The sequence below is a fragment of the Rhizobium vallis genome, assembly GCF_003985155.1.
GTDB classification, from domain to species: domain Bacteria; phylum Pseudomonadota; class Alphaproteobacteria; order Rhizobiales; family Rhizobiaceae; genus Rhizobium; species Rhizobium vallis.
Window position 1 is genome coordinate 453,324 of sequence record NZ_ML133687.1, and the last position, 56,629, is coordinate 509,952.

A 56,629-nucleotide genomic window follows, 5' to 3' on the forward strand; every position below is an offset into this window, starting at 1 on the left:
GCAACTCGTTATCCTGACGCGCGGGATCGACCTGTCTGTCGGTTCGAATCTCGCGCTCGCGACGGTCATCGGCGGATTGGTCTACCAGCAGGTCGATTCCTCAATCGTCGTCATCATAGCCATGCTGTTTGCAGGTGCTGTTGTCGGCGCGGTCAACGGCGTGGTGTTTGTCCATGGCAGGCTGCCCCACCCTTTCATTATTACGCTTGCGACCTTGAGTATTTGCCGCGGCCTGGCCCTTACATTGGCGCCCGGCCACACCACCATGCGCGGGATGCCCGATGCAATTAGTGCGATCGGCGGCGGTACGACGCTTGGCGTGCCCAATTCCTTCTTTGTGGTTGCGCTGTTCGGATTTCTATTTCTGATCCTGACGAAAGCGATGGTCTTTGGCCGATGGATCTATGCGGTCGGTGGCTCGCCGAATGCCGCCAAAAGCATGGGTATACCGGTAAAGGGCGTTCTGCTCGCAACCTACATTATCTCAGGCTTTTGTGCAGGTGTCGGCGCAGTACTGCTTGCAGGGCGGACCGCCGCCGCCTCGCCAATCTACGGCAATCTTTTGGAGCTCGACACCATTGCCGCCGTAATTATCGGTGGCGCCAGCTTTCTGGGCGGACGGGGCCATCTCGGCCACGCCTTGATCGGAGCCGTGCTGATCGGCGTCATCCGCAACGCCCTCAACCTTCTCGGGGTCGACGTGTTCTTTCAAATGATCGCGATCGGGCTCGTCATCGTCATCGCCGTAGAGGCCGATGTGCTTCGTAACCATCTCGAGGCGCGCGCGCGTGCGCTTCAATCGGCGAGGGTACAATGAACCCTGCATCCACCACACCGGCACTTTCGGTTCGAAACGCGCAGAAGCGTTTTGGCGCGATCCATGCCCTGAAAAACGTGAGCTTTGATGCCTATGCTGGTGAGATAACCGCTCTCTTGGGCGACAATGGCGCCGGCAAGTCGACGCTCGTCAAATGCATCAGTGGGCTTCATAGTCTCGACGAAGGCGAGATCCTCGTGGATGGCGCTCCTGTCGGGCTCCATTCAACGGCGGCGGCCCGCCGCGCCGGTATTGAAACCGTCTATCAGGATCTGGCGCTTTTCGACAACCTGACCCCCGTACAGAATTTCTATTGCGGACGAGAAATCTCTTTCCCCTCCTGGCTGCCGCGTCCGCTCCGCTTCCTCAACACGGGCATGATGAAGCGGGAGGCAGCAAGTGTCATTGATCGCCTGAAGGTGAAGCTGCCGCGATTTGACGCGCCGGTCGCGCTGATGTCCGGGGGGCAGCGACAGGCGATTGCGGTCGCGCGCGCCATTGTTTTTGCGCGCAAGCTGGTGATCCTTGATGAGCCAACCGCCGCCCTCGGTCTTCGCGAGTCTCGCCAGGTGCTTGACCTTATCAATCAGCTCAAGGCCGACGGAAATGCCGTGATCATCATTACGCACAATATGGAGCATGTCGTCGAAATCGCCGATCGGGCGGTTGTGCTGCGACAGGGCCGCAAGGTGGGTGAACTGAAGCCGACGGAAGCCAACAAGCAGGACGTTGTCGCGATGATTGTCGGCGCCGAGGCTTGAGGGGGATCGCTGCTTCGTTGGGGCAGCGGACAACGAGATCGCCCTAGAGGAGGGCGGTCGAAACATGGGAGGTGTAGCATGAAACCGCAATCCCTGCTGGGAGCTCTTGCGCTCCTGGCCGTCGCTGCAGTGCCATCCTTGGCGCAGGACCCGGTGAAGCTCGGCTTTATAACCAAATTCCCCGTACCGTTCTTCGCAACGATGGAAAACGCAGCAAAGGATTATGCAAAGAAAAATCCCGGCGTCGAGATCATCTACGGGCAGGGCACGTCCGCAACCGACATCGAGGGCCAGATTGCACAAATCGAGTCCATGGTGACACAAGGCGTGCAGGGCATTGCCCTCACGCCCGTCGATCCCACCGTGTCCGCTGCGCTGGACAAGGCGGTGGCAGCCGGGATCAAGGTCGTGCTGATGGACAACAACATTCCGGATTGGAAAGGCAGGACGGCGCTTGCCACGACCAATAATTTCGCCGCGGGCAAAATCGCGGGCGAATATCTCAAAACGGTTCTTAAAGCCGGCGACACGCTCGGGATTCTCGAGGGCGTGCCCGGTGTGCCTGCGCTTGATGACCGTGTGAAGGGTATGCTTGAAGGGCTGACAGGCCTTGACGTCAAGATCGTCGGGAAAGGCGCGACAAACTGCACCGAGGAGCTCGGGATCAGTGTCGCTGAGGATCTGCTCACAAAGAACCCGGACCTCAAGGCCATTTATGCCGCTTGCGGCCCGCCCGCAGCTGGTGCCGCGCGCGCAATCAAGAACGCGGGCATTGCCAATGACAAGATTGTGCTGGTTGGTTTCGACTTCTGCTGCGGCGAAGAGGAAGCGATGAAGAGTGGCATAGAGGATGCGTCGGTGGCACAGTTTCCCACCAAGATGGCAGAACTTGGTGTGGATGCGCTGGTAAAATCAATTCGTGGAGAGAAGGTCGAGTCTCTGATCGACTCCGGCGCAGCGCTCGTGACGCCCGAGAACATGGCAAAATTCAAGTGACCTGTTGCCTCCGTCGACCGCGCGGACGACGGGGGCAAGCTTCGCTTCTCTGTCGGGATTGATATCGTCGAACCCAGAGGCCCGGAGCCACACTCACGTCGGAAAAGACGCGGCCGCGCTTTAGCGCCGCTGGTTCGGCAGCACGCCCGCGCGTTTGTCGGCTTCGAGCGATGACATTACATCGGCATAAGGTTCCTGCCGGGCGACGCTCCAATAGCGCAGTTCGTCCAGCGGGACTTGTTTTCCCGTCATCGCGCAGACGACATAGGAGCCGGGCGAGAGAATCTGGAAATCGCCATCGAGATAGCGAATCTTCGCTTCGCGGTTTCCGTGCCCTTCGAACAAATTCATGCGCTCCGTTCCCTGCAGCCTGTCATCTGTCTGCCATACTCCCGCAAAAGCTGCTTTTCCAGCTTTTTTAGCTTCTGCCGAAAAGCCGTTCGATATCGCTGAGCTTCAGTTCGATATAAGTCGGCCGGCCGTGATTGCACTGACCTGAGCCGGGCGTCACTTCCATTTCTCGGAGCAGCGCGTTCATTTCCTCCGGCCGCAGCCGCCGTCCGGAGCGCACCGATCCGTGGCATGCCATGGTCGCCGCCACATATTCGAGCTTGGCCGAGAGGCCTGATGCCGTGTCCCATTCGGCGATCTCGTCGGCAAGCTGGCGGATGAGGCCGCCCGCATCGACTTCGCCGAGCATGGCAGGCGTCTCGCGCACGGCAATCGCCCCAGGCCCGAAACGCTCGATCGCAAGACCCAATTCGGAAAGCTCGGCCGCATGCTGCATCAGCCGGTCGCAATCCTCTTCCGGAATGTCGATGATCTCGGGGATGAGCAGCACCTGCGAAGCCAGCCGCTTCGAATGCAGCGCCTTGCGCATCGCCTCGAAGACCAGCCGCTCATGGGCGGCATGCTGGTCGACGATGACAAGCCCGTCCTCGGTTTGGGCGACGATGTAGTTTGCGTGGATCTGCGCCCGCGCCGCGCCGAGCGGATAGCGCCCGGCCGGTTCGGGGGCGGCCGGTTGCGGCGAAAACTGTGGCTCGGCCCGCGCCGTCGGCATCGAAAGCCCGTCCAACGACGCCTGTGGCCGTTCGGCGAAACCCGTTGCCGGCTGGTAGGGTCGGGAGGGCGAGGTCTCGGCCGACCATGCCGTCTGCGGCCGCTGACTATGCGGCTGGAAGCCGGGGCGGAAGGAGCGCAGCATGTCGCTCGCTCCCGTCGTTGCTGCCCGGCTGCCGTCGCGCGCCAGGGCCTCGCGGATCGCGCCGACGATCAGGCCGCGCACCAGGCCCGGATCACGGAAGCGCACGTCGGATTTCGCCGGATGCACGTTGACGTCGACGAGAGCGGGATCGAGCGTGATCGACAGCACCGCCACCGGATAGCGTCCTGACGGGATGGTCTCGGCATAGGCGCCGCGGATTGCCGAAAGGATCAGCTTGTCCTGCACCGGCCGGCCGTTGACGAAGGCATATTGATGGGCGGAATTGCCACGATTGAAGGTCGGCACGCCGGCAAAGCCGGTCAGCGCGATCTCCTCGCGCTCGGCGTCGAGCGCAATGGCATTGTCGCGGAATTCCTTGCCGAGCACTTGTGCCATGCGCGCCAGGTGATCGTCGCCGGTCGCCGGGAATTCCAGTGTCGTGCGATCCGAGCCCGACAGCACGAAGCGCACGGCGGGAAAGGCGATCGCCATGCGCTTGACGATCTCGGTGATGGCGCCGGCTTCGGCTCTTTCCGTCTTCAGAAATTTGAGCCGGGCGGGCGTGGCGAAGAACAGGTCGCGCACTTCGACGATCGTGCCGGGATTGGCGGCGGCGGGCCTCAGATGCACGATCTTACCGCCGGCGACGGTGATCTCGTTGCCGCCGGCGCTGTCGCGCCTGCGGCTGGCGATGCTGAGCCTGGCGACGGAGCCGATCGAAGGCAGCGCCTCGCCCCGGAAGCCGAGCGTGCGGATATCCTCGAGCGTCTCTGAAATCTTCGAGGTGCAGTGGCGCCGAACCGCCAGCTCCAGATCGGCGGCATCCATGCCGGAGCCATTGTCGCTGACGCGCAGCAGCGCCTTGCCGCCGCCTGCGGTGGCGATCTCGATGCGCGTCGCGCCGGCGTCGAGCGCATTTTCGATCAGTTCCTTGGCAGCGCTCGCCGGCCGTTCGATGACTTCGCCGGCAGCGATCTGGTTGATGAGCGTTTCGGAAAGCTGTCTGATGGCCATGGGCTATTTTCGAGGATTCGTGGGCTGGAGGGAAGGGGGCGACCGGGCTTTCCTGGTGCCATGATCCGGAACTCCCCCAAATTTGGGGTTAGGTAATGTTAAGCCGGTTTTAACATAAAAATGGCATTTCTAATCACACACCTCCGGAAGCTGCGAAATCGAACAGATGTGGGACGCAACAAAATGAGTGCCGGCTTCGAAAAGGCGGACACATCATCAGAAACCGACGGGAATCTCGCCGAGGTCGATCTGCAGACGGCGCTTTTCGATGTGGTGTGCGACAGCCTTTCGGCAGCCTTCATCATCTATGACAAAACCGATCATCTGATCTTCGCTAGCCGTCAAATCCTCGAATTCTTTCCGCTGCCGGCTGAAATGCTGAAACCGGGCACAAGGCTCCGCGATTTCCTCGGCGCGATCTACGACACCGGCATTCGCCAGCAATATGACGTGAGGAAAGGTGGATCGCCGAGCCGCGAGGACTGGCTGTCGCAGAAAATCGCCTCGCATTGGCGCGAGCGCTTCGATGCCGTCGAGCGTCACGGTGCCGACAGCTGGGTGCGCTTCGTCAAACGCAGGCTGCCGGGCGGCTACGGCGTCACCATCATTTCGGATATATCCGAGGATAAGAAGCGCGAAGAGCAATGGCGTTCGGATCTGGAGCGCGTCCAGCTCACCGAGGATATTCTCGACAATCTCCCCTTTCCGCTTTTCGTCAAGGACCGCAACCTCACCTACGTCGCGGTAAACCTCGCCTTCTGCGAGAAATACCAGACGAGCGCCGACGAGGTGCTCGGCCGCAAGAGCGGTGATCTCTTTTCCCCGGAAATTGCCACGCGCTTCGAGGAAAGCGATCGTCATGTGCTGGACACCGGTGAGATGTCCATCTCCCGCCAGCGCCAGATCTCCCGCGACGGCATCGAACGCGACATCGTCAGCCGCAAGCATCGCATCGGCAAGCCCGGCCGCTATTTCCTGGTGTCGACCATGCAGGACCTGCCGCGCGACGGCGCCGATCTCGACGAGTTCGACCGGGCGTCGGCGATCACCACGTCAAGCAATCAAAGCTATCGCCGGGCCTATCTGCCGGTGCCGAGCCCCGTCGAGCGGCGCGAGCCGGCGGCGATGGAAGCGATCGTTCCGGAAAATTTCTCAGGCCGCAAGATCCTCGTCGTCACCGCCGATCTCGCCGCTGAGACCGCCGCCCTGCGTACGCTGTCGAAATATGGCTTCGAATCCTGCTCGGTGCGCGGCGAGGACGAGGAGGAGCGGTTCCTGGAAATCGCCACCTCCTCCGGCATTTCGCTCGATCTCGTCATCATCGATAATCAGATGGGCATGCGCTGCCTCGAACTCGCCGAGCAATACGGTATCCCGGCACTCGTCATGGACGGCTTCCAGATCGCAAACGAGCTCACCTTCCAGATCGCCCGCCATTTCAATCGCAACAGCCGCAGCGGTAGCGGTTCCGACAGCGATTGGGAGATCAGTACCTTGGACGACGCGGTCGGCCTGGAGGTTCTCGTCGCCGAAGACAACGATATCAACCAGATCGTCTTTTCTCAGATCCTCGAGGGCCTCGGTTATCGCCACATGATCGCGGCGACCGGCGACGAGGTAGTGCGCCTCTGGGCCGAACACCGGCCGCAGATCGTGCTGATGGATATTTCCCTGCCGGGCTTCAACGGCTTTGAGGCCGCGCGTCTCATTCGTCAGATGGAAGAAGCCGGTGGCGAGGTCCGCACACCGATCATTGGCGTGCTCACGCAGGCCTTCGAGCGCGACCGCACCGAATGCGTCAAATCAGGCATGGACGACGTGATCATGAAGCCGGTAAGCCCCGATATGCTTGAGACAATATTTCAGAAACACCTAATGGAAGGGTTGATGCGAGCGCGCAACTGATCGAAAGATCGGTCAACTCCCCAGAATTTGGGAACGCCCCAGCGCCGACGGCCACTGATTCACTATCGAATTGTTAAGACATGCCGGTCATTCTTCGCATGGCTGCGGAGGAAAAGCTTGGGTTTGGATGATGAAATCGGCGGAAATAGCTTTCTTGACCGGCAGTCAGAATGAGCCTCAGGCTATGCCCTATACCGATCCGTTGACCGGATTGGGAAACCGCAATCGCATGCGGGACAAAGTCCTGCAGATTTCTGCCGAGCGGGCCAGCGACCCGGCTCCCTTCACCATCGGCATCGCCAACCTCGACAGCTTCAAGCCGATCAACGATCTGTTCGGCTCGACCGCCGGCGACGAGATCCTCTGCCAGGTCGCCCATCGCCTCAAGGCGTGCATTCCGGATGGCGCGCTGGTCACCCGCCACGACGGCGACGAATTCGCCTTTGTGCTGCCGCTGATTTTCGAACGGGCGAGTGCGGAGAAATTCGGCCAGATGATCCGCGAGGTGCTGTCGGCTCCTTATGATCTCGGCGACCGCAACGTCCGTCTCTCCGCCTCCTTCGGCTTTTCCATCTATCCCTTCGCGGGCGAGGATTGCGAGGAACTGCTGAAAAGCGCCGAAACCGCGCTCTACCGTTCCAAGCGCCGCGGTCGCGGCCAGATTACCGTCTATTCGCGCGAGATCGCGCAGGAAATGAAGCGCGCCACACAGCTGGAGCAGGCGCTCAGAAACGCCATCATCTCAGACTCGATTGACGTGCATTTCCAGCCGATCGTCTCTTTGTCCAACAATCAGGTCGTCGGTTTCGAGGCGCTTGCCCGCTGGAACGATCCCGATCTCGGCTTCGTTTCGCCCGGCGTCTTCGTGCCGCTCGCCGAAGAGCGCGGCTTCATCGACGCATTGTCGGAGACGCTGCTGCGCAAGGCTGCAGAAGCCGCACTTTCCTGGCCGCGCGACCTCTTCCTGTCGTTCAACCTCTCCTCGGCACAGCTGATGGATCCGGGCACCAGTAGCAGCGTCCTGTCGATCCTCGGCCGCGTCGGCCTCGATCCCCATCGCCTGGAACTGGAAATCACCGAAACCGCGGTGATGGGTTCGGCCGATACCGCTCATCGCATTATCGCCGATCTGCGCGCCGCCGGCGTGCGTATTTCGCTTGATGATTTCGGCACCGGACAGTCGAGCCTCGGGCGCCTGCGCGACTTCATCTTCGACAAGATCAAGATTGACCGGGCCTTCGTTTCCCGCATCAATTCCGATCGTGCCTCCGAACACATCATCAAGGCAATCCTTGCCATGTGCGAGGGCCTGGAACTGGAAGTCGTCGCGGAGGGCATCGAGGATTATGCCGAAGCGGTGAAATTGCGCACGCTTGGCTGCGGCATGGGGCAGGGCTACCACTTTGGCCGGCCGGCGGATGGAATCGCCACGCTGCGTTTCCTGCACGAGAACTACTACGACGCAGCCATGGCGGAGCGTGTCAGCGCCTAAAACGGCGGGCTCCCGAGCAAATCGAGGAAAGCGATGGCGCCCCTAGGAGCGCCATCGCCTACGCTATACTACCGCGCGGATTACTTAGCCGTGGTCGAGCCGGTCGCCGTGGTATCGGTGCCGGGTGCGGCCGGGGCCTTTTCAGCCGACTGCATCGCCAGCGTCTTGAACTCGGGTGCGGCCTTGAGCGATTCGGCCGTTTCGCTCGTCGTCAGCTTGACGCTGCCGTCCTGGGTGTTCTGTGCAACGGTGACCTTGTCCATCGGAACGGCGACGTTCTTTTCGCCGATGCCGAGGAAGCCGCCGACGCCGATGATCGCAGCGACGAGGCCGCCATCCTTCTTCATGATTAGGTCGTTGACGCTGCCGATGCTTTCATTGTTGCCGTTATAGACCGACTGGCCAATATAGGTGTTGGCGCTGATCTGGTCCGGAGCCTGCTCGGTGAGATAGCCGGCCTGAGCGGTATCGGCTGTCGGCGCCGGAGCGGGAGCCTGTGCGGCATCGCCTGCGGGCTTCGTGACATCAGGGGTGATCGGCGGCTTGGGCGCTGCCGGATCGGCCGGAGCTGCCGCTGTCGGAGTGGCGGGGTCCGCAGGCTTCGGCGCCGTCTGCGAGAATGCCGCCGGTGCGAAAGCCGCGGCAAACAGAGCGCCAGCGGCAACGGTCGTCAGAAGTTTGCTTGTCATTTCGAACCTACCTTTTCATTTTCCTGGAGTAATCGCTAACCCGGCAAGGCCCGGTTTGGGCAGGCTTGCCGTGTCGGTTCGAAGAGGAAATGACTGGTGTGCCGATTGGTTCCGGCTGAAAACACGGAAAATTTCTCGATTCTCACGGAACATTTATCGATACGCCGGCGGCAAAACGCAAAAAGCGCCCCGACGTGGAGCGCCTCTCACTGCCGCCGGCAAACGGTGTTCAGATCACGTAGACGGGGTCGAATATGCCTTTGACCTCGATGCCGAGTTCCAGTAGCGCGCCGGCGCTCGGCTGCGCCGAACGGGCATTTTCGTCGAGCCCTTCCCAGGCGGTGGTCACCGCCAACCGGTCGGCGCTGGCGCCGATGAAGGCCGGGCAGGAGGGCTGGACGGCCGGAACCTTGTAGCGAGAGATGCGCAAGCCATCGGGATTGTAGCGGTCGACGACGCCGGCACCCCAGCGTGCGTTCCAGATATAACCGTCCGCATCGACCACGGAGCCATCGATATCGCCGGGCTCGTTCATGCTGTCGACAAGCACGATCGGTTCGCCCGAGGGCAGACCGGTCTGCGGATCGACCATGACGCGCATCAGCCGGTTGATGCGGGAATCCGTATAATAGCCGATCGTGCCGTCAGGCGAAAAGCAGATCGAATTCGGGATGCTGATGCCGTTGAAGATCTTCGTCACTTTGCCGCTGGCGACATGATAAATGGCGCCGGCCTGGTTTTCCGCCCGCTTGCTCATCGTGCCGATCCACAGCGCGCCCGAGGGATGCGTGCGGCCGTCGTTCGAGCGGTTTTCCGGCTTGTCGTTTTCGAGCGCGGCATAGAACGTGAGGTTGCCGCTTGCAACATCGCGCACGAAAAGCCCTTCCTCCGTTGCGATCAGCTGCCGTCCGGCGTCGATGCGGGCAAGCACGCTCGCCATGACAGGCAGCGGGTGCACTTTCTTCTGCCCGCTCGAAAGATTGAGCTCATGCAGCTCCGTGCCGAGAATGTTGAACCACCAGACGGTATTGCTGTCCGGATCATAGGTCGGGCCTTCGCCGAGAACGGAATTGGTGTTGCAAAGGGTCTTGCCTTCGAACTCGTAGATATCGGTCATACGTTCACGCTCCCGTAGCTGCATCATAGGCGTAAATGGTCGCCTTGGCGCGCTCGGCAACCTCTGCCGCGGTCATTCCCGGCTTGTAAATGCTGGTGCCGAGGCCGAAGGCGAAGATGCCGGCCTTGGTATATTCGCCGAAATTCTTGTCCGACACGCCACCGACGGCGGCGATCACCAGCTCCGGCGGCAGGATGGCCCGGATCGCCGTGATGCCGGAGGGACCGAGCACGCTGGCGGGAAAGAATTTGAGGCCCGTGGCGCCGGCGCGCGCTGCAGCCAGCGCTTCGGTGGGCGTGAAGACGCCGGGCATCGTCACCATGCCGTATTCGCGCGCCCGGATGATCACCTCCGGCTCGACATTCGGCGTGACGAGCAGTTTGCCGCCGGCCGCATTCAGGCTGTCGACCGCCTCGACCGTCAGCACTGTGCCGGCGCCGATCAGCACGTCGGCCGGCGCCATCTTCGCGGCGATCTCGATGGATTTGAACGGCTCCGGCGAATTCAGCGGGATCTCGATCGCCGTCAGGCCATTTTCGATCAGGGCGCCGACGACGCTCTCGGTCTCGCCGGGTGTGATGCCGCGAAGGATGGCGATCAGCGGGCGCTTCATGTCGGGGAAGGGGATACGGTTCATCGTGTCAGCTTTCTCAATTCGGCCAGATGGCTTCGGCGGCGGCCGAAAGCCCGCGGCGCACGGCGGCGTCCGCATCGATGGCGGTGAAGGCAAGGGAGAGGGTCCGGAAGGCCTGTTCGTAGAGCGCTTGCAGGCGCCCCGAGGCGACAAGGGTGATGCTGGTGCCATTTGGAGCATCCCGCAGCGCCCCGGCGATTTCGAGGCCGATCAGCGTGCCGGAAAGCCGGGCTTGTGCCGCCGCGGCCGAAATCCCGTGCAGGAGCTGGCCAGAGCGGGCGGTAAAAAGCAGGTTGGAGGCAAGCGCCGGGCGCGCGAAGGCTGCCGATACTGCCGCCTCAAAGGCCGCCGCATCCGCCGGCTGCTCCTCGGCACCGGCCACGGCATGCGACAGGATCGTGTGTTTGCTCACAGCATCGAAAAGCTCGCCGGTCATGAAGGTCGAAAAGCCGGTGACCTTGCCGTCCACCACATGCACCCATTTCGAATGGGTGCCTGGCATGCAGACCGCTTGTGCCCCGGAGCTTGCAGCGCCAAGCGCGCCGAGAAGCTGGGTTTCCTCGCCGCGCATGACGTCGGGAGTGGCGATATCCCGCTGGGCAAGGCCCGGCAAAATGCGGATGTCGCGGCTTTCGCCGGGCACCGACACGGCCCCGGTCAGGATCGCGGCGAGTGATGCCGGCACGTCGATATAACCGGCCTCGACCCAGCCCTGCCTTGCACCGGCCATGCCGCACACGATCACCGGCAGGCCTTCCGGCGCCTCAACGGCCACGAGATGGCTGGCGAGCACTTGGGAAAAGCCGGTCTTCGCCGCGCTCGTCATGCCCTCGCCACTGCGGCGTTCGGCAAGGATGCCGCCATCCTTGCCGATCAGCCACAGCCTGAAGCTGCTGGTGCCCCAGTCCACCGCGACATAAGCGGGATTTGCCATTACAGAACGCCTCCATCGACAATCAGGGACTGAGCGGTCATCGCCGCCGCGCAGTCGGATGCAAGAAACAGGCAGGGACCGACGATCGCATCGGCCGTGAGTGCGACTTTCAGGCACTGCTGCTCCACCGAGCGCGCGATACTCTCCTCGGTGAGCCAAAGCTGCATCTGCCGTTCGGTGACGACCATGCCAGGCAGGATGCAGTTGACCCGGATATTCTCCGGACCGAGCCTGCCCGCCATGCTCTTCGTCAACCCGACGACCGCAGCCTTCGCCGCCGCATAGGAGGGGAAGCCGCCCATGTTCAGCTTGAAGGCGATCGACGACATATTGACGATCGCCCCGCCGCCGGCCGCCCGCATCGATGGCGCCACCGCCTGCGACGTAAAGAAGACGTGCCGCAGATTGACTGCCTGGTTGTTGTCCCAATAGGCTTCGGTAACCTCGTCGAATTCATGACGGTCGTCCCAGGCGGCATTGTTGACGAGCACGCGGATCGGCCCGGAGGCCGCAACGACGTGATCGACCGTAGCCCGGATCGCCTCGACGTCGCGAAGGTCGGCATGATGAAAGGAGACGGGATGCGTCGTCTCCCGCGATAGCCTTTCGGCAAGCGCGCTGCCTGCGGCCTCGGCGATATCGATGAAGGAGACTTTGGCGCCCTGCCGGGCAAAACCTTCGACGATCGCAGCACCTATGCCCGACCCGCCGCCGGTCACGAGCACGGTGCGGTCTCTGAACTCGGGAAATTCTGCTGGCATCGCGGTAACCGTCTCCTCCCGGCGCTTGTTCCATTATTTGGAACTTAATTTGACTATATGGAATTATCGAATTATGCTGCCCTTTCTGTCAAGGGCGGGAGAGGCGATGAATTCAGGCGTAGACAGCATAACGCAGGCACGCGAGACCGGTACGCTCGGCAAGCTGATGGCTCTGCTCGATCTCGTCACCCATGCGGATGCCCCCTTGCGTTTCACCGATATCCTCTCCCTTGCCGGCCAGCCGCGCGGCACGCTGCACCGACAACTGAGCCATCTGGTGGAGGAAGGGCTGCTCGAGCTCGACGGCGACGGCCGTTACGCCCCCGGACTGCGCCTTCTCGATTTTGCCGCGCGCAGCTGGGCGCGCAACGAATTCCGTCTCATAGCCGAACCACATCTCGCCGATCTGCAGCAGGCGACTGGCGAGACCGTGCATCTCGGCGTTCTCAGGGGGTCCTCGATCATCTATTTGGACAAAGTCGAAGGCCACCAGCCGGTACGCATGTATTCGCAGATCGGCAATGCTTCACCCTGTTACTGTACCGGCGTCGGCAAGGCCGCTCTTTCCAGACTTCCGGCCGAAAGCCTCGCCAATCTGCTGTCCGGTTTGAGCTTCACCCGGTTTACCGCCTCCACCCATGTTTCGGCAGAAACACTGCTTACCGAGATCCGCGAAATCGCCGATCTCGGCTATGCCTTCGATCGGGAGGAGCACGAGGCCGGCATCCGCTGCGTTGCCGCGCCTATCTGGTCGGAGGACCGGACTTTTATTGGCGGCGTTTCGATTACTGGCCCGGCCTATCGCTTGTCGATGGAACTTCTGAGCCAGTGGGCCGTTCCGGTTCAGCTGGCAGCAGGAAGGATCATGGAGGGGATGCGGGTCCGTCTGGGCCCGCGTCGCTGACGGAAATGGGCACTTGCCTCCTTGCTGGACGCGATCGCAGAGCATGCTTATGATGAGCGCGATATTGAGATTTGGCGGCGAATCGCCAAAACTGAAATAGTCCGCGAAATCTGCAACCATTCACCGGCCGAACGCTTGACGCCGAGGCCCATTCCATTTGATCAACCAGCGATCGTCATTCCGCGATGCATCGAACCGGCCGCAGGGCAGGTTTCGCAAACGGTTTGCCGCCCCTGCGCCGAAGATGAAGAAATGTGATGGCACCCTTGTCGCAAACATCCCGGGAAGAAGACGATTATGTCGAGGAAATAGCGGGTCTGAAGACCCAGTTCGACATTTTCCGTTTCATGAAACGCGTGACGGAGGACTATCGCTGCCGCGCCTTCATGGTTCTCAACCTGCCGCCGATCACCTCCTTCGATCTTCAGGGCAGCACTGTTATCACCAGCTGGCCGGCCGAGCTTCTGGCGATTTACGACCAGGAGGCCTTGATGGTGAACAGTCCCGTTCTCAGGCGGCTCAGAACATCCACGCGGCCCTTTCTCTTCGACATGACGCGGTCTGAATGGTCGCGGGACGACGGCAAGTCCGCCCTCGTCGCCGGATTGTTCGAACGTTTCAAGATGACGCGCTGCGCCTATTTCCCGACGCACGAGCCGTCCGGCCTGCGCGGCGCCGTCTCCTTCGCCGGCGACCGCGAACCCTTCAGCCCTGCGGAGATGCGTAAGCTGAGCTATATCGCCATCCACGTCTTCGACAGGCTGGCCGAGATCCGCAACCTCGATACGCGCATCACGGACACACTGACCGACCGCGAGATCGATTGCCTGAACTGGACCGCGGCCGGCAAGACCAGTGCGGAAATCGCCGAAATCCTCACGCTCTCAGAGCATACGGTCAATCACTACCTCAATCGCGCCACCAAGAAGCTCGATACGGTCAACCGCACCCAGGCCGTCGCCAAGGCGCTGCGCATCGGCCTGATCAAATAAGTTGCAAAAACGAACGACAAGCTTTCGCCGGGCGCCTAGCGCATAGGCAAGTCCGTTCCCGAGAGGGGCCAGCGCTCCGCTTTTGCGATCTTTTTCCCTGATTTTCGATCTGGCACGCTTTCTGCATCTCCTTTGCCAGAGGTCCAGAGGGGACTTTGATGACCAGCGTCAGGAAATGGCGCGGCCGAAACACCGCTGCCCGACGCCGATACCGCTTCTCTTTGGTGGTTCGGCGTCGGCAGCGGTTGTTGCGTTTTGGCACCGCCTTTTGCGCAGCTGTTCACGAATCCGGCCTCCCCCCTCATTTTTTGCTGGCCTTTTTTCCAACTTACTCTAGTTCGCCCGCATTGCGCCGGTTCCAGGGGAGACCGTTGCGGCCATCAGGGCGAAAGCCCGGCGGACTTGATGGCCGCAACGGATTGGGATTTTTCCCGCTGCTCTCCTGGCACCCCGGCAAATCGATTTTCCTGCCGCTGATTTTGTTTGGCGAAGGCGTGCGCCTCCACTATCTCTACTGCATAATTTTAGCCTTGATCGATTCCGATCAAGGCTAAAATTATGCAGTAATTTAAAGTGCTACAGCGTCCTTTGCGCGTCTTGAAAGACGCGCGGCACTGTAGTCTGCGAGAAGAAGCAGTGAGGGTGGAATGGCCGACGTCACCAAGGAACAGGTTCTCGAAACGTTGAAGACCGTGCGTGGACCGGATCTCGAGCACGATATCGTCGAGCTCGGAATGGTCTCCGACGTCTTCATCTCCGACGGCAAGGTCTATTTCTCCATCACCGTTCCGGCCGAGCGCGCAAAGGAGCTGGAGCCGATGCGGCTCGCCGCCGAGCGCGTCATCAAGGAAATGCCTGGGGTCAAGGGCGCTCTCGTGACGCTGACGGCGGACAAGAAGGCGTCGGCTGCCGCTCCCGCCGCGCGTCCGGCGCCGAACCCGCCTCACGGCCACGCCGGCCACGATCATTCACATGATCATCGGGGCCACGCGCACGCCCCTCAGCAGCAGTCGCCGCGCGCCGGCAAGATCGGCGTTCCCGGCATCGGCGCCATCATCGCGGTCGCATCAGGCAAGGGTGGGGTCGGCAAGTCGACCACCGCCGTCAATCTTGCGCTCGGCCTTTTGGCTAACGGCCTGCGCGTCGGCATTCTCGATGCCGATATCTACGGTCCGTCCATGCCGCGTTTGCTGAAGATATCGGGTCGCCCGACGCAGATCGACGGCCGCATCATCAATCCGATGGAGAATTACGGCCTCAAGGTGATGTCGATGGGCTTCCTCGTCGACGAGGAGACGGCGATGATATGGCGCGGACCGATGGTTCAGTCGGCGCTGATGCAGATGCTGCGCGAAGTCGCCTGGGGAGAGCTCGATGTCCTCATCGTCGACATGCCACCTGGCACCGGCGACGCGCAGCTGACCATGGCCCAGCAGGTGCCGCTCGCCGGCGCCGTCATCGTCTCAACGCCGCAGGATCTCGCTCTGATCGATGCCCGCAAGGGCCTGAACATGTTCCGCAAGGTCGAGGTGCCGGTCCTCGGCATCGTCGAGAACATGAGCTATTTCATCGCACCCGATACCGGCACCCGCTATGACATTTTTGGCCATGGCGGCGCTCGCAAGGAGGCCGAGCGCATCGGTGTGCCCTTCCTCGGCGAAGTGCCGCTGACGATGAACATTCGCGAAACCTCCGACGCCGGAACGCCGCTCGTCGCCTCCGAGCCGAACGGCATCGTCGCCGGCATCTATCGCGGCATCGCCACCAAGGTCTGGGAGCAACTCGGTGGCCAGCCGCTGCGGCCTGCGCCAACGATCGTCTTCGAATAGGCAGCGAATCACGGGCCGCCATCACCCCAATTGTGGGGGAAACGTGGTGAAAAGCCGCGCTTCACGGAAGATGTCTTGATTATTTCACGGCTTTGCTTCATATGCCGCGGCGCCATGATGGCGTTTGCTGCAGATGCTCAATGACGGCCGTCTTCGTTTCGAAGGTTGCGGCCCGCCTGCAAGTTCGGAGTTGTCTTGTCGATCGAAGGATTGGTAACTGCGATGCGGTGGAGCACAATGCGCATGCCGGCCTCAACGGCTGGATGCAGCCGGAGTTTTATGAACTTTCTTGATCCGCTTCCGTTTCGACCGATGACGAGCGACCTTCGCGTTGCCGCGCTCGCGGCCGCTTGGAAAGGTTTTCGATGAAGAGGGCAATGGCCACGAAGCGGCGTGAGCATCGGAGACCGTGCCGGTGATCACCGCTTACTGTTCCAATTGCAGGTCGATTGAGATCCGCGATCTCACGCAGATCGCGTCCATTCCCGACGATGTCGTTTGGATCGACATGATCGAGCCAACCCGCGACGAGGAGCTTTATGTCGAGAAGGCTCTCGGCATCGAGGTCCCGACCCGGGATGACCTCAAGGATATCGAACCCTCCGCCCGCCTCTATGTCGAAAACGATGCCGTCTTCATGACCGCTTCGCTGCTCTGGAAGGCCGATACCGACGCGCCGACGCTGACCGATGTCGCCTTCATCCTGGCCGGAAAGCGGCTGGTCACCATTCGCTACGCCCACCCAAAATCCTTTGCACTGTTCATCGCTGCCCTTCACCGGCTGCCGGAAAATTGGCGCAACGGCGCTGCCCTTCTCGCTAAACTCCTGGAGACGATCGTCGACCGCACCGCCGAGATCCTCGAGATCTCAATCTCGCGTATCGACATCCTGTCGATGCATGTCTTCGGCGACAGGGCCAGGAAGGTGCGCAGACCCTCGAACTATCTCGAGGAGAAATTGAGGGATATCGCCGGCCATCACCGGACGATCAGCAAAGTGCGCGACAGCCTCGGTTCGCTTTCCCGCCTGCTGACCTTCTTTCACACGACCCCGGCAATCCAGCAGGACCGCGAGGCGAAAGATCTCTGCCGCACTGTTTCGCGCGATATTCAGTCGCTGTCGGAGCATGCCGGCTTCGTCGCCGGCAATATCACCTTCCTGCTCGATGCTTCGCTCGGGCTGATCAACATCGAGCAGAACTCGATCATCAAGATTTTCTCGATCGCATCGGTGGTGTTCTTGCCGCCGACATTGGTCGCCTCCATCTATGGTATGAATTTTCAGGTCATGCCGGAGCTGGCCTGGGCCGCGGGTTATCCCTATTCGCTGGCCCTCATGGTGACCTCAGCCGTCATCCCTTTTTTCTTTTTCCGTTGGAAAGGCTGGCTCTGAGGAGCCTGTTTAAGTTTCATGTCCGAAGAGAGCCATCAGCACGAACGCCATATGACGCCGAGAAAGGTGTTTTATCTCGCGCTGGGTTCGGTCGGCGTCGTCTACGGCGATATCGGCACGAGCCCGCTCTACGCCTTTCGCGAGGCGCTGAAGCCCGTGGCCCATGACGGCCTCACCCGTTTCGAGGTCATCAGTCTGATCTCGCTGATGATCTGGGCGCTGACGATCATCGTCACCATTAAATATGTGCTCTTCCTGCTGCGCGCCGACAACGAGGGCGAGGGTGGCACGCTGTCGCTGCTTGCCCTTCTGATGAAGACCGCCAACGGCCATACCGCCTTGCTGATGCTGCTCGGCCTGATGGGCGCAGCACTCTTCCTCGGCGATGCGATGATCACGCCGGCGCTGTCGGTACTGTCGGCCGTCGAGGGCCTCAAGCTCGTCACGCCCAGTCTTTCGGAATATATCGTGCCGATTTCGGTGGTGATCCTGGCGCTGCTCTTCGTCGTGCAGTCGCGCGGCACCGGCGCCGTTGCGAGGTTCTTCGGTCCGATCACCGCCGTCTGGTTCATCGTCATAGCCGCCGCCGGCATTTCCCATATTTCGGACGATTATGGCATCCTTGCCGCCTTCAATCCCTATTATGCCGTCAGCTTCCTGCTGCATGAAGGCTTCTACGGCGTCGTCGTGCTCGGCGCCGTCTTCCTGACGGTGACGGGTGCCGAGGCGCTTTATGCCGATCTCGGTCACTTCGGCCGCCGCCCGATCCAGTGGGCCTGGTTCGCGCTGGTCTTCCCGTCGCTGACGCTGAACTATCTCGGGCAGGGCGCTCTCGTTCTCGGCAAGCCGGAAACGATGTCCGATCCCTTCTATCTGATGTTTCCGCAATGGGCGCTGCTGCCGGTGGTCATCCTGGCCACCGCTGCGACGATCATCGCCAGCCAGGCCGTTATCACCGGCGCCTTCTCGCTGGTGCGCCAAGGCATCAACCTCGGTTTCCTGCCGCGCATGGAAATCCTCTTCACCTCGGAAACCAACACCGGGCAGATCTTCGTGCCTTCGGTCAACGCCGTGCTGTTCATCGGCGTCATCTTCCTGGTTCTGAGCTTCAAGACCTCCGACGCACTGGCGACCGCCTACGGCATCTCCGTCACCGGCGCCATGGTCGTCACCTCGATCATGGCCTTCGAATTCGTCCGCGTCCGCTGGAACTGGTCGCTGCCGGTTGCCATCATCGCGCTCGCCCCGCTGGTCGTGCTCGAAATGATCTTCCTCGGCGCCAATCTGCTGAAGATCCACGACGGCGGCTATATCCCGATCCTGATCGCCACCGCCTTTACCGTCATCATGTGGACGTGGCGCCGCGGCACTGCGATCCTGATGGAAAAGACCCGCCACACCGATATTCCGCTCACCTCCTTCGTCAGCTCGATCGAGCGCAAGAGCGAGCATTCTCCGGCCCAGGTTCCCGGCACCGCGATCTTCCTGACCAGCGATCCGGAATCGGCCCCCGCCGCGCTTCTCCACAATCTCAAGCACAACCATGTGCTCCATGACCGCAACGTCATCCTGACGATCCGCACCGTCAACAAGCCGCGTGTCCCAAGCCAAGACCGCTACAAGGTCGAGCAGATTTCCGAGCGCTTCTCGCGTGTCGAGCTGCTCTTCGGCTTCATGGAATCGCAGAACGTCTCACAGGCCTTGGCGACGCTGCGCAAGACAGGGCTGAAGTTCGACATCATGTCGACGTCCTTCTATCTCGGCCGCCGCAAGCTGGTGCCGGACGCCAAGTCGGGCATGCCCTACTGGCAGGACCGGCTTTACATCGCGCTCGCCAATGCCGCCGCCAATCCCTCGGATTACTTCCGTCTGCCGGCGAACCGCGTGGTGGAGCTGGGTTCGCACGTCATTATTTGACGGGTGGGGCAAAGACCCCGCCCCAAACCCCTCCCCACAAGGGGGAGGGGCTTAAGTTGCCGCACCGGCTTTCCAGAACTTCGGCGTTTCGGGAGGAGCGAGGGTTAGTCCCTCCCCCTTGTGGGCAGGGGTTGGGGAGGGGCTTCCTCAAGGGCGCAAACACACCTCATCTCACGAAAACATCATCCACATTAGAATATCCAGAAATTCTCACGGTCACATTCCGGCACGCTCCGTTAACCGGACGTCAAGGTTAATGCGGGATTTATAGTGGCATGTTCCCACGTTCCATGCCCGGAGTTCGTGTTGCGTCGCAAGAGCCCTTTCCGTAGCAAGCTGCGTCTTTTTCCCGAGAATTGGGTCTCGCCCGCGATCTTCGGTCTTGCCGGCTGGCTGATTTTCCCAAGCGTTGCATCCCACGCCGATCTTGCCGCCATGCTCGCCGGTCTCGACCGCGACGGCGAGAACTGGCGTATGGTGCTGACCAATTCTCCCGCCGGCTCCATCCACCAGGCCGAACTCGCTTTCGCCGAGCCGACGGTAACCGGTTCGATTTCCTCCGGCGCCGGCATGGTGCTGCCCGATGGCCGCAAGGTCGCCTTCACCGCCAAGGACAAGGGCCACGAGGATACGCCGGATGAGGATCGCGTCAAACGCTCCACCAAGAAAGGCCGTGTGGTCGCCGTCGAGAGAATGCAGCCGCCGAAGGACTTTTCCGCCGGCTCCATTCTCGAGCGCACGAAGATGCTCTTCACGCCGAACTTGGATCTCAAAGACAGGTCGGCCTTCATCAAGCCGAAGATCCAGGGCAAGGAGATCGAGATCGCCACTTCTTTCTATAAGAAGCAGCCTGTCGTGACAGGCAATGGCGTGCCGGCGATGCTCGCAAGTCTCGTTACCAGCAACAAGGCGGATGTGCTGGCGACCGCCTATGCGCCGGCAGCCCCCGACTATGCCCGCCAGTCACCGTTCGATTCCATCCTGACCGACCGGGAAAGCGGTCGCTTCGTCCCGGAGATCGGCCCGCGCGATCACGCCTGGGCCGCAAGCGTGTTGCCGCCGAGCGTCTTTTCCGCCGGCGAGCAGCAGTGCCTTGCCTCCGGCATTTACTTCGAAGCGCGAGGAGAATCGGTGAAAGGCCAGGCGGCCGTCGCCCAGGTCATTCTCAACCGCGTCCGCAACCCCGCCTATCCCAAGACGATCTGCGGCGTCGTCTACCAGAACGAGGATTGGCGCAACCGCTGCCAGTTTTCCTTCGCCTGCGACAGCATCAGGGACCGGGTGAATTCGGAATATCACTGGCGGGTCGCCCGCGATGTGGCGATGGCGGTGACCGCAGGCAAGATCTGGCTGCCGCAAGTGGGCTCGGCAACGCACTACCACGCCGTCTATGTCAGACCGAAATGGGCAAAGACCATGGAAAAGGTCGGCCGCATCGGCCTCCACGTCTTCTATCGCACCTACGGCGGCGGCTGGAGCTGAGATAAACCACCTGCGCCAAGCCGATTTCCGGCCCTTAAAAGCGGATTCTTTCAATCGAATTTGGATGATAGGCCAAGTATCGGTCTAAATTATTGATTCGATGGAATTATTTTCTCGCTGGACAGAAGCCGCCTACGCCTTGACTATACCAATCCCTAAAACTATGTTGCGCGCGACTTCAGAACGGGCCGGAAGGTTCTCAACCTTCGCGTCCGGGGTCCGAATGACCGGGGTAGCGGGAGTGCGGGCGACGGGCAGGCGAGGAGAGATCCATGGCGGACGACCGCGAGGAAAGTCTTGAAAAGCGCCGTGCGCAATTGGGAGCGGAACTCGCGACCAAACGCGTTGAGGCGGGAGTGGAACGTGCAAGCGAGGCCCAAGCCGAGGTAAGCCGCAAAGGTTATGCCCAGGCGATGAAGCTCTCCAGCGAGTTCATTGCCGCGATCATTGTCGGTGCCGTTCTTGGCTATGTTCTCGACCGTTTTGTTGGCACGGCGCCTTGGGGTTTGATTGTTCTTCTGCTTCTCGGATTCTGTGCCGGCGTTTTGAACGTGCTGCGTTCTGCGGGGGTGGTGGCCCATCCCCTGGAAGGCAAGGACGACAAGAAATAAGGACTGGTTCCCGGTCCAGTGCAATGATCCCGCGTCCTGCGGGCCAAAGAGAGAGAACAAGCGGTGTCTAACGATCCGACCCATCAGTTCAAGATCTTCCAGATTGTGCCGATCGAGATCGGCGGAATTGATTTCTCGTTCACCAACGCATCGCTCTTCATGGTCGCTTCGGCTGCCGTTGCTGTCGGCTTCCTCTATTTCGCGACCTCGAACCGCGCCATCGTGCCGGGCCGTTCGCAGTCGGTCGCGGAAATGTCCTATGAATTCATCGCCGGCATGCTGAAGGAAGGCGCGGGCAAGCAGGGAATGAAGTTCTTCCCGCTGGTCTTCTCGCTTTTCATGTTCGTGTTGACGGCGAACCTGCTCGGCATGTTCCCGTATTTCTTCACGATTACCAGCCAGATCATCGTCACTTTTGCATTGGCGATCCTCGTCATCGGTACGGTTCTCGTCTACGGCTTCTATAAGCACGGCTTCCACTTCCTGAATGTCTTCGTGCCCTCCGGCGTGCCGGGCATCCTGCTGCCGCTGGTCATTGCGATCGAAATCATTTCGTTCCTCTCTCGTCCGATTTCGCTCTCCGTTCGTCTTTTCGCCAACATGCTCGCCGGTCATATCACGCTGAAGGTGTTCGCAGGCTTCGTCGCCTCGCTTGGAGCCCTCGGTGCAGTCGGTGTCGGCGGAGCCGTTCTTCCTCTCATCATGACCGTCGCCCTGACCGGTCTCGAGTTCCTCGTCGCCTTCCTCCAGGCTTACGTCTTTGCGGTGCTGACTTGCATGTACCTCAACGACGCGATCCATCCGGGCGGGCACTAAGGATAACGACAACGACGTCAAAGGGCGTCAGTCATTCGCCGCAACAACCATTTCAAAGGAGTTCAACATGGAAGCGGAAGCAGCAAAGTACATCGGTGCAGGCCTGGCTTGCTTTGGTATGGCCGGTACGGCTCTCGGCCTCGGCAATATCTTCGGCAGCTACCTCTCCGGCGCCCTGCGCAATCCGTCTGCCGCTGACAGCCAGTTCGGCCGTCTGGTATTCGGCTTCGCCGTTACGGAAGCTCTGGGCATCTTCTCGCTGCTCGTCGCTCTCCTCCTCCTCTTCGCCGTCTGATATCGGCGGATAGATGGATCACGGCCTGCGGACCGCAAGCCGTGATCCTTTGCATTTGCAGTCCACCTGGAGGTGAGCATGTTTTTTGTGACCCCGGCTTACGCTGAAGAAGCACCGGCGGCAGCGACCGGCACGGATGCGCATGCCGCTCCGGCCGCAGGCGAGGTCCATACCGAGACCGGCGTTCCCGCAGGCGAACACGCCCGTGGCCCGTTCCCGCCTTTCGATTCGACGACCTACGCGTCCCAGCTGCTCTGGCTGGTGATTACGTTCGGCGTCTTCTACCTCCTTATGCAAAAGGTTATTGCACCGCGCATCGGGGCCATCCTCGACCAGCGCCATACGCGCATCTCCCAGGACCTGGAAGAGGCAAGCCGCCTGAAGGCGGAAGCTGACGCCGCCGTCCGGACCTATGAAGGTGAGCTGGCCGCTGCTCGCGCCAAGTCACATGCGATTGGCTCTGCCGCGCGCGACGCCGCCAAGGTCAAGGCCGAAGAGGATCGCCGCGCTGTCGAGGCGAGCCTTTCGGAAAAGATCAAGGCTGCCGAAGCTCGTATCGCCGACATCAAGGCGAAGGCTTTCGCCGACGTCGGCACTATTGCCGAAGAAACAGCCTCTGCCGTCGTCGAACAGCTGATTGGCGGCACCGCCGCCCAGGCAGATGTCGCCGCTGCCGTCGCGGCTGCCAAGAAGGAGGCTTGATCGATGGAATTCTTTGATGCAACTTTCTTCGCCTTTGTCGGCCTCGTCCTCTTCCTGGCGCTGGTCGTCTACCTGAAGGTTCCGGGCATGATGGCGAAGTCGCTGGACGACCGCGCCGACCAGATCCGCAACGAACTGGCTGAAGCCAAGCGCTTGCGCGAAGAGGCCCAGCACCTGCTCGCCGAATACCAGCGCAAGCGCAAGGAAGCTGAAGCCGAGGCGGCTCATATCGTTGCCGCCGCCGAGCGCGAAGCGGAAATGCTGACCACTGAGGCGAAGAAGAAGACGGAAGAATTCGTCGCCAACCGTACGGCGCTGTCCGAGCAGAAGATCAAGCAGGCCGAAGCCGATGCGATGAAGGCGGTCCGTTCCGCCGCCGTCGATCTGGCGATCGCGGCAGCAGAAACGGTGCTCGCCAAGCAGGCTGATGCCAAGGTCCAGTCCGAGCTCTTCGGCAATGCCGTCGGCCAGGTCAAGACGCGGCTCAACTGAGCGGTATCGAATGAATGATAGGGAAAAGGCCGGGCATGTCCCGGCCTTTTTCTTTTGAACGCGCTATTCCGAGATCAGCTCGTCCATATCAGGGCCGTCCTCGCCTTTGCGCAACGGTCTGAAGCTCATCCGGTGCAGGGAGCAGGGGCCATGCTTCTCGATGCCGGCGCGGTGCTGCGCCGTGCCGTAGCCCGCATGCGCGGCAAAACCATAGTCCGGAAATACAGCATGCGCCCGCGCCATCATCCGGTCGCGGGTCACCTTGGCGACGATCGAGGCGGCGGCGATCGACACTGAACGGGCGTCACCCTTCACCACCGCCTGTCCCGGGCAGTCGAGGCCGGGCGGCACGTCGAGCCCATCGGTCAGCACGTAGCTTGCCGGAATGGCGAGGCTGCAGATGGCGCGGCGCATGGCGTCGAGGCTCGCTTTGCGAATGTCGGTCTCGTCGATGCGCGTCGAGCTGGAGGAGGCGATGGAGACGGTCGCTGTCGCCAGAATCTGCACAAAGAGTTCTTCCCGCCGTTGCGCCGAAAGCTGCTTGGAATCGTTGAGGCCTTCAGGGATGCGCTTCGGGTCGAGAATGACGGCAGCGGCCACGACAGGTCCGGCCAACGGCCCGCGGCCCGCTTCATCCGCACCGGCGACTGGCCAGTGGCCGGCCTTGCGGGCTTTAAGCTCAAGTTTGAAGTCCGGCACGAGCGGAACCGTGTCGAAAAGCAGGGGAGAATCGGGTGGCGTGCGACGTTTCATGCGGCTGAACCTCGCACGCCAACCCGATTTCCCGCAAGTCCCCGGATCAGGGCGGCGGCCGGGGACGGTCCGGCGGATGGTGGCGGTCAAGGCCATCCGCGGGAATTGCGCTCGGGGCTCAAAAACAGGGCGGTTTCTTGAGATGCCGATGCGCAAGCTGAAGCAATTCCAGGAAAAGTGTGAAGCGGTTTTTCCAGGCAAAGCGCGAAGCGCTTTTGCCGGGAATTGCGTAAAACAAAAGGTTGGAGCGGTTTCTCGTTTCCATGAAAGCCGAACCGCTCCAGCAATCAGAGCAGCGATAGCTGTATGCCGCTGCCGTCCGGCGGCACGAACAGATCGTCGCGCAGCGGCATGCTGCGTCGCGTCAGGCCGAAACGTCTGGCTGCCATTTCAAAGCGGCGGGCGATCTGCCAGGCATAGGGACCGGCTCCTTTCATGCGCTTGCCGAATTCGGCATCGTAATCCTTGCCGCCACGCATCGAGCGCACCAGCGACATCACATGTCGGTAACGATCCGGATAGTGCTGCAGCAGCCAATCGCGAAAGAGCGGGCTGACTTCGAGCGGCAGACGGAGGATGACATAGCTCGCCTCCGCGGCGCCGACAGCCTTCGCCGATTCAAGGATGCGCTCCAGTTCGTAATCGTTTAGCGCAGGAATGAGCGGAGCTGCCATGACAGCCGTCTGGATGCCTGCCTCCGAGAGGGCCCGGATCGTCTCCAGCCGCCGCGGCGGTGTGGCGGCGCGCGGCTCCATCGCCCGGGCAAGCTTGCGGTCGAGCGTCGTCACCGAGATGCCGACGCGCACCAGGTTTTTCCCAGCCATCTCCTGCAGGATGTCGAGATCGCGCAGGATCAGCGCCGACTTGGTGACGATCGACACAGGATGATTCGCCTTGTTCAAGACTTCGAGGATGCCACGCATGATGCGCCATTCCTTCTCGATCGGCTGATAGGGGTCGGTATTGGTGCCGATGGCGATCACACGCACCTTGTAGCCCGGCTTGGCGAGCTCCCGCTCCAGCAGCTTTGCCGCATCGGGTTTGGCAAAGAGTTTCGTCTCGAAATCGAGCCCGGCGGAAAGCCCCATATAGGCGTGTGTCGGCCGGGCGAAGCAGTAGATGCAGCCGTGCTCGCAGCCGCGATAGGGATTGATCGAACGGTCGAAGGGAATATCCGGCGATTCGTTGCGGGTGATGGCTGTGCGCGGTTTCTCGACCTGCACTTCCGTCTTGAAAGGCGGAAGCTCTTCCAGGGTCTGCCAGCCGTCGTCGAAGGTCTCCCTCTGCAACGCTTCGAACCGCCCGGTCGGGTTCAGCCCGGCCCCACGACCACGCCGGCGATCGACTTCGATCCTGAGACCGGAGGACACGATCATCGCATCGGCAATATCTGCCGCATTAGCAGGCTCGAATGCGGCCTGCCCTGCCAGGGACTGCTGTCTCATCGGATTCTCCCGCGGCGGAAAAGCCATTGCCTCCGCCCGTTTTGATGATTAAATTCCTATCGGCAAAAAGAGAACAATGCAAGAACAAAATCAGGGAAACGTTGCTGGCAAAAATTTGTGCGGCGCATTATAGATAGCCGATGTTGACGGTTGTTCTCGAATGTCAGGATCAGGAATCCGAGCTTGCCCAGACCCTGTCGGTATTGGTGACTGGCGCGGTGGAGGGGCTCGTGAGCGATGTGATCGTGCTTGACCACGGTTCGCGCGACGGCACCTCGAGGGTTGCGGACGCGGCCGGCTGCCGGTTCCATTCCGAATGGGATATCAAGGATATCGTCCGGTCAGCCCGCGGCGAATGGCTGCTCTTCGTCGAGCCGGGCGCAAGGCCTCAGGGCGGCTGGATCGATGAGATTTCCGAGTATGTGGCGCTAAACCGGCTGCCCGCCCGCTTTACAGCATCCAGAGGGTATCGTCGGCCCTTTTTCCAGCGCATCGGCCGCGCCGCCCCGCCGCTCGAACTCGGATTTCTGATGCCGAGGAAGCTGGCACTTGCCACGGCCAGAAGCGGTATGCCGCTTGCCGAATTCGTGAAGGGCCAAAAGCCGCGGAAGCTCTCGAGCGAACTGATTCCCTCCTGGGTCGCCCGCGCCGCTCGGTAGATGCCGCGCGTAAAGATGGCGTCCGATACGATTTTGCGCTATAATTTCTCCATGGCGCCGCTGAAGCGCCTCGCTTCGTAGCGGATGGCCATGGAATGCCGGTGGACGGCGGAACAGGTCAGCGGAAGTCTCCTCTTCTGCCGGGTATCCGGCGAAAGGAGGTGCGTCATGGTACGCGGTATGATTTCCGGCCTGCTGGCCGTCATATTGCCGATATCGATGATCGCGCATCCGCATCCGGCAGCATCGCAGATGATGCGCAGTTGCGCAGGCCGATCCGAGATCGTCAATTTCCTGGACAAGAACTTCGCTGAAAAGCTCACGGCAATCGGATTGATCAATGAGAACGCCGTACTCGAGGTTTATGCCGCCGAAAGTGGCACCTGGACCCTCGTCGTAACGGATACTCATGGCGTAAGCTGCGTCCTGCTGTCGGGTGACAGCTGGGATACGATGCCCGTTCTGCCAGGCATTGCCACATAACAATGCTGCCGTTGATTCGTGGAGCGCCTAGAGCCTTTCCGGGTTAGATTGCAGCATTCTGCCGGAGCAGATTTTCGTCAGGGCAAAGGCGATTGGCGACGGGCATACTCCAAGGTACGCCCGAGCCGATCGCCTCTGATCCTGGCGGAAAGATGCCCGGCCCTTCGGGTTGGCTGAAACGGGCCGGCTGATCGACCGGCCGGCTTGGCCGTAGAGCTGGGCTACGACGCGCGCCGGCCGGTCGACCATCCGACTCCGTTTGAGCCAACAGAATGCTGCAATCTAACCCGGAAAGGCTCTAAACAGGCAGTCTATTTCGTTGCGCCGCGTTTCAGGTGTTCGTCCAGACGCGGCATGATCTCGACGAAATTGCACGGCATGTTGCGGTAGTCGAGCTGTCCTTTCAGAATGCCGTCCCAGGCATCCCGGCAGGCGCCGGGTGAACCCGGCAGCACGAAGATGAAGGTGGCGTTGATAACGCCTGCCGTGGCGCGTGACTGGATCGTCGCTGCGCCGATTTTCTCATAGGAGATGCGGTGGAAGATGGCGGAAAAGCCGTCCATCCGCTTTTCAAACAACGGCTCCAGCGCTTCGGGCGTCACATCGCGGCCGGTAAAGCCGGTGCCGCCTGATGTGATGACGACGTCGATGTCTTCTCTGTCTGTCCAGGCCTTCACCCGCGCGGCAATCTCCGCGCGATCATCGGGCACGATCGCTCGGTCGATCAATCTGTGGCCCGCCTCGGTGATCCGCGCCGCCAGCGTGTCGCCTGACTTGTCCGTCTCCGGCGTACGCGTGTCCGAGATCGTGAGAACCGCAATACCGACGGCGATGAAGGACCGCTTTTCGTCCGGACCTGCCATCACATGCCTCCCGAAATCGTTTCCGTCGCATGGAAATACCAGTCGGGCCGCTCGCCGTGAAGAGCGGCAGCCGCATCTTTTGCGGTAGTCATGGTCGCAAAGATCCCGAAACAGGTGGCGCCGGAACCGGACATGCGGGTCAAAAGCGCGCCGCTGGCCTGCAGCATCGCCGAGATCGCTGTAATTTCAGGCACGAGTTCGCGCGCCGGCGGCTCCAGGTCGTTGCGGGCAGCACCAATCGCCGTGAGCCAGTCGGCAGCCCCGAGCAGGCCGGGAGCCAGGCTCAGGGCCGGATTATCCTTTGTCGCCAGCCGGCGGAAAACGTCAGGCGTCGACACACCCTTCAACGGATTGGCGAGCACCATGGCGAAGGCGGGCAGATCCGGCACGAGCTCGATCTTTTCGCCGATGCCGCGGGCAATCAGCGGCCGGCTTTCGATACACATCGGCACGTCGGCGCCGAGCTTCAATGCGAGTGCGGCAAGCGCCTCTTCGGGCAACGTCGTGCCCCAGAGCCGCATCAGCCCGCGCAGGGCTGCTGCCGCATCGGCGGAACCGCCGCCGATGCCGGAAGCGATCGGCAGGTTCTTTTCCAAGTGAATATGGACGGGGAAGGCGGGTGCGCCGATCGCCTCCCGCAGCAGATCACGCGCCTTCAGCACCAGGTTCGTGCCGCTGTCACCGGTGAGCGTTCCGGCAAAACGACCCGACAGAGTGAACACATCGGTCTGCGATGGCGCGAAGCTCAGGCGGTCACCATGACCTGTGAAGGTCACCAGCATGTCGAGCAGGTGATAGCCATCCGGCCGCTGGCCCGTCACATGCAGGGCCAGGTTGATCTTCGCGCGAGCTTCTTCGATGACACTGAACGCGCCGGCCAAGCCCTCTTCAGGCATGGTCTCGCCCGTCAGGATTTCTTGTCGACCGGCGGCGGGGTGGCGGGTGCCGGGTCAGGCTGCTTTTTGTCGGCGGCCTTGGCATCGTCGCTGGCGGCCGGCAGGCCGTTGGCGACCTTGTCCTTGATCTTCGGGATCTCGGCAGCTTCGGGCTCGGAGGCAAGCGCCCGGTTCCACTGATAGACAGCCTCGAGCTTGCGCCCAACGCGCCAATAGGCATCGCCGAGATGGTCGTTGATCGTCGCGTCGCCGGCCTTGATCTGTGCGGCCCGCTCCAGCTCGTCGACGGCATCGTCGAAGCGATTGAGCCGGAAATAGGCCCAGCCGAGCGAATCGATGATGTAGCCGTCGTCAGGGCGAAGATCGACGGCCTTCTTGATCATACCAAGGCCTTCGTCGAGGTTCCGGTTCATGTCGATCCAGGAATAGCCGAGATAGTTCAGCACCTGCGGCTGGTCGGGATTAAGCTCTAAGGCCTTACGGAAGTTCGGTTCCGCCTGGTCCCACTTCTTCAGCCGCTCATAGGCAATGCCGCGCTGGAAGAAGACGCTCCAGTTGGCACGGCCGGGAAGGGGGCCGATCACTTCGACGGCCTTGTCGTAATTGGCGGCCATCGCCTCGTAGTCCTTGGCGTCGGACAGTACGCTGCCATAGGCGAGATAGCTGCGGATGTCCTTCGGGTCGGAGGCGATCAGAGCCTGCAGATGCTTGCGCGCCTCGTCCACCTTGCCGCCCTGGGCAAGGGCAAGACCGAGCTGCAGCTCGGAGATACGCCGCATCGGCGAATTGTCAGGCACTTTCTTGTAGAGCGCGATGGCGCGATCCATCTGGTTCTGCTTCTCGGCAATACCGCCGAGCAGCACCAGCGTATCGGCGCTGTTCGGGTCGAGGGCATTCGCCGTTTGCAGATAAAGCGAGACGATGTCCTCGGCGCCGTCGCGGTTCAGCGCGCCACCGACGGAGAAGAGCACGCCGGCGGCCCCTTCTTCGGCCGTCTTCACCTGCTGCTCCTGCTTCTCATCCTTTTCGATGCTGTCGCGCAGCGCATTCAGCGGCGCATAGTTTGGCAGCAGGTTGTCGCCGACGGAAACGGCGTCGAGCGCCTTCTGCTTGTTGCCTTGCGTGGCTTCCAGGCGGGCAAGCGCCATCACAGCGCGCATGAAGGTGTCGGGCGCCGTCGCACCCCCTTCCTTGTCGAGCACGGCATCGTTCAGATGCTGGCGGGCGGATTTCACGTCGCCGGTGACGATGGCGATCGCGCCGGCATTGTAATTCTGGAAGATGCGGAACCAGTCCGGTCCCTTCATCTTCTCGACCATGGCGAGCGCTTCCTTGCCGCGGTCGGCGCCGACGCGGGCCCAGGCAAGCAGCAGGTCGTTCATCATCCGGTCGAGATCGTTTGGCCCCTTGTATTTCAGAATGGTCTCGGCGGTCTTGTAGTCGCCGCGGCGCACGGCATCCATGCCGCGCACGATCGTGGTGATGCGCTCGACGGAAGGATCGCCCTTCAGGTCATTGGCATATTTGACGCCGTCCTTGATATCGCCGTTGAGCAGCAGCGAGATCATCAGCCGCTGGCGAATCTCGGGATTGCCGGGCTCGATCTGCAGTGCCTTCTTGTAGAGCTCGATCGCCGTTTCGTAATCGTGATCGACATCGGCCGTGCGCGCGGCAAGGAAGGCGCCGGAGAAGGTCGTGACGCTGTCGGCATCGAAGTTATCGGTTTTCGGGGCATCGCCGGCCTTGGCCGCATCCTCGGCACTCACGCCGCCGACACCGCCGAGCGAAAGGACAGCCACTAGCGCTGCGCTCGTAAGAAGACGGATGGCAAATCTCTGCCGCATTAGGAAACCTTTCTTCGAGAGCGTCCCGGCCATGGTGCCGGTCGCAAAACCAGTTGCGATCACTGATTCATAACAGGATGGCTTTTTTGAAGCGCCGCCGCAAGAAAATCAGACTGCAATCGAAGGCCGTCGATTAATTGACGCGCTCGATGCAGAAATCGATCACTTCCATCAGGGCGGATTTCCATACCGTGTCGGGAAGCGGCGCAAGCGCGTCCCGGGCGATCGTGCCATAGTGGACGGCGCGGCCGATCGTATCGCCCAGCGTGCCGTATTTGGTGATCAGCCCCAGCGCCTTTTCCAGGTTGGCATCGGTGCTGTTGCCGGCCTCGATCGCATCGCGCCAGAAGGCGCGCTCGTCTTCGGTGCCGCGGCGATAGGCGAGGATGACGGGCAAGGTGATCTTGCCCTCGCGGAAATCGTCGCCGACATTCTTGCCGAGATCGGCCGCCTTGCCGCCGTAATCAAGCGCGTCGTCGACCAGCTGGAAGGCCAGCCCAAGATTCATGCCGTAGGATTTCAGTGCGTTGCGGCCGGATTTGCCGGCATCGGCGACGATCGGCCCGACTTCGGCGGCAGCCGCAAAGAGAGCCGCCGTCTTGGCGCGGATGACGGATAGATAGTCGTCCTCGGTCGTCTCCATGTTCTTGGCGACGGAAAGCTGCAGCACTTCGCCTTCCGCGATCACGCAGGCTGCGGAAGACAGGACGTCGAGCGCATCGAGCGAACCGACATCGACCATCATGCGGAAAGCCTGGCCGAGCAGGAAGTCGCCCACCAGCACGCTTGCCTGGTTGCCCCAGATCATCCGCGCCGTCGATTTGCCGCGGCGAAGATCGCTTTCGTCGACGACGTCGTCATGCAGCAGCGTTGCCGTGTGCATGAACTCCACCGATGTCGCGAGTTTGATGTGGTTTTCGCCCCTGTAGTCGAACAGCGAGGCGGAAGCCAGCGTCAGCATCGGCCGCAGCCGCTTGCCACCGGACGAGATCAGATGGTTCGCCACCTCGGGGATCATCTGCACGTCAGAGCCGGCCTTGGACAGAATGAGCTGGTTCACCCGCTCCATGTCGGCCTTGGTGAGATCGACCAATGGCTTTATGGATGCCAGTTTGTTTTTGCTTTCTTCAAGCGGTATGACCACGCCCAACGACCCGGACTCCTGTTCATTCATTACAGCTGACAATAGAAAGGGGCGATGGACGCGGCAAGGGGTGAATTGTCGCGCCGGGCGAAATTGGAAGGAAAATGACGGCAAATGCATGAACTTATCCGTGCCAACGATCCCGTTCTTCTCTCCTTTGCCGAGAGCTTGATGAAGGATGCGGGAATTCACTGCTTCATCGCCGATCAGGGCATGAGCGTGTTGGAGGGTTCGCTCGGCATGCTGCCGCGCCGCCTGCTGGTCGATGAAGAAATGGCCGATCAGGCGCGCCGCATCCTCATCGATGCCGGTCTCGGCGGTGAGCTGCGCGAGAGGAAGTGAGCCGGTGATGACCGGGAAACCCGCCGACACCATCGACGCCTTCCACCGCGGCGCCTTCCACGTGGTGCAGCCGAAGGGCAGGGGCCATCGTTCAGGCATGGATGCGATGCTGCTTGCAGCCCTCGTCTCCGACGATCGCGCCGTGAGGGTTGCCGATCTCGGCTCCGGAGCTGGTGCCGCCGGCCTTGCCGTCGCCTCGCGCCTTGCCGATGTCGAGGTTGTGCTGTTCGAGCGTTCGTCCGAGATGGCCGATTATGCCCGCCGCAGCATCCTCTTGCCCGGCAATACCCATATCGCCGGCCGTGTCAGCGTCGTCGAGGCCGATGTGACGCTGACCGCCAAGGCGCGCAACGATGCCGGCCTCCTCGACGAGAGCTTCCACCATGTCATCATGAACCCGCCGTTCAACGATGCCGGCGACCGGCGCACGCCGGATGCGCTGAAGGCTGAAGCTCACGCGATGACCGACGGACTGTTCGAAAGCTGGATACGCACGGCGGGCGCCATCATGATCCCGGGCGGGCAATTGTCGCTGATCGCGAGGCCCCAATCGATCGCCGAGATTATCGATGCCTGTGGCCGGCGCTTCGGCGGCCTCGAGATTACATCAATCCATCCGCGTGACGGTGAAAACGCCGTCCGCATTCTGGTGACGGCGATCAAAGGATCGCGGGCCCGGCTGTCGCTGCGCGCGGCCCTCATCATGCACGAAGAGGGGAGCCACAAGTTCTCCCCTCTCGTCGACGATTTCAACAATGGCCGGGCGGCCTATGCCAGGCTCTAGGCTGAATTGCTTCAGCCCGTAACGAAGTCGAAGAGCAGCTTGACGTTCAGCCCGGCGATCACGATCGCGATCAGGTAGGCGATGCCGCTCAGCCAGCGCGGCGCTACGAGCTCGCCCATCTTGGCCTTGCTGGCGGTGAACATGACAAGCGGGAAGACGGCGAAGGAAAGCTGCAGGCTGAGCACCACCTGCGTCAGGATCAACAGCTCCGCCGTGCCCTTGTCGCCATACCAGATGGTGACGATCGCCGCCGGCACGATGGCGATGGCGCGGGTGATCAGCCGGCGCATCCAGGGCTTCAGCCTGATTTTAAGGAAGCCTTCCATGACGATCTGACCGGCGAGTGTCGCTGTCACGGTCGAGTTGAGGCCGCAGCAGAGGAGCGCGACGCCGAACAGTGTCGGCGCGATGGCGAGCCCCAGCAGTGGCGACAGCAGCGAATAGGCATCGCCGAGTTCGACGATGTCGGTCTTGCCGTGCGCATTGAAGGCGGCGGCGGCCAGGATCAGGATCGAGGCGTTGATCAAAAGCGCGAAACAGAGTGCGAGCGTCGAGTCGATCGTCGCATAGGTCAGCGCCTCCTTCTTCTCGGGAACCGTATGGCCATAGGCCCGCGTCTGCACGATGCCGGAATGGAGGTAGAGATTGTGCGGCATCACGGTCGCACCGAGAATGCCGAGCGCCAGATAGAGCATCTCCGGATTGGTGGCGATCTCGGTCGTGGGGAAAAAGCCGGTGAGGACAGCGCCCCATTGCGGGTCGGCGAGCAGGATCTGCACACCGAAGCAGACCGCGATGACGCCGAGCAGCGTGATGATGAAGGCCTCCACCCAGCGGAACCCGAGCTTCTGCAGGAGGAGAACCACGAAGACGTCGAGCGCGGTGATCAGCACGCCGAGTTCGAGCGGAATGCCAAGCAGCAGGTTCAGGCCGATCGCCGTGCCGATCACCTCGGCGATGTCGGTGGCGATGATGGCGATTTCGGCAAAGGCCCAGAGCGGCACCGAGACATATCTGGGAAAGGCGTCGCGGCAGGCCTGCGCGAGGTCGCGGCCGGAGGCGATCGCCAGACGCGCGCAGAGCGATTGCAGCACGATTGCCATCAGGTTGGAAAGCAATGCGACGGTCAGCAGCGCATAGCCAAATTTCGAGCCGCCGGCGAGCGAGGTCGCCCAGTTGCCGGGGTCCATGTAGCCGACGGCGACCATGTAGCCCGGCCCGGCAAAGGCCGCAGCCCTTCGCCATCTCGAGCTGTGACGTCCAGTTCCGACGGTGCGGTAGACATCGGACAGCGATGCCTCTCCGCGCTCGTGCCGCCAGCCGCTTCTTGCATTCGGATTGAGGACGTCCATGCGATTTTCACCTGTTTTATCGTGAGGGCACTATGACGGATTAGAATGATAATGCAAGTCATTCGCAACAAGAAAATCAATCCGACGTTTTGAAGAACGCAGCCATTGCGTTTGCCGTTCCAGCGCATACATGGATGCCGATCGCAAACTGCGATCGTGCGACCCGAAGCGAAGGATGGGAAATGGCCGGATTCTTGAGAAAACTGCTGCCGAAACGGTTCCGCAAGGACGGCATCACTATCCCGGTCGTCCGGCTGCAGGGGGCGATCATCAGCGGTGGCGGCCAGTTCCGGCCGACCCTCAATCTCGCCAATGTCGCGCCGGTTCTGGAAAAGGCCTTCGCCATGAAGGACGCGCCGGCGGTCGCCATCTCCATCAATTCGCCGGGCGGCTCGCCGGTGCAGTCACGCCTTATCTTCACCCGCATCCGTGAGCTTGCCCGCGAAAAACAGAAGAAGGTGCTTGTTTTCGTCGAGGACGTCGCTGCCTCCGGCGGTTACATGATCGCCCTTGCCGGCGACGAGATCATCGCCGACGCCACTTCGATTGTCGGTTCGATCGGCGTCGTCTCCGGCGGTTTCGGTTTTCCCGAACTCCTGAAAAAGATCGGCGTCGAGCGTCGCGTCTATACGGCGGGCGAAAACAAGGTGATCCTCGATCCTTTCCAGCCGGAAAAGGAGAGGGATATCGAGTACCTGAAGAGCCTTCAGCTCGAAATCCACCAGGTCTTTATATCGATGGTGCGCGAGCGTCGCGCCGGCAAGCTGAAGGACGATGCGACGGTTTTTTCCGGCCTGTTCTGGAGCGGCACGCGTGGCCTCGAGCTCGGCCTCATCGATGGCCTCGGCGACATGCGCCAGGAGTTGAAACGGCGCTATGGTCAGAAGACCAAGCTGGAGCTCGTCACCGCCGGCCGCGGCCTGCTTGGCCGCCGTATCCCGGGCGTATCGCCGGTCTCACTCGAAGGCGCTGCATCCGGCCTCGCGACGGGGCTTGTCGAAGCGGCGGAAGAGAGAGCATTGTGGAGCCGTTTCGGGCTTTGAAGGGAGCAAGAGAGGGTCATGCCGCAGCTAATTACCATTCTGATCCTGGTCTTCTCAGCCTGGTGGCTCTACCGCCGCTTCGTCGCCGATGCCCGCAAGCTCGCCGAAAAGTCGCGCCGTGCTGAAAAGGAGCGCGAGACCGGCGCAATTGGCACCCTCGTCAAGGACCCGGCGACGGGAGAATATCGTCTGAAGCGCGAGGGGGAATAAAAGACGTCGACGCGCGGTCGAAAATGCCTGCCGCCGCAAAAGTCTTGACCCCCGTCGCCCTCCATGGCACCTGTCGCGCCGATAATCCCCAAGCAATCGGTGCCGTTCGATGTCAGCAATCCCAGACCATATGAACCCGAAGCGCTCCTTTCAGGCGCTGATCCTGACCCTGCATAGCTACTGGGCGGACAAGGGTTGCGCGGTGTTGCAGCCCTACGATATGGAAGTCGGCGCCGGCACCTTCCACCCCGCCACGACGCTGCGCGCCCTCGGCCCTAAGCCGTGGAAGGCGGCTTACGTGCAGCCGTCCCGCCGCCCGTCTGACGGCCGCTATGGCGAGAACCCGAACCGGCTGCAGCATTATTACCAGTACCAGGTCATCCTGAAGCCGAACCCGGCGAATCTGCAGGAACTCTATCTCGGCTCGCTGGCGGCAATCGGTCTCGATCCGCTGCTGCACGACATCCGTTTCGTCGAGGACGATTGGGAAAGCCCGACGCTCGGCGCCTGGGGCCTCGGCTGGGAGTGCTGGTGCGATGGCATGGAAGTCTCGCAGTTCACCTATTTCCAACAGGTCTGCGGCATTGAATGCTCGCCGGTCGCAGGCGAACTGACCTATGGTCTCGAACGCCTCGCGATGTATGTCCAGGGTGTCGACAATGTCTACGACCTGAACTTCAACGGCCGCGAGGGCGACGAGAAGATCAGCTATGGCGACGTCTTCCTGCAGGCCGAGCAGGAATATTCACGCCACAATTTCGAATTCGCCAATACCGAGATGCTGCATCGCCATTTCGTCGATGCCGAGAAGGAATGCCGGGCGCTGCTCGATGCCGGCGCTCCCGGCGACAACGCCAACCAACGCCTGCACAAATGCGTCTTCCCGGCCTATGACCAGTGCATCAAGGCAAGCCATGTCTTCAACCTGCTCGACGCCCGCGGCGTCATCTCGGTGACGGAGCGCCAGAGCTACATCCTGCGGGTGCGCACGCTGGCCAAGGCCTGCGGCGAAGCCTTCCTGCTGACGGACGCCGGCGGCGTCAATCTGTCGAAAGAGGCGGCGTGACGCAAAGCCCTGTCGGCCGTATCATCCATATCAACGGCTGGCCGGGTAGTGGAAAGCTGACCGTCGGCCGCTTGCTGGCAAAAAGGATCGGCGCACGGCTCATCGACAACCACACGCTGCTCAATCCCGCCGAGGCTCTGTTCTCCCGCAGCAATCCGCTGCATGCCTCGCTGAGGGGGCAGATCCGCCACGTGTTTTTCGACCATGCCGCGCGCGCCGACCCGGTCGAAAGCTTCGTCTTTACCGATGCCCTGTCGGACGACGAACATGACAGCGCGACCTTCTCCTGGTACCTCGATTTGGCCGCTGCAAGGGGCGCCGATCTTGTAGCGATCCTGCTCGATTGTGCCCCGGAGGAGAATGCCAGGCGCCTTGCTTCTCCCGGTCGGGCTGAGGCGCTCAAGCTGACGGATACGGCGATGCTGCAACGGCTACGGGCAAACTATAAACTGCTGCGTGGGCTGGCTGAACGCACCATCGAAATCGACACGACAAGCCTTTCACCGGAGCAGACGACGGCCCGAATCCTCGACGATATCGGCGTTTGACGGCAGCCGGCAAACCTGCGTAGTCTCCGCCCGGACATTACTTCGCTGCGGGGGATTCGCGATGTATATTGCGCTTGGCGTCATCGTTCTGGTCGTGCTCTACGTCGTTTTTATTTACAACGGCCTGGTTCGCTCGCGGCAGATGGCCGAAGAGGCCTGGTCCGGCATCGACGTCCAGCTCAAGCGCCGCGCTGATTTGATCCCGAACCTGATCGAAACGGTCAAGGGCTATGCGGCCCATGAGAAGACCACGCTCGAAGAGGTGGTTTCCCTTCGCAACAAGGCGCAGGCCGTTCCATCAGGCGATGTCGCGGGCAGGGCGCAGGCGGAAGGCCTGCTCGGGCAGGCGCTAGGCCGCGTCATCGCGCTTGCCGAAGCTTATCCCGATCTCAAGGCCAACCAGAACTTTGCCGAGCTCCAGGCTTCGCTGGAAACCATGGAAGGCGAGTTGCAGATGGCGCGGCGTTATTACAATGGCGCGGCCCGCGACCTGAACGTCAAGGTCGAGAGCTTCCCCTCCAATCTCGTCGCCGGCCAGTTCGGTTTTGCCAAGCGGGAATATTTCGAAATCACCAATGAGGCCGACCGCGCCGTCCCCACCGTGAAATTCTGACGATCCGGGATTTTGCCTTTGCGCGAAAGCGATTAAGAGCAAGGGCGGATTGCGGCCGGCGATGGCTGCCTCATGGACGGAAGAAACAGCATGACACGCACAGCCAAACTCACGATCATCCCACCGGGCAAGCCGCTTTCGGGCCGCGCCATGCCGCCGGGCTCCAAGTCGATCACCAATCGCGCGCTTCTGCTCGCGGGCCTTGCCAAGGGCATGAGCCGGCTGACCGGCGCGCTGAAGAGCGATGATACGCGTTATATGGCCGATGCGCTGCGCGCCATGGGGGTTTCGATCGACGAGCCCGATGACACCACTTTCGTCATCACCGGCAGCGGTAAACTCCTCCCGCCGAAGGCGCCGCTCTTCCTCGGCAATGCCGGCACGGCGACGCGCTTTCTGACAGCGGCTGCGGCCTTAGTGGATGGGACCGTCATCGTCGACGGCGACGAGCATATGCGCAAGCGCCCGATCGGCCCGCTGGTCGAGGCGATGCGAGCGCTCGGCATCGACGTGACGGCCGAAACCGGCTGCCCGCCGGTCACCGTGAGGGGCACTGGCCGTTTCCAGACCGATCGCATTCGCATCGATGGCGGCCTGTCCAGCCAGTATGTCTCCGCCTTGCTGATGATGGCGGCCGGCGGCGACCGGCCTGTTGATATCGAACTCGTCGGCGAGGATATCGGCGCGCTCGGCTATATCGATCTGACCACTTCAGCGATGAAGGCCTTCGGCGCCAAGGTCGAGAAGACCAGCCCGGTCACCTGGCGCGTCGAGCCGACAGGTTACACCGCTGCCGATTTCATCGTCGAGCCGGATGCCTCGGCTGCGACCTATCTCTGGGCCGCCGAAGTCCTGACCGGCGGTGCGATCGATCTCGGCGTCCCGGCCGATGCCTTCTCGCAGCCGGATGCGCGTGCCTACGACATGATTGCCAAGTTTCCGCATCTGCCGGCCGAAATCGACGGCTCGCAGATGCAGGATGCCGTTCCGACCCTTGCCGTGCTTGCCGCCTTCAACGAGACGCCGGTCCGCTTCGTCGGCATCGCCAATCTGCGCGTCAAGGAATGCGACCGCATCCGCGCGCTCTCGACCGGCCTCAACCGCATTGTTTCAGGGCTTGCCCACGAAGAGGGCGACGACCTGATCGTAAAGTCCGATCCCGCCCTTGCGGGCAAGCGCCTGCCGGCCGAGATCGACAGCTTCGCCGATCACCGCATCGCCATGAGCTTTGCGCTGGCCGGGCTAAAGATCGACGGCATCACCATTCTCGATCCCGATTGCGTCGGCAAGACCTTCCCGGCCTATTGGCGGACGCTCGCAGCGCTCGGCGTGACATATCAGGGTAACGATTGACGGAACACGCGGCCGAGGCTGCCGGCGAGGAGACAGGGATGGGGCGTCGGTTTTTCGGATTTTTCTTTGTACTGTTCTGGATGCTCGCCGCCCCAGCGGCCTTTGCCGCCGAGGTAATCGACAGTTTCGCTTCCGACATCACGCTCGAAAAGAGCGGCGCGATGACGGTGGCGGAAACGATCACCGTCAATGCCGAAGGCAACCGGATCAATCACGGCATCTTCCGGGACTTTCCACTCTATTTCACCGATGCTGACGGCCGTCGCCGCAGCGTTGATTTCGATGTGATATCGGTCAAGCGGGATGGCGAAAACGAGCCCTGGCACACCGAGTCGATATCAGGTGGCATCCGCATTTATGCCGGTTCCGCCGACGTAACGGTAACGCCCGGCCGTCATCAATATGTCTTCACCTATAGAACGAACCGCCAGGTCCGCTATTTCGACGATCACGACGAACTCTATTGGAATGTCACCGGCAACGGCTGGATATTCCCGATCCGCTCGGCAACGGCGACGGTGAAGCTGCCGCCGGGTGTTGCCGCCACGCAGACGATCTTCTTCACCGGCCCGCAGGGCGCCACGGGAAAGAATGCCCGCGTCAGCGAGACGAGTGCCGGCCCAATTTTCTCCACGACCGCTCCTCTCGATGCCAATGAGGGCCTGACCTTTGCGATCCGCATGCCGAAGGGTTCGATCGATCCGCCGAGCGCGGATATGGAAAGCACATGGTGGCTCAAGGACAACCGCAATTATTTCATCGGCTTCGGCGGACTGGCCCTCGTCTTCGCCTATTACACGCGCGCATGGCTGAAGGTCGGCCGCGATCCCGCCCGCGGCGTCGTCGTGCCGCGCTGGGATGCGCCAGACGGCATTTCGCCGGCGCTGGTCAACTATATCGACAATAAGGGTTTCTCCGGCGGGGGCTGGACGGCGCTTGCCGCCACTGCGCTCAATCTTGCAGTTCGCGGTTACATGACGCTCGGCGATCTCAAGGATTCGATTATCGTCCGCGGCACCGGCAAGCCGCTCGGCAAGGAGAAATTCCAGGCCGGAGAAACCGAATTGCTGAAGGTCGCAGGCGGCGCCGGCTCGACGCTGACGATCGACAGGGCGAATGGCGAGCGGGTGAAATCCATCGGCCAAGCCTTTCGCTCGGCGATTGAGAGGGAGCACCGCGGCAAATATTACAATTCGAACCTCGGCTATACCAGCGGCGGCATCGCGCTCAGCGCCGCTGCCCTGGTGGCGCTGTTCGTCTTTGGCTCGCTGGAGCCCGACACGATCGCGCTAATGTTGATTCCGGTCGCCATCTCGGTCTTTGTTGCGGTCTTCGCTGCCGGCCTGGTCAAATCGCTGCATCACGGCAAGTCGCTGTTCGGCAAGATCATAGCCGTCGTCGCCGCAGCGGTCGGCGTTTTCGTTGGCATCAGTATTCTTGCCATCATGGTCCTGACGCTCGCTTCGTCGCTGGTGGAGCTGCACGAAACGCCGATGCTGTTTGCCGTCGGCGGTATCGTGCTGTTGAACATCCTCTATTTCTTCATCATGGGTGCACCGACACCGCTCGGCGCCAAGATGATGGATGGCATTGACGGCCTGCGCCAATATCTGACGCTTGCCGAGAAGGACCGGATAAACACGGCAGGCGCTCCGGAAATGTCGCCAAGGCATTTCGAGACGCTGCTTCCCTATGCGGTGGCGCTGGGCGTCGAAAAGCCCTGGTCGCGTACCTTCGAGACCTGGCTTGCGGCAGCCGCCGCCGGTGCTGCCGCAGCCTATGCGCCGGCCTGGTATTCCGGCAATTTTAACAGCGGCAGCTTCTCCGATCGCATCGGCGGCTTTTCCTCCTCGATGGCCTCGACCATCGCTTCGACGATTCCTTCACCGCCGCCATCGAGCTCATCATCCGGTTTTTCGGGCGGCGGCTCGTCCGGCGGGGGTGGCGGAGGCGGTGGGGGAGGGGGCTGGTGAGCTTTCCCGCTTGACCTTTCGGCCCTTGGCCCTTAACCGCCAGACGGAACAGGAAAGGGTGGCGCATGAAGGTTCTGTTGATCGGATCGGGCGGACGCGAGCACGCGCTCGCCTGGAAGCTGGCGCAATCGCCGTTGATGACGGAATTTTACGCCGCGCCCGGCAATCCCGGCATTGCCGAACACGCCGTGCTGGTGCCCGTTGACGTCGAGGATCACGAGGCGGTCGCGGCCTTCTGCAAGGACAAGGCGATTGATTTCGTCGTCGTCGGCCCGGAGGCGCCGTTGGTGGCCGGCCTCGCCGACCGGCTGCGCGCCGATGGCCTTGTGGTTTTCGGTCCTTCCGCTGCCGCAGCCCAGCTCGAGGGCTCCAAGGGTTTCACCAAGGATATCTGCGCCCGCTACGGCATTCCCACGGGCGCCTACCAGCGCTTCAACAATGCGCCGAAGGCAAAAGCCTATATCCGCGCCCAAGGCGCGCCGATCGTCGTCAAGGCCGATGGTCTTGCTGCCGGTAAGGGCGTGACGGTTGCGATGACGCTGGATGAGGCGCTTGATGCCGTCGACGACTGCTTCGAGGGGGCCTTTGGCGCTGCCGGCGCCGAAGTTGTCGTCGAAGCCTATCTCGACGGCGAGGAGGCAAGCTTCTTCTGCCTCTGCGATGGAAAACACGCGCTGCCACTCGCGACCGCCCAGGACCACAAGCGAGTGGGCGAGGGCGATACCGGCGTCAATACCGGCGGCATGGGCGCCTATTCGCCGGCGCCTGTCATGACCGCCGAGATGGTCGAGCGCACCATGAAGGAGATTATCGAGCCGACGATGCGCGGCATGGCCGAGAGCGGCCATCCCTTCTCCGGCGTGTTTTTCGCCGGGCTGATGATCACTGCGAAGGGGCCCGAGCTCATCGAATACAATGTCCGCTTCGGCGATCCCGAATGCCAGGTGATGATGATGCGGTTGAAGAGCGATCTCCTGCCGCTGTTGCTCGCCACTGCCAACGGTACGTTGGACCAGGTCGACGCCGAATGGAACGACGATCCGGCACTGACGGTGGTCATGGCCTCCAAGGGCTATCCCGCCGCCTACGAGAAGAACACGCCGATCCTTTCCCTGCCTGAAGCAGGCGAGGGCGAGAAAGTGTTTCATGCCGGCACGGCGCTGAAGGACGGCGCGCTGGTCGCGACCGGCGGCCGCGTGCTGAATGTCACCGCCACGGGCGGCACCGTCGCCGAGGCCAAGGACCGCGCCTACGCGCTGCTCGACAAGGTAAGTTGGGAAAATGGCTTCTGCCGGCGCGACATCGGCTGGCGTGCGATCGAGCGCGAAACGGGCTCGGACAAAGTATAAACCGTCGCGTTCTTTAAATTTTTACCCTTTCCCCTGACGGGATGGAAACAAAGCTGCGCTATACCGCTCCTATAGTGAGACGGAGTAGCGTTGATGCGTCAGGTTTTCTTCGGTGCGGCAATCCTGCTGATGGCAGGCTCGGCGATGGCATCTTCCATCGAGGTGATCGGCAAGACTGCCTCCAGCGCAGACGGCAGCATCGTCACTGAATCCTGCGCCAGCTGCCCGCCGCTCCAGATCGACGTGACCAAGAGGGATTACACCGTGCCGGAGCTGAAGCCCGGTGTCGTCCAGGCAAGCGAGATCCGCGACGTCGGCGGCGAAAAGAAGATCTATCGCACCGAAGGCTGGATGGGCGGCTCGCCCGTCCTCTTCGTCAGCAAGGCAACCCCTGAAGCCCTGGTTGCTGCCGAACCTTCGGCCGTGCCTGCCGAGGGCATCGACATGAACGCGACGACCGCGGCCGTCATCGGCGGTGACGCCAAGCCCGTTGCGGCAGGCATGGCTGAACAGCCGGCCACCCTCGACGCTTCCGAATTCAATCTGCGGTTTTAGAGCAACTTCCAGCAGAAGTGTGCCGCGGTTTTGCTGGAATTGCGTAAAAACAACAGAGCAATTCCAGCAAAAGTGTACTGCGGTTTTGCGTCCGGAATTGCGCAAAAACAAAAAGTTCCCTGCCCCGCCTGATCAAGGTTTCGATCGTTTGGGGTTCCACCGCCGGTGGACCGAATGCACCCTCGATGAGCAGCGAGGGTGCATTCATGTTTTGATACGCTGGGCAAACTGAGAATTCGAATAGAAATGATATTGCGCCGGCGGATGAAAATCCGGCGGTGAACCTTGTAACTACACCCCCTGATTTTTAGGGAAATTCGCATCGCTTTTGAATTAAATTAAAGCTTTCTTATAGGGTCAGCATCAATTGTTACTCGCCGGTCGCAGCATGTTATTTTAGCAGCGGTAGACGTGTCGTCTCCTGGGGCGCGCTCGCACAGGCGGTAGAAGACCGCACCGGAATGTAATTGCTCCATTCCCGTTGCGAGGAATCATGAAAAACCTGAAGATATCGAAGCAGCTTATATTGCTGGTCATCGGCCTGATGGTGGCGTTTGCAATCGCCACGTCCCTGCAGATCCGCTCCTCAGTCAATGCGATCTACCAGGAGCGCTACGACATGCTGCGCTCCGAGGTTCAGTCGGCGGTCTCCGTTCTCAAGCTTTACCAGGCAAAAGTCACGTCAGGTGAAATGAAGCTGGAAGACGCCCAGAAGCAGGCCTACGCCACGGTCAATGCGATGAAATACGACCCTGATGGCTATTTCTTTGGCTATAGCTACGACATCCAGATGATGTTCCACTACGATGCCGCGAAAGTTGGTCAGGTCAACAAGGGCCAGCCGGACAGCAAAGGCAAGCTCTACCGCGAAGAGCTGGTCAAGCTGGGACAGCAGGGCGGCGGTCTCGTCGAATATTATTCTACCGCCAAACCGGGCCAGCCCGCCGGCGATTTTCGCAAGACGGCCTATGCCTTGGCCTTCGACCCCTGGAAGGTCGTCGTCGTCAGCGGTGTCTACATGGACGATCTCGATGCTCAGATAAACAGCACCATCCTGACTGCCCTCTCCGGCAGCATCGTTCTGTTCTTCCTTGCCATGACGGCCGCCTATTTCGTCATCCGCGGCATATCGGGACCTCTCAACAACGTTCACACTGCCCTGAAGGCTGTCGCCGAAGAGGACGTTTCCATCGCCATCCCGCACACCGCGATGAACAACGAAGTCGGCATGATGGCCAAGGCGACGCAGTCGCTGCAGGAAAAGATCAGGGAACGCCATGCGATGTCGGATCGCGAGGCGGCTCAGCAACTGGCGCTGGAAAACGAGCGCGAAAACAATCTGCGCCAGCAGCAGGACGAAGCAACCCTCCAGGCGAGCGTCGTCGCGACGATCGGCCAGGCGCTGGAAAAGATCGCTCAAGGTGATCTCACTGTTCGCTGCGCCGATCTCGGCCAGAAATACGCCGCCCTTCGCGACAATTTCAACGATGCGCTGTCGCATCTCGAAGCCGCCATGGCCAAGGTCAGCGCCAAGGGCAGCGATATCGGCACCAGCAAGGAGGAGATCCGCCGCGCCTCCAACGAACTGTCGCAGCGCACCGAGCGTCAGGCCGCGAGCCTGGAGGAAACCTCGGCCGCGCTCGACGAACTCACCGTCGCCGTCCGCCAGACTGCCGATGGCGCGCACGAAGCGAGCAAGCGCGTCCATTCCGTCAGCACTGAAGCCACGCATAGCGATGCGATTGTCGGCCAGGCGATCGAAGCGATGAGCGGCATCGAGAAGTCGTCTTCGGAGATTACCAAGATCATCGGCGTCATCGATGAGATCGCCTTCCAGACCAACCTTCTGGCGCTGAACGCAGGCGTCGAGGCAGCCCGCGCCGGCGAATCCGGCAAGGGTTTTGCGGTCGTCGCCCAGGAAGTGCGCGAACTTGCCCAGCGCTCCGCCGCGGCGGCCAAGGAGATCAAGGATCAGATCGCCCGCTCGTCGAGCCAGGTGGATCACGGGGTTCGTCTGGTCGGCGAGGCAGGCGAGGCGCTGAAGCGCATCTCCGATCAGATCAAGGCGGCCAACGAGATCGTCGCCAAGATCGCTCACAGCGCCTCCGAACAGGATACGACGCTGCGTTCGATCTCCTCGTCGATGAACCAGCTCGACGCCGCCACCCAGCAGAACGCCGCCATGGCCGAAGAGACCACGGCATCGGCAGAAACGCTGGCAAGCGATACCGACGAGCTGCTCAATCTCATCCGCGGCTTCCGTGTCAGTGGTGGAAGCGCTGCCCCGGCCATGCATCAGGGTCGCCGCGCGGCATAAGCGGCGCGGGGACGGCAAGTCTTTTCATCACCAAATTATTGCGGCCGTCGGTTTTCCGGCGGCCGTGCCTTTTGAAGCTTATTGCCCGAGGCGGTCGATCAGTTGCTCGATCTCCCGATCGGAAAACACGTCGACACCGGCCGCTTTTAGCGCCGCCGCCGTTACGCCGTTGCCAGCCTGCCGGCGCCCGGCAAACGTGCCGTCATAGATGAAGCCTGAGCCGCAGGACGGGCTGCCGTCGATCAGCAGCGCATAGCGGCAGCCAGTCTTTCTTGCGAGCGCCACGGCATTCTCCGCCGCCAGCAGGAACTGCGCGGTCACATCCCCGCCCGTCAACTCGACGACATCGGCCTTGCCGGCTAGCACGTCCTCGCCGGTCGCACCGTTTCCAATCTCGGCCGGCGGCCGCGGCACTTTCATGCCCGCCGACATCTCCGGACAGATCGTCACCAGCCGTCCTTCGGCCTGCCATCTCTCGATCGCCGGGTGAAGCAACGGCTTCGCCCGCCCGTCATAGCGGACGGGCTGACCCATGAGACAGGCGCTGACGAGAATCCTGTTTTGCATGCTTCATTGAATAGCGCCTCGGCAGCCGTAATGCCAGGCCGCCGATGGTGGTCGTTGTCATCCCGAAATCTTCGAGAAATCCGCAACCGTTCCTGTCGCCTCACGGATCAACCGCAGCAGCGCGAGGCGGTTGGCGCGGATGGCGGCGTCCTCGTCGTTGACGAGCACGTCTTCGAAGAAGCGGTCGACCGGGCCGCGCAGCTTGGAAAGCGCTTCCATCGCCGAGCGGAAGTCTTCTCCGGCGATGGCCGCCGCCGCATCCTTCGATGCGCTTGATATCGCGGCGAAGAGTTCCTTCTCGGCGTCGAGCTTCAGGAGTGCGTCCGAGACGGCATCGGCGATCACCGTGCCCTTCTTTTCCTCGGCGGCGAGCAGCTGTGTGGCGCGCTTGGTGCCGGCGAGCAGGTTCTTGCCGTCCTCCGAGGTGATGAAGGCCGTCAGCGCTTCGACGCGGCGCGCCACCATCAACAGGTCGTCAGCCTCGGCTGTCAGCACGGCGTCGATGAGATCATGGCGGGCGCCCTGATCGCGCAGATAGACCTTGAGACGGTCATGGAAGAAGGAGAGGAGATCGGCAAATGTCTCGGTCGGGTCGCCTTCGAACGAAAATGCCGCCTCGCCGCTCGCCTTGTTGAGCACCGACGTCTGGCGGGCGATCTTCAGCAGCGGCAGCCTGACATTACGCTCCAGCAGGATCCTGACGACGCCGAGCGCCGCACGCCTGAGGGCGAAGGGATCCTTCGAACCGGTCGGCTTTTCGCCGATCGCCCAGAAGCCGATCAGCGTGTCCAGTTTGTCGGCGAGCGCGACGGTGATCGCGACCTTGTCGGCGGGCACGCGATCGGATGGACCTTGCGGCTTGTAGTGATCTTCGATGGCGAGTGCGACGGAGGCGTTTTCATCTTGAAGCGCCGCATATTTGCGGCCCATCAAACCCTGCAGTTCAGGGAATTCGCCAACGGCTTCGGTCCGCAGATCGGCCTTGGCAAGCACTGCGGCGCGATCGACGAGAGCCGCATCGGCGCCGGTGATCTTTGCCAAATCCCCAGCCAGCGCGCGAATGCGCGCGACGCGCGCGCCCTGTGTTCCAAGTTTGGCATGGAAGGTCACGTCGAGCGCGTCGAGCTTGGCCATCCGCTGGTCGAGCGGCTTCTTCAAGTCGAGGCCGAATTTTTTGGCTGAAGCCTCCAGCGTGTCGAGATCCGGCATGTTGCCCTGGTCGCGCTTCCAGAAATGCAGCGCATCCGAAAGCCTCGCCCGCACCACCTTGCCATTGCCGTGGACGATTTCCTTGCCGCCGTCGCTCGCCTGGATATTGGAAACCAGGATGAACTTGTTCGACAGCGTCTCTTCGCCTTGTTTGCGGGTGACGAAGCACTTCTGGTTGGTCTTGATCGTCAGGCGGATGATCTCGGAGGGGATGGAGAGATAATCTTCCTCGAAGGAACCCATCAGCACCTGCGGCCATTCGACCAGGCCGGAGACTTCCTCCAGCAGGCCTTCGTCCTCCACCAGTTCAAGTCCATTGGCAAAAGCGATGTCGCGCGCGTCGTGTAGGATGATGTCCTTGCGCCGCTCGGCGTCGAGGATGACCTTCGCCTTTTCCAAGTTCGCGACGTAGTCATCGAAGCGCCGGACGGTGATGGCCTCAGGCGCGTGGAAACGATGACCGTAGGTGACGTTGGAGGCGGTGATACCGTCGATTTCGAACGGGATGACGGTGGTCTCTTCATGCTCCGGGCCGAAGGTGCAGACGATCGACTGCAGCGGCCGCACCCAGCGCAATGCGCCGGGCTTGGAGGAAGCCTTGCCCCAGCGCATGGCTTTCGGCCACGGGAAATCGCGGATGATGCCGGGCATGACATCGCTGATGATTTCTTCCGTCGCGCGGCCTGGCTTGGAAATGACCGCGACGTAGAAATCGCCCTTCTTCGGATCGCTCACCACCTGCGCCTCGGAAACCGAAGACAACCCTGCGCCGCGCAGAAAACCTTCGATCGCCTTTTCGTTGGCGTCGGTGCGCGGCCCCTTGCGTTCCTCGCGCACGTCGGCCGAGCGCGCCGTCAGGCCGTGGATGTCGAGCGTCAGCCGCCGCGGCGTCCAGTATTCGCGCGCGCCCTCATAGGACAGACCCGCTTCGACAAGCGCATCGGTGACGAGCTTCTTCAGGTCGCCGGCAGCCTTGCGCTGCATACGGGCCGGAATCTCTTCGGAGCGGAGTTCGAGAAGAAGGTTTGGCATGTCGATTTCCTTGCCTCCCGCGGGAGGGGAGGGATGGCTTGGGCGCCGGGTCAAAACGTTGCTTCTGCTAGCAAAGAATGGCGCATCTGCACAACCGCAAAATCGCCGCTTTTCCGGCATGCTTTCCTGTGGATCGGCGCCTGTCTGATAACTCCAACATTGCCTTGCCGCTTTTCGCCGTTATGGTCCCGCAACTTTTGTCGCAATAGGAAATCCCCAAGGAACCCCATGGCCGCAGACCTTCGTTTCCTCGCAGCCCGCATCTCGGCCGAAATCAACGCCCGGCCCGAACAGGCCAAGGCCGCCATCGAGCTGCTCGACGAGGGCGCCACCGTGCCCTTCATCGCCCGCTACCGCAAGGAAGTGACGGGCGGGCTTGATGATACGCAGCTGCGCAATCTCGCCGAGCGGCTGGTCTATCTGCGCGAACTCGAAGCCCGCCGGGATGCGATCGTCGAATCGATCACAGGTCAGGGCAAGATGACCGAAGAGCTGATGGCCAAGGTCGCTGGTGCGGCAACCAAGGCCGAACTCGAGGATCTCTATCTGCCCTTCAAGCCGAAGCGCCGCACCCGGGCCGAAATCGCCCGCGAACGCGGCCTCGGCCCGCTCGCCGAGGCGATCCTCGCCGAGCGCACCCGGGAACCGGCCGTGCTGGCCGAAGGTTTCATCACCGCAGACGTGCCCGACGTGAAGACGGCGCTCGAAGGCGCGCGCGACATCATCGCCGAAGGCATTGCCGAAAATGCCGACCTGCTCGGCAGGCTGCGCGCCCATATGCGCCAAGCCTCGCTGCTGAAGGCCAAGGTCGTCGATGGCAAGCAGGCGACGGGCGAGAAGTTCTCCGATTATTTCGACCATTCCGAACGCTGGGCGACGGCACCCGGCCACCGCGCGCTCGCCATGCTGCGCGGCTGGAACGAGGAGGTGCTGACGCTGACGATCGAGGCAGATGCCGAGACCGTCTCTCCGAACAAGCCGGTCGAACGCATGATCGCGGCCGCCTATGAGATCGGCGCGAGCCGTCCCGGCGACCGCTGGCTGATGGAGGTCGCAAGCTGGACCTGGCGTGTGAAGCTTTCCATGTCGCTCTCGCTCGACCTGATGCGGGAGCTGCGTGAAAGGGCGGAAGAGGAGGCGATCCATGTCTTCGCCCGCAATCTCAAGGATCTGCTGCTCGCAGCACCTGCCGGCTCGCGCGCGACGATGGGCCTCGATCCCGGCATCCGCACCGGCGTCAAGGTCGCCGTCGTCGATGGCACCGGCAAGGTCGTGGCGACATCGACCGTCTATCCGTTCCAGCCGCGGAATGACGTGCGCGGCGCCCAGATCGAGCTCGCCTCGCTGATCCGCAAGCACAATGTCGAACTGATCTCGATCGGCAACGGCACCGGCAGCCGCGAAACGGAAAAGCTGGTGGCCGATATGCTGGCCGAGTTGCCGGCGCCGAAGCCGACCAAGGTGATCGTTTCGGAAGCCGGGGCCTCGGTCTATTCCGCCTCCGCAACGGCGGCCGCCGAATTCCCCGATCTCGACGTGTCGCTGCGCGGCGCCGTCTCCATCGCGCGCCGGCTGCAGGATCCGCTGGCCGAACTCGTCAAGATCGAGCCGAAGTCGATCGGCGTCGGCCAGTATCAGCATGACGTCGACCAGCAGAAGCTGTCGCGTTCGCTGGATGCCGTGGTGGAAGATGCGGTGAATGCTGTCGGTGTCGATTTGAACACCGCGTCTGCGCCGCTGCTTTCCCGCGTTTCCGGCCTCGGCCCTTCGATCGCCGACGCTATCGTGCGCCATCGCGACAGCGAAGGCCGTTTCGAGACGCGGCGCGATCTGATGAAGGTTGCCCGGCTCGGCAGCCGCACCTTCGAGCAATGCGCCGGCTTCCTGCGCATCCCCGACGGCAAGGAGCCGCTCGACGCTTCCTCGGTCCACCCAGAAGCCTATGGCGTCGCCAAGAAGATCGTCGCCGCTTGCGGCCGCGATCTGCGCGCGCTGATGGGCGACAGCGCCGTCCTGAAATCGGTCGATCCGCGCCAGTTTATCGACGAGAAATTCGGTCTGCCGACGGTCCGAGACATCATCTCGGAGCTGGAAAAGCCCGGCCGCGACCCACGTCCGAGTTTTAAGACGGCGACTTTCGCCGAGGGCGTCAACGAAATTTCCGACCTCACGCCCGGCATGGTTCTGGAAGGTACGGTGACCAACGTCGCCGCCTTCGGCGCCTTCGTCGATATCGGCGTGCACCAGGATGGTTTGGTGCACGTGTCCCAGCTCGCCGATCGCTTCGTCAAGGATCCGCATGAGGTCGTCAAGGCGGGCGATGTCGTCAAGGTGCGGGTCGTCGAAGTCGATGCCAAGCGCAAGCGCATCGGTCTTTCCATGCGACGCGACGACGGTTCTGCGGCGCCTTCGCCGCGTGGTGATTCTCGCTCGAATTCCGGCTCCCGACCGCAGAACGAGCGCCGGCCCGCCGCGCCCAAACAGGAAAGCCAGGGTGCTTTCGGCGCGGCACTTGCCGAAGCCATGAAGCGAAAATAATGGCTTAGGCGTCGCATCGGCAAAAATGCAACAGTTTGGCAACGTTCTTTACCGAGTGCTAAATCCGGCGCTTGTAAGGCGAAGGAGACTTATTAAGTTGATGTGACCATCCTGTCACATTTGCGAGGCGTCCATGGCGTCGGCATTCCTTACGATCGTCCAACAAATCATCCGCAAGGGGTCCTTGAAACTCACCCTTGCCAATGGCGAGACACATACGATTGGCGACGGCACCGGTGAAACCGTTGTCGCCCGCCTTGCCGATCAAGAGGCCGAGGACGCCATCCGGCGCGATCCGACGATGAAGCTCGGCGAAATGTACATGCAGGGCCGGTTCATTCTCGAACAGGGCAACATCTACGATTTCCTGTCGCTGGTGAAACAGAACACCACCAACGAAATCTTCGATTTCAAGATGGCGGCACTGCTTCTCGGCCGCATTGCCTGGCAGCAGCTGAAGAGCCGCGTGCCCGTCAACCGCAACAAGCACAATGTCGCCCATCATTACGACCTGTCGGCCAAGCTCTTCGATCTTTTTCTCGATGAGGACTGGCAATATTCCTGCGCCTATTTCGAGCCACCAGGCATCGGCCTCGACGAGGCACAGGTCGCCAAGAAACGCCATATCGCCGCCAAGCTCCTGCTCGAGCCGAACCAGCGCATCCTGGAGATCGGCTCCGGCTGGGGCGGCATGGGCATGTACCTGACGGAGGCAACGGAAGGGGCTGATTTCACCGGCATTACGCTCAGCGAGGAACAGCTCAAGGTCTCCCGCGCACGCGCCGAAAAGCGCGGCCTTGCCGACCGGGTGCGCTTCGAGCTGCAGGACTATCGCAGCATGACGGGCAAAAAGTTCGACCGCATCGTCTCGGTCGGCATGTTCGAGCATGTCGGTATCGGCAATTACGCCAATTTCTTCCGCAAGGTATCGGACCTGCTCGACGACGACGGCGTCATGGTGCTGCATTCGATCGGCCGCCCGAAGCCGAGCTTCGGCACCAATGCCTTTATCGAGAAGTATATCTTCCCCGGCGGCTACATACCTTCCGTCGGCGAAGTCGTGCCACCGCTCGAAAAGGCGGGGCTCTTGGTCAGGGATGTCGAAATCCTGCCGATGCACTATGCCTATACGCTGCGCCATTGGCGCGAGCGTTTCGTGGCGCGCAAGGCCGAGGCGGTGGCGCTTTACGACGAGCAGTTCTTCCGCATGTGGGAGTTTTATCTGGCGGGTTCCGAAATGGGGTTCCGCTGGGACGAACTCTTCATCCTGCAGATCCAGATCGCCAAGAATCAGTTCACTGTTCCCGACAATCGTACTTACATCGCGCGGAACGAAGCGAAGCTGAAGGAATTCGAGGCTCGGCGCGCGCCGCTGGAAAAGGTGACGTTCTGATCTCAGAAATTGGAAAGGCTGACCGCTGATGAAAAGGCCAGGCAGATGAGCAGCGCATTTCCCGAAATCCACCTGGTTCGCCACGGCGAAACCGAATGGAGCCTTTCCGGACGCCATACCGGACGGAGCGATATTCCCTTGACGGCGAACGGCGAGGCCGCCGCCCGCAAGCTCCCTGAGCGGCTGGCGGGCCTCTCCTTTTCCGCCGTCTGGTCGAGCCCGTCTCAGCGTGCCCGCAATACTTGCGAACTGGCCGGATTTGGATCCGGTGCGATCGTCAAGGACGATTTGGCCGAATGGGATTACGGCGCCTACGAGGGCATCACGACCAAGCAGATTCTTGCCGACCGCCCCGGCTGGCAGCTGTTTCGCGACGGATGCCCGAATGGCGAGATGGCCGCCGATGTCGGTCGCCGCGCCGACGCGATCATCCGGGAGCTTCGGCAAGCCAACGGCACCATTCTGATCTTCTCGAGTTCGCATTTCCTGCGTGTGCTTGCTGCCCGCTGGCTTGGCCTGCCGCCGCAAGACGGCGCGCATTTCGTGCTTGATACCACAAGCATCAGCGTTCTCGGCTACGAACACGATCTGACGGAACCGGTCATCCGCCGCTGGAACCACCGTTAGCAGTTCATCCGCTCCCTCGTTGCCGTGGTTAACATTGGGGTAACGAGATCAGGATAATTGTAGCGAGCGCCGCCCTCCGCGGCTTTTGTTTTGCGTTTTTTTGGAGTGCGGACGTGTTTCATCGATCAGTCGTATCGATTTCTTTGGCTATTGCCCTTTCTTCTTTTGGTTCGGCGGCGGCGCAGGAAAGCGGCCAGCACTTCTGGTCCGGTGACTGGTATCTGAGCGTCGGCGTCGCCGGCTTCTCTGCGCCGAAATTCGAGGGCTCACGGCGTTACGAATTCAAATTCAGCCCGCTGATCTCGGTCGGTCGGCAGGGCGCAGGCCCGCGGTTTTCCTCGCGCAACGACAATCCTTCCTTCGCCCTGATCGATAACGGCGCTTTCCGCGCCGGCATCGTCGGCAAATTCGTGCCTTCGCGCGACGAGGGCGATGGTCACGAGCTGAAGGGCATGAAGAAGGTCAAATGGGGAGCGGAAGCCGGCGGTTTTGTCGAGGTCTATCCGACCGATTTCCTTCGCGCCCGCGCCGAGGTTCGCCAAGGCATCCGCACCCATGACGGCGTCGTCGCCGATGTCGCCGTCGATGCCTTCACCGATATTGCGCCGGACCTGCAGCTATCCGGCGGCCCGCGCGCGACATTCGCCACCAGCGGCTATTACGACGCCTATTACGGCGTCAACGCCAAGCAGGCGGCGGCAAGCGGGCTTGATCCCTATAAGCCGTCATCGGGCATCCAGTCCTATGGCGCCGGCACGGCTCTGACATGGAAGGCGACGGAAAACCTCTCGGCGAGTTCCTTCCTCGAATATAAGCGACTTGCCGGTCCGGCCGCCGACAGCAGCCTCGTGCGCGAGCGCGGCTCGAAGAACCAGGTCCTGATCGGTGTCTCGGCGACCTACAAGTTCAATTTTTCGCTGCAGTGATTGAGAGCGGTGCCGTGTCCTTTCGATCGCGCAAACGACGCTGTATCGCATTGAATTGCAGCATGATTTACCCTTGGATCGATTCCGATCCAAGGAATTATGCGGCAGTGCGGCGTGATCGCTTCTTGACCGGATTGCCGGCCCATCGCTAGATGGGTGGCATGGAAGATACCGACCACTTCAACGACCGCGTCTCCGACGCGCCTTCCGACAACTGGGTCTACAGGATCCTGCCGCAATGGCTTTGGCCCTATGCGCAGCTTGCGCGCTGGGATCGCCCTATCGGCTGGCAGCTCCTGATGTGGCCGTGTTTCTGGTCGGCGACACTTGCCGCCAATGCGGCGATTGACCGGGGGCTGTATTCCGGCAGTCTGCTGGTGTCCCACCTTTTCCTCTATTTCATCGGCGCAGTCGCCATGCGCGGCGCCGGCTGCACTTATAACGATCTCGTCGACCACGAGATCGACATGGAAGTGGCCCGCACGCGTTCACGTCCGCTCCCCTCCGGCCGCGTCACGCGCGCCGGGGCAAAGATCTTCATCGTCCTGCAGGTGCTGGTCGGCCTTTTCGTGCTCTTGCAGTTCAACTGGCTCACCGTCTTCCTTGGCGTGCTCTCGCTCGGGATCGTGGCGTTTTACCCCTATGCCAAGCGCTTTACCGATTGGCCGCAATTCTTCCTGGGGCTTGCTTTCTCCTGGGGCGCGCTGATGGGCTGGGCCGGCATTTTGGGCGGCCTCTCCTTTGCTGCCATCCTGATCTACGCCGCCTCCGTCGCCTGGACGATCGGTTACGACACGATCTATGCGCATCAGGACAAGGAGGACGACGAGCTGATCGGCGTGCGCTCCACCGCCCGTCTTTTCGGCGATAAGACCCGGCAATGGCTGATCGGCCTTTACGGGCTGACTTTGGTGCTGATGTTCATGGCTTTCGCGCTCGCCGGCGCCAATCTCATCGCTTTCCTGGGGCTCATCGGTGCGGCCGGCATGTTCGGCTGGCAGATCGTCCGGCTCGATATCGACGATCCCGCCCAATGCCTGGCGCTCTTCAGGTCGAACAACCGCGTCGGCCTGATCATCTTCTTTGGCCTTTTCCTCTCGCTGCTCTTCGCCATTCCCTGAATGGAACGAAAAACCCGGCGCGGGCGCCGGGTTTCAAACGGGTTCCAAAACGGCGTTGCCGAATGGGAGTGTCGCGATTTCGCTCAGTTGCGGGCTATGATTTCCTTGCCTTCGATCTTCATGGCAACGCCCAGCCGGCCTGTCGTGCGGCGCACGAGGAAGCGCGGACGGCGGTTTGCGAAGTAGGAATGGCGGCGGCGCGGCTTGAGATCACTGGTGCGCAGGGCCCCGATATGGTCTTCGAGCGGCCGGGCGACGCCGTCGGCCTCGACCATCAGCATCGGAATGCGAAAGGCTTCGGACCAGCTGCGCCAGTCGGCGGCGATATCGCTGAGATCATGGGCGACGAGCAGCGGAATGCAGAGCTCCGGATCGGCGTGGTGGAGCTCGAGCGTCACGGTGACCTCGCCGTCGCCATGGTCGATGGCGCGGGCCGCAACACCCTGAAAGACGCGCTTCGGCAGCGCAATCGAGAGCGGCAGGCCGCTGGAGGGAAGGACTTTGCGCAGAACCGCACCGCGTTCGTCTATCGTGATGCTGACGTCATCCGAACAATCATGGATGGCGTAGGTGACCTGCTGGGGAAAGCGGGACGGATCGAGCCGCAGCGTCGTACCAGCCCAAGCGGGCTTCATAACGGGATTGTTCATTTCATTCTACCCTTGTCTTACCTGAGAGCCGGTTTCCGGTCTTCTCCTTGGGACTTTTCGTCCTCTATGGCCGACAATAGGCGTGCCCCGTTCCGTACAGCTTAAAAATTGCGGTTAAGAAAACTTTGCCTCCTGCGATGGTTATCAAAACCGAATCCGGCAGGGTTTCCGGAAGGTGAACGGAGTGGTGTCCCGAAGCGACACATCCTGGAGTAAGCCTCAGGTAAGTTTTCCGTGGCAAAATGCCGTCACCACCAGTTCGTGATTCTCTTAAAGAATTTGCCAAAAAGGGCTTTTCATGATTACGGCCTCCCTCGCTTACTCGATCCTGTCGAAGGACATGACGTCCAGTCTCGCCAAGGTCGCGTCGCAGTCGACCGTCAAGAAGGATGCCCAGTACTACGCGGACAATATCAATAAGGTCAAAGACGTCGACGACTTCCTCGGCAACTACAAGCTCTACAGCTATGCGATGAAGGCCTATGGCCTCGAGGACATGACCTACGCCAAGGCCTTTATGAAGAAGGTGCTGCAAAGCGATCTCACTGATCCAAACAGCTACGCCAACAAGCTCTCCGATACGCGCTACCGCGAATTCGCCGCCGCCTTCAATTTCAACGCGCCTGAAAAGGACGTGCAGACGGATGCGCAGGAGGACGATCTCATCGGCCTCTACAAGCAGTCCTTCGTCGATGCCGACAAGGCCGCCACCACAGAAAGCACCTATTACAGCAACAATATCGGCGACGTGCAGACCGTCGACGATCTCGTCAACAACACCCGGCTGCGCACCTATGTGCTGAAGACCTTCAAGATCGATCCCACCTATGCGTCGAAGGATTTTCTGCGGCAGGTGCTGACGAGCGATCTGAGTGACCCCAACAGCGTCGTCAATACGCAAGGCGGCGACAAGTACAAGGCGCTAGCCGCCCAGTTCAGCTTCAACGCCGACGGCACGGTCAATGGCAGCGCCCAGACCGCCGCGCAGAAGGCTTCGGTCATCGAGACCTATACGCTGAACTCGCAATCGGTGATCATCGACAATTCGGTCGGTTCGGATGTCTACTACGTCAGTCAGACGGCGGCCGATTACAACAAGGCATACTACACCGCCAAGATCGGTACGATCACCAATGTCGACGATCTGGTCGCGGACAACCGCCTGACCTCCTACATCAAGACGGCCTACAGCATGGGGGCTGACTTTACGGCCC

General features: G+C 61.5%; 55 protein-coding genes (2 of these 55 only partly in view). 38 read left to right on the top strand and 17 right to left on the bottom strand.

Annotation, left to right across the window (positions count from 1 at the left end):
* From EFQ99_RS07305 to EFQ99_RS07315, 3 genes are all read left to right on the top strand, one after another.
* A protein-coding gene (locus EFQ99_RS07305) for an ABC transporter permease (protein WP_208722727.1) crosses the window boundary here: on the top strand, positions 1-817 show its 3' portion. It extends 242 nt beyond the left edge of the window; the window shows 817 of its 1,059 coding nt (coding positions 243-1,059); its start codon lies beyond the left edge, outside the window; the stop codon is at positions 815-817.
* Complete coding sequence (locus EFQ99_RS07310) at positions 814-1,578, top strand: ATP-binding cassette domain-containing protein (RefSeq protein ID WP_126920242.1); 765 nt, start codon at positions 814-816, stop codon at positions 1,576-1,578. Before EFQ99_RS07305 ends, EFQ99_RS07310 begins: the two co-directional genes overlap by 4 nt.
* 78 nt (positions 1,579-1,656) lie before the next feature.
* Positions 1,657-2,574: a sugar ABC transporter substrate-binding protein gene (locus EFQ99_RS07315; RefSeq protein WP_126920244.1), complete on the top strand. Its 918-nt coding sequence runs from the start codon at positions 1,657-1,659 to the stop codon at positions 2,572-2,574.
* 120 nt (positions 2,575-2,694) lie between these two features.
* On the opposite strand, the gene EFQ99_RS07320 is transcribed toward EFQ99_RS07315, so the two are convergent.
* Positions 2,695-2,925: a DUF2093 domain-containing protein gene (locus EFQ99_RS07320; protein WP_126920246.1), complete on the bottom strand. Its 231-nt coding sequence runs from the start codon at positions 2,923-2,925 to the stop codon at positions 2,695-2,697.
* A 67-nt stretch (positions 2,926-2,992) separates the two neighbouring features.
* Entirely contained in the window at positions 2,993-4,795 is a 1,803-nt protein-coding gene (mutL, locus tag EFQ99_RS07325; RefSeq protein WP_126920248.1) for a DNA mismatch repair endonuclease MutL, read from the bottom strand.
* A 183-nt stretch (positions 4,796-4,978) separates the two neighbouring features.
* Here mutL and EFQ99_RS07330 point away from each other — a divergent pair, with 183 nt between their 5' ends.
* Positions 4,979-6,700, top strand: a complete 1,722-nt coding sequence (locus tag EFQ99_RS07330) for a response regulator (RefSeq protein WP_126920250.1) — start codon at positions 4,979-4,981, stop codon at positions 6,698-6,700.
* Positions 6,701-6,827: 127 nt separating this feature from the next.
* The gene (locus EFQ99_RS07335) at positions 6,828-8,192 is read left to right on the top strand and encodes a putative bifunctional diguanylate cyclase/phosphodiesterase (RefSeq protein ID WP_126920252.1); all 1,365 of its coding nucleotides are present in this window, start codon (positions 6,828-6,830) and stop codon (positions 8,190-8,192) included.
* Between the two features lie 80 nt (positions 8,193-8,272).
* On the opposite strand, the gene EFQ99_RS07340 is transcribed toward EFQ99_RS07335, so the two are convergent.
* The 5 genes from EFQ99_RS07340 to EFQ99_RS07360 form a co-directional block, all read right to left on the bottom strand.
* The gene (locus EFQ99_RS07340; protein WP_126920254.1) at positions 8,273-8,881 is read right to left on the bottom strand and encodes a PRC-barrel domain-containing protein; all 609 of its coding nucleotides are present in this window, start codon (positions 8,879-8,881) and stop codon (positions 8,273-8,275) included.
* Positions 8,882-9,110: 229 nt separating this feature from the next.
* The gene (locus tag EFQ99_RS07345) at positions 9,111-9,998 is read right to left on the bottom strand and encodes an SMP-30/gluconolactonase/LRE family protein (RefSeq protein WP_126920256.1); all 888 of its coding nucleotides are present in this window, start codon (positions 9,996-9,998) and stop codon (positions 9,111-9,113) included.
* Between the two features lie 4 nt (positions 9,999-10,002).
* Positions 10,003-10,635 (bottom strand): 2-dehydro-3-deoxy-6-phosphogalactonate aldolase, encoded by a 633-nt coding sequence (locus EFQ99_RS07350; RefSeq protein WP_126920258.1) that lies wholly within the window; start codon positions 10,633-10,635, stop codon positions 10,003-10,005.
* 13 nt (positions 10,636-10,648) lie between these two features.
* A complete protein-coding gene (locus EFQ99_RS07355) occupies positions 10,649-11,566 on the bottom strand; it encodes a 2-dehydro-3-deoxygalactonokinase (RefSeq protein ID WP_126920260.1) in 918 nt (305 codons plus the stop codon).
* Positions 11,566-12,327 carry an SDR family NAD(P)-dependent oxidoreductase gene (locus EFQ99_RS07360; RefSeq protein WP_126920262.1) on the bottom strand — a complete coding sequence of 254 codons (762 nt, stop codon included), beginning with the start codon at positions 12,325-12,327 and terminating at the stop codon, positions 11,566-11,568. Before EFQ99_RS07360 ends, EFQ99_RS07355 begins: the two co-directional genes overlap by 1 nt.
* A 73-nt stretch (positions 12,328-12,400) precedes the next feature.
* Between EFQ99_RS07360 and EFQ99_RS07365 the strand changes: the two genes are divergently transcribed.
* From EFQ99_RS07365 to EFQ99_RS07425, 13 genes are all read left to right on the top strand, one after another.
* Positions 12,401-13,231: an IclR family transcriptional regulator gene (locus EFQ99_RS07365; RefSeq protein WP_425376264.1), complete on the top strand. Its 831-nt coding sequence runs from the start codon at positions 12,401-12,403 to the stop codon at positions 13,229-13,231.
* Positions 13,232-13,252: 21 nt separating this feature from the next.
* Positions 13,253-13,489, top strand: coding sequence for a hypothetical protein (locus EFQ99_RS07370; RefSeq protein WP_126920266.1), 237 nt, complete (start codon positions 13,253-13,255; stop codon positions 13,487-13,489).
* Positions 13,489-14,223: a helix-turn-helix transcriptional regulator gene (locus EFQ99_RS07375; RefSeq protein ID WP_126920268.1), complete on the top strand. Its 735-nt coding sequence runs from the start codon at positions 13,489-13,491 to the stop codon at positions 14,221-14,223. Before EFQ99_RS07370 ends, EFQ99_RS07375 begins: the two co-directional genes overlap by 1 nt.
* 158 nt (positions 14,224-14,381) lie before the next feature.
* The gene (locus tag EFQ99_RS34935) at positions 14,382-14,777 is read left to right on the top strand and encodes a hypothetical protein (RefSeq protein ID WP_164736345.1); all 396 of its coding nucleotides are present in this window, start codon (positions 14,382-14,384) and stop codon (positions 14,775-14,777) included.
* A gap of 93 nt (positions 14,778-14,870) precedes the next feature.
* On the top strand, positions 14,871-16,052 hold the full coding sequence (locus EFQ99_RS07380; RefSeq protein WP_126920270.1) for an Mrp/NBP35 family ATP-binding protein: 1,182 nt from the start codon (positions 14,871-14,873) through the stop codon (positions 16,050-16,052).
* Between the two features lie 415 nt (positions 16,053-16,467).
* A complete protein-coding gene (locus EFQ99_RS07390; protein ID WP_126920272.1) occupies positions 16,468-17,445 on the top strand; it encodes a magnesium transporter CorA family protein in 978 nt (325 codons plus the stop codon).
* 18 nt (positions 17,446-17,463) lie between these two features.
* Positions 17,464-19,362 (top strand): potassium transporter Kup, encoded by a 1,899-nt coding sequence (locus EFQ99_RS07395; protein ID WP_126920274.1) that lies wholly within the window; start codon positions 17,464-17,466, stop codon positions 19,360-19,362.
* 270 nt (positions 19,363-19,632) lie between these two features.
* Positions 19,633-20,844 (top strand): cell wall hydrolase, encoded by a 1,212-nt coding sequence (locus tag EFQ99_RS07400; RefSeq protein ID WP_208722728.1) that lies wholly within the window; start codon positions 19,633-19,635, stop codon positions 20,842-20,844.
* Positions 20,845-21,116: 272 nt separating this feature from the next.
* A complete protein-coding gene (locus EFQ99_RS07405; protein ID WP_126920278.1) occupies positions 21,117-21,455 on the top strand; it encodes an AtpZ/AtpI family protein in 339 nt (112 codons plus the stop codon).
* Positions 21,456-21,518: 63 nt separating this feature from the next.
* A complete protein-coding gene (locus EFQ99_RS07410; protein ID WP_126920280.1) occupies positions 21,519-22,271 on the top strand; it encodes a F0F1 ATP synthase subunit A in 753 nt (250 codons plus the stop codon).
* 67 nt (positions 22,272-22,338) lie between these two features.
* A complete protein-coding gene (locus EFQ99_RS07415; RefSeq protein ID WP_003545854.1) occupies positions 22,339-22,566 on the top strand; it encodes a F0F1 ATP synthase subunit C in 228 nt (75 codons plus the stop codon).
* A gap of 78 nt (positions 22,567-22,644) precedes the next feature.
* Entirely contained in the window at positions 22,645-23,268 is a 624-nt protein-coding gene (locus tag EFQ99_RS07420; protein WP_126920282.1) for a F0F1 ATP synthase subunit B, read from the top strand.
* A 3-nt stretch (positions 23,269-23,271) separates the two neighbouring features.
* A complete protein-coding gene (locus tag EFQ99_RS07425) occupies positions 23,272-23,760 on the top strand; it encodes a F0F1 ATP synthase subunit B (protein WP_126920284.1) in 489 nt (162 codons plus the stop codon).
* 63 nt (positions 23,761-23,823) lie between these two features.
* On the opposite strand, the gene EFQ99_RS07430 is transcribed toward EFQ99_RS07425, so the two are convergent.
* Positions 23,824-24,513 carry a ribonuclease HII gene (locus tag EFQ99_RS07430; protein WP_126920286.1) on the bottom strand — a complete coding sequence of 230 codons (690 nt, stop codon included), beginning with the start codon at positions 24,511-24,513 and terminating at the stop codon, positions 23,824-23,826.
* Between the two features lie 287 nt (positions 24,514-24,800).
* Positions 24,801-25,958: a PA0069 family radical SAM protein gene (locus EFQ99_RS07435; RefSeq protein WP_126920288.1), complete on the bottom strand. Its 1,158-nt coding sequence runs from the start codon at positions 25,956-25,958 to the stop codon at positions 24,801-24,803.
* Positions 25,959-26,098: 140 nt separating this feature from the next.
* On the opposite strand from EFQ99_RS07435, the gene EFQ99_RS07440 reads away from it, so the two are divergent.
* Both EFQ99_RS07440 and EFQ99_RS07445 read left to right on the top strand, forming a co-directional pair.
* Positions 26,099-26,617, top strand: coding sequence for a glycosyltransferase family A protein (locus EFQ99_RS07440; protein ID WP_126920290.1), 519 nt, complete (start codon positions 26,099-26,101; stop codon positions 26,615-26,617).
* Between the two features lie 168 nt (positions 26,618-26,785).
* Positions 26,786-27,100: a hypothetical protein gene (locus EFQ99_RS07445; RefSeq protein ID WP_126920292.1), complete on the top strand. Its 315-nt coding sequence runs from the start codon at positions 26,786-26,788 to the stop codon at positions 27,098-27,100.
* 311 nt (positions 27,101-27,411) lie between these two features.
* Here EFQ99_RS07445 and moaB read toward each other — a convergent pair whose 3' ends face one another.
* The 4 genes from moaB to EFQ99_RS07475 form a co-directional block, all read right to left on the bottom strand.
* Entirely contained in the window at positions 27,412-27,963 is a 552-nt protein-coding gene (gene moaB, locus EFQ99_RS07460) for a molybdenum cofactor biosynthesis protein B (RefSeq protein WP_126920294.1), read from the bottom strand.
* Complete coding sequence (locus EFQ99_RS07465; RefSeq protein WP_126920296.1) at positions 27,963-28,859, bottom strand: 4-(cytidine 5'-diphospho)-2-C-methyl-D-erythritol kinase; 897 nt, start codon at positions 28,857-28,859, stop codon at positions 27,963-27,965. The genes moaB and EFQ99_RS07465 overlap by 1 nt, the downstream gene beginning before the upstream one ends.
* Before the next feature lie 11 nt (positions 28,860-28,870).
* The gene (locus EFQ99_RS07470) at positions 28,871-30,703 is read right to left on the bottom strand and encodes a tetratricopeptide repeat protein (protein ID WP_126920298.1); all 1,833 of its coding nucleotides are present in this window, start codon (positions 30,701-30,703) and stop codon (positions 28,871-28,873) included.
* A 133-nt stretch (positions 30,704-30,836) separates the two neighbouring features.
* The gene (locus EFQ99_RS07475) at positions 30,837-31,853 is read right to left on the bottom strand and encodes a polyprenyl synthetase family protein (RefSeq protein WP_126920300.1); all 1,017 of its coding nucleotides are present in this window, start codon (positions 31,851-31,853) and stop codon (positions 30,837-30,839) included.
* Positions 31,854-31,961: 108 nt separating this feature from the next.
* Here EFQ99_RS07475 and EFQ99_RS07480 point away from each other — a divergent pair, with 108 nt between their 5' ends.
* Both EFQ99_RS07480 and EFQ99_RS07485 read left to right on the top strand, forming a co-directional pair.
* Complete coding sequence (locus EFQ99_RS07480; protein ID WP_008536951.1) at positions 31,962-32,189, top strand: putative signal transducing protein; 228 nt, start codon at positions 31,962-31,964, stop codon at positions 32,187-32,189.
* A 7-nt stretch (positions 32,190-32,196) separates the two neighbouring features.
* Positions 32,197-32,973: a tRNA1(Val) (adenine(37)-N6)-methyltransferase gene (locus tag EFQ99_RS07485; RefSeq protein ID WP_126920302.1), complete on the top strand. Its 777-nt coding sequence runs from the start codon at positions 32,197-32,199 to the stop codon at positions 32,971-32,973.
* Positions 32,974-32,984: 11 nt separating this feature from the next.
* Here EFQ99_RS07485 and EFQ99_RS07490 read toward each other — a convergent pair whose 3' ends face one another.
* Positions 32,985-34,325, bottom strand: coding sequence for an Nramp family divalent metal transporter (locus tag EFQ99_RS07490; protein WP_126920304.1), 1,341 nt, complete (start codon positions 34,323-34,325; stop codon positions 32,985-32,987).
* A gap of 182 nt (positions 34,326-34,507) precedes the next feature.
* Here EFQ99_RS07490 and EFQ99_RS07495 point away from each other — a divergent pair, with 182 nt between their 5' ends.
* From EFQ99_RS07495 to EFQ99_RS07545, 10 genes are all read left to right on the top strand, one after another.
* Positions 34,508-35,368, top strand: a complete 861-nt coding sequence (locus tag EFQ99_RS07495; RefSeq protein ID WP_126920306.1) for a S49 family peptidase — start codon at positions 34,508-34,510, stop codon at positions 35,366-35,368.
* 18 nt (positions 35,369-35,386) lie between these two features.
* Entirely contained in the window at positions 35,387-35,578 is a 192-nt protein-coding gene (locus EFQ99_RS07500) for a hypothetical protein (protein WP_126920308.1), read from the top strand.
* Positions 35,579-35,687: 109 nt separating this feature from the next.
* The gene (locus tag EFQ99_RS07505) at positions 35,688-36,644 is read left to right on the top strand and encodes a glycine--tRNA ligase subunit alpha (protein WP_126920310.1); all 957 of its coding nucleotides are present in this window, start codon (positions 35,688-35,690) and stop codon (positions 36,642-36,644) included.
* Entirely contained in the window at positions 36,641-37,192 is a 552-nt protein-coding gene (locus tag EFQ99_RS07510; RefSeq protein ID WP_126920312.1) for a P-loop nucleotide/nucleoside kinase family protein, read from the top strand. The genes EFQ99_RS07505 and EFQ99_RS07510 overlap by 4 nt, the downstream gene beginning before the upstream one ends.
* A gap of 61 nt (positions 37,193-37,253) precedes the next feature.
* The gene (locus EFQ99_RS07515) at positions 37,254-37,805 is read left to right on the top strand and encodes a LemA family protein (RefSeq protein WP_125843930.1); all 552 of its coding nucleotides are present in this window, start codon (positions 37,254-37,256) and stop codon (positions 37,803-37,805) included.
* A 90-nt stretch (positions 37,806-37,895) separates the two neighbouring features.
* Positions 37,896-39,158, top strand: coding sequence for a 3-phosphoshikimate 1-carboxyvinyltransferase (gene aroA / locus EFQ99_RS07520; RefSeq protein ID WP_126920314.1), 1,263 nt, complete (start codon positions 37,896-37,898; stop codon positions 39,156-39,158).
* 38 nt (positions 39,159-39,196) lie between these two features.
* Positions 39,197-41,131, top strand: coding sequence for a DUF2207 domain-containing protein (locus EFQ99_RS07525; RefSeq protein ID WP_126920316.1), 1,935 nt, complete (start codon positions 39,197-39,199; stop codon positions 41,129-41,131).
* Positions 41,132-41,196: 65 nt separating this feature from the next.
* Entirely contained in the window at positions 41,197-42,480 is a 1,284-nt protein-coding gene (gene purD / locus EFQ99_RS07530; RefSeq protein WP_126920318.1) for a phosphoribosylamine--glycine ligase, read from the top strand.
* Positions 42,481-42,573: 93 nt separating this feature from the next.
* On the top strand, positions 42,574-43,035 hold the full coding sequence (locus tag EFQ99_RS07535; RefSeq protein ID WP_126920320.1) for a plant virulence effector HPE1-like domain-containing protein: 462 nt from the start codon (positions 42,574-42,576) through the stop codon (positions 43,033-43,035).
* Between the two features lie 493 nt (positions 43,036-43,528).
* Positions 43,529-45,352, top strand: coding sequence for a methyl-accepting chemotaxis protein (locus EFQ99_RS07545; RefSeq protein WP_126920324.1), 1,824 nt, complete (start codon positions 43,529-43,531; stop codon positions 45,350-45,352).
* Between the two features lie 78 nt (positions 45,353-45,430).
* Here the strand turns inward: EFQ99_RS07545 and EFQ99_RS07550 are convergent, their stop codons facing one another.
* Both EFQ99_RS07550 and glyS read right to left on the bottom strand, forming a co-directional pair.
* Positions 45,431-45,919, bottom strand: coding sequence for a 2-thiouracil desulfurase family protein (locus EFQ99_RS07550; RefSeq protein WP_126920326.1), 489 nt, complete (start codon positions 45,917-45,919; stop codon positions 45,431-45,433).
* Between the two features lie 57 nt (positions 45,920-45,976).
* Positions 45,977-48,160: a glycine--tRNA ligase subunit beta gene (gene glyS, locus EFQ99_RS07555; protein WP_126920327.1), complete on the bottom strand. Its 2,184-nt coding sequence runs from the start codon at positions 48,158-48,160 to the stop codon at positions 45,977-45,979.
* 228 nt (positions 48,161-48,388) lie between these two features.
* Here glyS and EFQ99_RS07560 point away from each other — a divergent pair, with 228 nt between their 5' ends.
* The 5 genes from EFQ99_RS07560 to ubiA all read left to right on the top strand — a co-directional run bounded on the left by EFQ99_RS07560 (position 48,389) and on the right by ubiA (position 54,765).
* Positions 48,389-50,698 carry a Tex family protein gene (locus EFQ99_RS07560; RefSeq protein ID WP_126920329.1) on the top strand — a complete coding sequence of 770 codons (2,310 nt, stop codon included), beginning with the start codon at positions 48,389-48,391 and terminating at the stop codon, positions 50,696-50,698.
* A gap of 133 nt (positions 50,699-50,831) precedes the next feature.
* The gene (locus EFQ99_RS07565; protein WP_126920331.1) at positions 50,832-52,091 is read left to right on the top strand and encodes a cyclopropane fatty acid synthase; all 1,260 of its coding nucleotides are present in this window, start codon (positions 50,832-50,834) and stop codon (positions 52,089-52,091) included.
* A 45-nt stretch (positions 52,092-52,136) separates the two neighbouring features.
* Positions 52,137-52,718, top strand: coding sequence for a histidine phosphatase family protein (locus EFQ99_RS07570; RefSeq protein WP_126920333.1), 582 nt, complete (start codon positions 52,137-52,139; stop codon positions 52,716-52,718).
* A gap of 113 nt (positions 52,719-52,831) precedes the next feature.
* A complete protein-coding gene (locus tag EFQ99_RS07575) occupies positions 52,832-53,644 on the top strand; it encodes a MipA/OmpV family protein (RefSeq protein ID WP_126920335.1) in 813 nt (270 codons plus the stop codon).
* Between the two features lie 161 nt (positions 53,645-53,805).
* A complete protein-coding gene (gene ubiA / locus EFQ99_RS07580) occupies positions 53,806-54,765 on the top strand; it encodes a 4-hydroxybenzoate octaprenyltransferase (protein WP_126920337.1) in 960 nt (319 codons plus the stop codon).
* 83 nt (positions 54,766-54,848) lie between these two features.
* Here the strand turns inward: ubiA and EFQ99_RS07585 are convergent, their stop codons facing one another.
* A complete protein-coding gene (locus tag EFQ99_RS07585) occupies positions 54,849-55,415 on the bottom strand; it encodes a DUF6101 family protein (RefSeq protein ID WP_126920339.1) in 567 nt (188 codons plus the stop codon).
* Between the two features lie 298 nt (positions 55,416-55,713).
* Here EFQ99_RS07585 and EFQ99_RS07590 point away from each other — a divergent pair, with 298 nt between their 5' ends.
* Positions 55,714-56,629: the 5' end (the start) of a DUF1217 domain-containing protein gene (locus EFQ99_RS07590; RefSeq protein ID WP_126920340.1), read on the top strand. Its footprint extends 2,420 nt past the window's final position; 916 of the gene's 3,336 nt are visible here — the first part of the coding sequence; the start codon lies at positions 55,714-55,716; the stop codon falls past the right edge of the window.

Coding starts and splice junctions, on each gene's coding strand:
- EFQ99_RS07310 (WP_126920242.1), top strand. CDS start 814: ATGAACCCTGCATCCACCACACCGGCACTTTCGGTTCGAAACGCGCAG.
- EFQ99_RS07315 (WP_126920244.1), top strand. CDS start 1,657: ATGAAACCGCAATCCCTGCTGGGAGCTCTTGCGCTCCTGGCCGTCGCT.
- EFQ99_RS07320 (WP_126920246.1), bottom strand. CDS start 2,925: ATGAATTTGTTCGAAGGGCACGGAAACCGCGAAGCGAAGATTCGCTAT.
- mutL (WP_126920248.1), bottom strand. CDS start 4,795: ATGGCCATCAGACAGCTTTCCGAAACGCTCATCAACCAGATCGCTGCC.
- EFQ99_RS07330 (WP_126920250.1), top strand. CDS start 4,979: ATGAGTGCCGGCTTCGAAAAGGCGGACACATCATCAGAAACCGACGGG.
- EFQ99_RS07335 (WP_126920252.1), top strand. CDS start 6,828: ATGATGAAATCGGCGGAAATAGCTTTCTTGACCGGCAGTCAGAATGAG.
- EFQ99_RS07340 (WP_126920254.1), bottom strand. CDS start 8,881: ATGACAAGCAAACTTCTGACGACCGTTGCCGCTGGCGCTCTGTTTGCC.
- EFQ99_RS07345 (WP_126920256.1), bottom strand. CDS start 9,998: ATGACCGATATCTACGAGTTCGAAGGCAAGACCCTTTGCAACACCAAT.
- EFQ99_RS07350 (WP_126920258.1), bottom strand. CDS start 10,635: ATGAACCGTATCCCCTTCCCCGACATGAAGCGCCCGCTGATCGCCATC.
- EFQ99_RS07355 (WP_126920260.1), bottom strand. CDS start 11,566: ATGGCAAATCCCGCTTATGTCGCGGTGGACTGGGGCACCAGCAGCTTC.
- EFQ99_RS07360 (WP_126920262.1), bottom strand. CDS start 12,327: ATGCCAGCAGAATTTCCCGAGTTCAGAGACCGCACCGTGCTCGTGACC.
- EFQ99_RS07365 (WP_425376264.1), top strand. CDS start 12,401: ATGCTGCCCTTTCTGTCAAGGGCGGGAGAGGCGATGAATTCAGGCGTA.
- EFQ99_RS07375 (WP_126920268.1), top strand. CDS start 13,489: ATGGCACCCTTGTCGCAAACATCCCGGGAAGAAGACGATTATGTCGAG.
- EFQ99_RS34935 (WP_164736345.1), top strand. CDS start 14,382: ATGACCAGCGTCAGGAAATGGCGCGGCCGAAACACCGCTGCCCGACGC.
- EFQ99_RS07380 (WP_126920270.1), top strand. CDS start 14,871: ATGGCCGACGTCACCAAGGAACAGGTTCTCGAAACGTTGAAGACCGTG.
- EFQ99_RS07395 (WP_126920274.1), top strand. CDS start 17,464: ATGTCCGAAGAGAGCCATCAGCACGAACGCCATATGACGCCGAGAAAG.
- EFQ99_RS07405 (WP_126920278.1), top strand. CDS start 21,117: ATGGCGGACGACCGCGAGGAAAGTCTTGAAAAGCGCCGTGCGCAATTG.
- EFQ99_RS07415 (WP_003545854.1), top strand. CDS start 22,339: ATGGAAGCGGAAGCAGCAAAGTACATCGGTGCAGGCCTGGCTTGCTTT.
- EFQ99_RS07420 (WP_126920282.1), top strand. CDS start 22,645: ATGTTTTTTGTGACCCCGGCTTACGCTGAAGAAGCACCGGCGGCAGCG.
- EFQ99_RS07425 (WP_126920284.1), top strand. CDS start 23,272: ATGGAATTCTTTGATGCAACTTTCTTCGCCTTTGTCGGCCTCGTCCTC.
- EFQ99_RS07430 (WP_126920286.1), bottom strand. CDS start 24,513: ATGAAACGTCGCACGCCACCCGATTCTCCCCTGCTTTTCGACACGGTT.
- EFQ99_RS07435 (WP_126920288.1), bottom strand. CDS start 25,958: ATGAGACAGCAGTCCCTGGCAGGGCAGGCCGCATTCGAGCCTGCTAAT.
- EFQ99_RS07440 (WP_126920290.1), top strand. CDS start 26,099: ATGTTGACGGTTGTTCTCGAATGTCAGGATCAGGAATCCGAGCTTGCC.
- EFQ99_RS07445 (WP_126920292.1), top strand. CDS start 26,786: ATGGTACGCGGTATGATTTCCGGCCTGCTGGCCGTCATATTGCCGATA.
- moaB (WP_126920294.1), bottom strand. CDS start 27,963: ATGGCAGGTCCGGACGAAAAGCGGTCCTTCATCGCCGTCGGTATTGCG.
- EFQ99_RS07465 (WP_126920296.1), bottom strand. CDS start 28,859: ATGCCTGAAGAGGGCTTGGCCGGCGCGTTCAGTGTCATCGAAGAAGCT.
- EFQ99_RS07470 (WP_126920298.1), bottom strand. CDS start 30,703: ATGCGGCAGAGATTTGCCATCCGTCTTCTTACGAGCGCAGCGCTAGTG.
- EFQ99_RS07480 (WP_008536951.1), top strand. CDS start 31,962: ATGCATGAACTTATCCGTGCCAACGATCCCGTTCTTCTCTCCTTTGCC.
- EFQ99_RS07485 (WP_126920302.1), top strand. CDS start 32,197: ATGACCGGGAAACCCGCCGACACCATCGACGCCTTCCACCGCGGCGCC.
- EFQ99_RS07490 (WP_126920304.1), bottom strand. CDS start 34,325: ATGGACGTCCTCAATCCGAATGCAAGAAGCGGCTGGCGGCACGAGCGC.
- EFQ99_RS07495 (WP_126920306.1), top strand. CDS start 34,508: ATGGCCGGATTCTTGAGAAAACTGCTGCCGAAACGGTTCCGCAAGGAC.
- EFQ99_RS07500 (WP_126920308.1), top strand. CDS start 35,387: ATGCCGCAGCTAATTACCATTCTGATCCTGGTCTTCTCAGCCTGGTGG.
- EFQ99_RS07505 (WP_126920310.1), top strand. CDS start 35,688: ATGTCAGCAATCCCAGACCATATGAACCCGAAGCGCTCCTTTCAGGCG.
- EFQ99_RS07515 (WP_125843930.1), top strand. CDS start 37,254: ATGTATATTGCGCTTGGCGTCATCGTTCTGGTCGTGCTCTACGTCGTT.
- aroA (WP_126920314.1), top strand. CDS start 37,896: ATGACACGCACAGCCAAACTCACGATCATCCCACCGGGCAAGCCGCTT.
- EFQ99_RS07525 (WP_126920316.1), top strand. CDS start 39,197: ATGGGGCGTCGGTTTTTCGGATTTTTCTTTGTACTGTTCTGGATGCTC.
- purD (WP_126920318.1), top strand. CDS start 41,197: ATGAAGGTTCTGTTGATCGGATCGGGCGGACGCGAGCACGCGCTCGCC.
- EFQ99_RS07535 (WP_126920320.1), top strand. CDS start 42,574: ATGCGTCAGGTTTTCTTCGGTGCGGCAATCCTGCTGATGGCAGGCTCG.
- EFQ99_RS07545 (WP_126920324.1), top strand. CDS start 43,529: ATGAAAAACCTGAAGATATCGAAGCAGCTTATATTGCTGGTCATCGGC.
- EFQ99_RS07550 (WP_126920326.1), bottom strand. CDS start 45,919: ATGCAAAACAGGATTCTCGTCAGCGCCTGTCTCATGGGTCAGCCCGTC.
- glyS (WP_126920327.1), bottom strand. CDS start 48,160: ATGCCAAACCTTCTTCTCGAACTCCGCTCCGAAGAGATTCCGGCCCGT.
- EFQ99_RS07560 (WP_126920329.1), top strand. CDS start 48,389: ATGGCCGCAGACCTTCGTTTCCTCGCAGCCCGCATCTCGGCCGAAATC.
- EFQ99_RS07565 (WP_126920331.1), top strand. CDS start 50,832: ATGGCGTCGGCATTCCTTACGATCGTCCAACAAATCATCCGCAAGGGG.
- EFQ99_RS07570 (WP_126920333.1), top strand. CDS start 52,137: ATGAGCAGCGCATTTCCCGAAATCCACCTGGTTCGCCACGGCGAAACC.
- ubiA (WP_126920337.1), top strand. CDS start 53,806: ATGGAAGATACCGACCACTTCAACGACCGCGTCTCCGACGCGCCTTCC.
- EFQ99_RS07585 (WP_126920339.1), bottom strand. CDS start 55,415: ATGAACAATCCCGTTATGAAGCCCGCTTGGGCTGGTACGACGCTGCGG.